The 56466-nt window shown below is 72.8% G+C and carries 51 protein-coding genes and 2 pseudogenes (2 of these 53 only partly in view); 25 read left to right on the top strand and 28 right to left on the bottom strand.

The window, feature by feature from the left end:
• On the bottom strand, positions 1-2785 hold the 5' portion of the coding sequence (locus tag ACMCNK_RS31975) for a M36 family metallopeptidase (protein WP_412740053.1). 131 nt of this gene lie to the left of the window's left edge; only the first 2785 of its 2916 coding nucleotides appear in the window; its start codon is at positions 2783-2785; its stop codon lies off the left edge, out of view.
• A 420-nt stretch (positions 2786-3205) separates the two neighbouring features.
• On the opposite strand from ACMCNK_RS31975, the gene ACMCNK_RS31970 reads away from it, so the two are divergent.
• The 3 genes from ACMCNK_RS31970 to ACMCNK_RS31960 are packed head-to-tail and all read left to right on the top strand — an operon-like array spanning position 3206 to position 7937.
• On the top strand, positions 3206-4180 hold the full coding sequence (locus tag ACMCNK_RS31970; RefSeq protein ID WP_412741050.1) for an AAA family ATPase: 975 nt from the start codon (positions 3206-3208) through the stop codon (positions 4178-4180).
• 2 nt (positions 4181-4182) lie between these two features.
• A complete protein-coding gene (locus ACMCNK_RS31965; protein WP_412741049.1) occupies positions 4183-5481 on the top strand; it encodes a DUF58 domain-containing protein in 1299 nt (432 codons plus the stop codon).
• Positions 5478-7937 (top strand): DUF3488 and DUF4129 domain-containing transglutaminase family protein, encoded by a 2460-nt coding sequence (locus tag ACMCNK_RS31960; RefSeq protein ID WP_412740052.1) that lies wholly within the window; start codon positions 5478-5480, stop codon positions 7935-7937. Before ACMCNK_RS31965 ends, ACMCNK_RS31960 begins: the two co-directional genes overlap by 4 nt.
• Before the next feature lie 183 nt (positions 7938-8120).
• Here the strand turns inward: ACMCNK_RS31960 and ACMCNK_RS31955 are convergent, their stop codons facing one another.
• The 10 genes and pseudogenes from ACMCNK_RS31955 to ACMCNK_RS31910 form a co-directional block, all read right to left on the bottom strand.
• Positions 8121-8507 (bottom strand): DUF3040 domain-containing protein, encoded by a 387-nt coding sequence (locus tag ACMCNK_RS31955; protein ID WP_412740051.1) that lies wholly within the window; start codon positions 8505-8507, stop codon positions 8121-8123.
• Positions 8508-8643: 136 nt separating this feature from the next.
• On the bottom strand, positions 8644-9942 hold the full coding sequence (locus tag ACMCNK_RS31950) for a DNA polymerase IV (RefSeq protein WP_412740050.1): 1299 nt from the start codon (positions 9940-9942) through the stop codon (positions 8644-8646).
• A gap of 46 nt (positions 9943-9988) precedes the next feature.
• Positions 9989-11188: an alkaline phosphatase family protein gene (locus ACMCNK_RS31945; protein ID WP_412740049.1), complete on the bottom strand. Its 1200-nt coding sequence runs from the start codon at positions 11186-11188 to the stop codon at positions 9989-9991.
• Positions 11185-11931 (bottom strand): methyltransferase domain-containing protein, encoded by a 747-nt coding sequence (locus ACMCNK_RS31940; RefSeq protein ID WP_412740048.1) that lies wholly within the window; start codon positions 11929-11931, stop codon positions 11185-11187. Before ACMCNK_RS31940 ends, ACMCNK_RS31945 begins: the two co-directional genes overlap by 4 nt.
• A 59-nt stretch (positions 11932-11990) precedes the next feature.
• A complete protein-coding gene (locus ACMCNK_RS31935) occupies positions 11991-15338 on the bottom strand; it encodes an error-prone DNA polymerase (protein ID WP_412740047.1) in 3348 nt (1115 codons plus the stop codon).
• A 42-nt stretch (positions 15339-15380) separates the two neighbouring features.
• A pseudogene (locus ACMCNK_RS31930) lies at positions 15381-16031 on the bottom strand (hypothetical protein); the annotation flags it as partial.
• A gap of 492 nt (positions 16032-16523) precedes the next feature.
• Positions 16524-17843, bottom strand: a pseudogene (locus ACMCNK_RS31925) (DNA polymerase Y family protein); the annotation flags it as partial.
• A complete protein-coding gene (locus ACMCNK_RS31920; protein WP_412740046.1) occupies positions 17840-18685 on the bottom strand; it encodes a hypothetical protein in 846 nt (281 codons plus the stop codon). The gene ACMCNK_RS31920 and the pseudogene ACMCNK_RS31925, both read right to left, overlap by 4 nt.
• A 95-nt stretch (positions 18686-18780) precedes the next feature.
• On the bottom strand, positions 18781-19275 hold the full coding sequence (locus ACMCNK_RS31915) for an SAV_6107 family HEPN domain-containing protein (protein WP_412740045.1): 495 nt from the start codon (positions 19273-19275) through the stop codon (positions 18781-18783).
• Positions 19276-19730: 455 nt separating this feature from the next.
• On the bottom strand, positions 19731-21707 hold the full coding sequence (locus tag ACMCNK_RS31910; protein ID WP_412740044.1) for an amino acid transporter: 1977 nt from the start codon (positions 21705-21707) through the stop codon (positions 19731-19733).
• Positions 21708-21768: 61 nt separating this feature from the next.
• Between ACMCNK_RS31910 and ACMCNK_RS31905 the strand changes: the two genes are divergently transcribed.
• Complete coding sequence (locus ACMCNK_RS31905) at positions 21769-22575, top strand: SDR family NAD(P)-dependent oxidoreductase (RefSeq protein WP_412740043.1); 807 nt, start codon at positions 21769-21771, stop codon at positions 22573-22575.
• A 22-nt stretch (positions 22576-22597) separates the two neighbouring features.
• Entirely contained in the window at positions 22598-23572 is a 975-nt protein-coding gene (locus ACMCNK_RS31900; protein ID WP_412740042.1) for an EamA family transporter, read from the top strand.
• A gap of 73 nt (positions 23573-23645) precedes the next feature.
• On the opposite strand, the gene ACMCNK_RS31895 is transcribed toward ACMCNK_RS31900, so the two are convergent.
• Positions 23646-24026 (bottom strand): MerR family DNA-binding protein, encoded by a 381-nt coding sequence (locus tag ACMCNK_RS31895; protein ID WP_412740041.1) that lies wholly within the window; start codon positions 24024-24026, stop codon positions 23646-23648.
• Between the two features lie 104 nt (positions 24027-24130).
• Between ACMCNK_RS31895 and ACMCNK_RS31890 the strand changes: the two genes are divergently transcribed.
• From ACMCNK_RS31890 to ACMCNK_RS31880, 3 genes are all read left to right on the top strand, one after another.
• The gene (locus ACMCNK_RS31890) at positions 24131-25027 is read left to right on the top strand and encodes an SDR family oxidoreductase (RefSeq protein ID WP_412740040.1); all 897 of its coding nucleotides are present in this window, start codon (positions 24131-24133) and stop codon (positions 25025-25027) included.
• A 142-nt stretch (positions 25028-25169) separates the two neighbouring features.
• A complete protein-coding gene (locus tag ACMCNK_RS31885) occupies positions 25170-25868 on the top strand; it encodes a DUF4232 domain-containing protein (RefSeq protein WP_412740039.1) in 699 nt (232 codons plus the stop codon).
• A 36-nt stretch (positions 25869-25904) separates the two neighbouring features.
• Positions 25905-26393 (top strand): YbaK/EbsC family protein, encoded by a 489-nt coding sequence (locus tag ACMCNK_RS31880; RefSeq protein WP_412740038.1) that lies wholly within the window; start codon positions 25905-25907, stop codon positions 26391-26393.
• A 3-nt stretch (positions 26394-26396) separates the two neighbouring features.
• On the opposite strand, the gene ACMCNK_RS31875 is transcribed toward ACMCNK_RS31880, so the two are convergent.
• Positions 26397-26564, bottom strand: a complete 168-nt coding sequence (locus ACMCNK_RS31875) for a hypothetical protein (RefSeq protein ID WP_412740037.1) — start codon at positions 26562-26564, stop codon at positions 26397-26399.
• 101 nt (positions 26565-26665) lie between these two features.
• Between ACMCNK_RS31875 and ACMCNK_RS31870 the strand changes: the two genes are divergently transcribed.
• The 6 genes from ACMCNK_RS31870 to ACMCNK_RS31845 all read left to right on the top strand — a co-directional run bounded on the left by ACMCNK_RS31870 (position 26666) and on the right by ACMCNK_RS31845 (position 32274).
• Positions 26666-27448, top strand: coding sequence for a prolyl oligopeptidase family serine peptidase (locus tag ACMCNK_RS31870; protein ID WP_412740036.1), 783 nt, complete (start codon positions 26666-26668; stop codon positions 27446-27448).
• A 110-nt stretch (positions 27449-27558) separates the two neighbouring features.
• Entirely contained in the window at positions 27559-28281 is a 723-nt protein-coding gene (locus ACMCNK_RS31865; RefSeq protein ID WP_412740035.1) for a monooxygenase, read from the top strand.
• Positions 28278-28859, top strand: a complete 582-nt coding sequence (locus tag ACMCNK_RS31860) for a GNAT family N-acetyltransferase (protein ID WP_412740034.1) — start codon at positions 28278-28280, stop codon at positions 28857-28859. Before ACMCNK_RS31865 ends, ACMCNK_RS31860 begins: the two co-directional genes overlap by 4 nt.
• Complete coding sequence (locus ACMCNK_RS31855; protein WP_412740033.1) at positions 28859-29644, top strand: carotenoid biosynthesis protein; 786 nt, start codon at positions 28859-28861, stop codon at positions 29642-29644. Before ACMCNK_RS31860 ends, ACMCNK_RS31855 begins: the two co-directional genes overlap by 1 nt.
• A complete protein-coding gene (locus tag ACMCNK_RS31850) occupies positions 29641-30762 on the top strand; it encodes a glycosyltransferase (RefSeq protein ID WP_412740032.1) in 1122 nt (373 codons plus the stop codon). Before ACMCNK_RS31855 ends, ACMCNK_RS31850 begins: the two co-directional genes overlap by 4 nt.
• A 30-nt stretch (positions 30763-30792) precedes the next feature.
• Positions 30793-32274, top strand: a complete 1482-nt coding sequence (locus tag ACMCNK_RS31845; protein ID WP_412740031.1) for a phytoene desaturase family protein — start codon at positions 30793-30795, stop codon at positions 32272-32274.
• 221 nt (positions 32275-32495) lie between these two features.
• Here ACMCNK_RS31845 and ACMCNK_RS31840 read toward each other — a convergent pair whose 3' ends face one another.
• Positions 32496-33416 (bottom strand): LysR family transcriptional regulator, encoded by a 921-nt coding sequence (locus ACMCNK_RS31840; RefSeq protein WP_412740030.1) that lies wholly within the window; start codon positions 33414-33416, stop codon positions 32496-32498.
• Positions 33417-33581: 165 nt separating this feature from the next.
• On the opposite strand from ACMCNK_RS31840, the gene ACMCNK_RS31835 reads away from it, so the two are divergent.
• The 3 genes from ACMCNK_RS31835 to ACMCNK_RS31825 are packed head-to-tail and all read left to right on the top strand — an operon-like array spanning position 33582 to position 36918.
• Positions 33582-34232, top strand: coding sequence for a succinate dehydrogenase cytochrome b subunit (locus tag ACMCNK_RS31835; RefSeq protein ID WP_412741048.1), 651 nt, complete (start codon positions 33582-33584; stop codon positions 34230-34232).
• Positions 34233-34234: 2 nt separating this feature from the next.
• Positions 34235-36175, top strand: coding sequence for a fumarate reductase/succinate dehydrogenase flavoprotein subunit (locus ACMCNK_RS31830; protein ID WP_412740029.1), 1941 nt, complete (start codon positions 34235-34237; stop codon positions 36173-36175).
• A complete protein-coding gene (locus ACMCNK_RS31825; RefSeq protein ID WP_412740028.1) occupies positions 36175-36918 on the top strand; it encodes a succinate dehydrogenase/fumarate reductase iron-sulfur subunit in 744 nt (247 codons plus the stop codon). The genes ACMCNK_RS31830 and ACMCNK_RS31825 overlap by 1 nt, the downstream gene beginning before the upstream one ends.
• Positions 36919-37167: 249 nt before the next feature.
• Here the strand turns inward: ACMCNK_RS31825 and ACMCNK_RS31820 are convergent, their stop codons facing one another.
• Both ACMCNK_RS31820 and metF read right to left on the bottom strand, forming a co-directional pair.
• Entirely contained in the window at positions 37168-37890 is a 723-nt protein-coding gene (locus tag ACMCNK_RS31820; RefSeq protein WP_412740027.1) for a CDP-alcohol phosphatidyltransferase family protein, read from the bottom strand.
• Between the two features lie 19 nt (positions 37891-37909).
• Positions 37910-38824 carry a methylenetetrahydrofolate reductase [NAD(P)H] gene (metF, locus tag ACMCNK_RS31815; RefSeq protein ID WP_412740026.1) on the bottom strand — a complete coding sequence of 305 codons (915 nt, stop codon included), beginning with the start codon at positions 38822-38824 and terminating at the stop codon, positions 37910-37912.
• Positions 38825-38886: 62 nt separating this feature from the next.
• Between metF and ACMCNK_RS31810 the strand changes: the two genes are divergently transcribed.
• The gene (locus ACMCNK_RS31810) at positions 38887-39960 is read left to right on the top strand and encodes a polyprenyl synthetase family protein (protein WP_412740025.1); all 1074 of its coding nucleotides are present in this window, start codon (positions 38887-38889) and stop codon (positions 39958-39960) included.
• Between the two features lie 47 nt (positions 39961-40007).
• Here ACMCNK_RS31810 and ACMCNK_RS31805 read toward each other — a convergent pair whose 3' ends face one another.
• Genes ACMCNK_RS31805 through ACMCNK_RS31795 form a run of 3 tightly spaced genes read right to left on the bottom strand, consistent with a single transcriptional unit; the run spans position 40008 to position 41027 of the window.
• The gene (locus ACMCNK_RS31805; protein WP_412740024.1) at positions 40008-40355 is read right to left on the bottom strand and encodes a lycopene cyclase domain-containing protein; all 348 of its coding nucleotides are present in this window, start codon (positions 40353-40355) and stop codon (positions 40008-40010) included.
• A 22-nt stretch (positions 40356-40377) separates the two neighbouring features.
• Complete coding sequence (locus tag ACMCNK_RS31800; RefSeq protein WP_412740023.1) at positions 40378-40704, bottom strand: lycopene cyclase domain-containing protein; 327 nt, start codon at positions 40702-40704, stop codon at positions 40378-40380.
• 8 nt (positions 40705-40712) lie between these two features.
• Entirely contained in the window at positions 40713-41027 is a 315-nt protein-coding gene (locus ACMCNK_RS31795; RefSeq protein ID WP_412741047.1) for an Rv2175c family DNA-binding protein, read from the bottom strand.
• A gap of 162 nt (positions 41028-41189) precedes the next feature.
• Here ACMCNK_RS31795 and ACMCNK_RS31790 point away from each other — a divergent pair, with 162 nt between their 5' ends.
• From ACMCNK_RS31790 to ACMCNK_RS31780, 3 genes are all read left to right on the top strand, one after another.
• A complete protein-coding gene (locus ACMCNK_RS31790) occupies positions 41190-41912 on the top strand; it encodes a hypothetical protein (protein WP_412740022.1) in 723 nt (240 codons plus the stop codon).
• A gap of 142 nt (positions 41913-42054) precedes the next feature.
• On the top strand, positions 42055-44013 hold the full coding sequence (gene pknB, locus ACMCNK_RS31785; protein WP_412740021.1) for a Stk1 family PASTA domain-containing Ser/Thr kinase: 1959 nt from the start codon (positions 42055-42057) through the stop codon (positions 44011-44013).
• Positions 44004-44888 (top strand): deoxyribonuclease IV, encoded by an 885-nt coding sequence (locus ACMCNK_RS31780; protein WP_412740020.1) that lies wholly within the window; start codon positions 44004-44006, stop codon positions 44886-44888. The genes pknB and ACMCNK_RS31780 overlap by 10 nt, the downstream gene beginning before the upstream one ends.
• A gap of 37 nt (positions 44889-44925) precedes the next feature.
• Here ACMCNK_RS31780 and ACMCNK_RS31775 read toward each other — a convergent pair whose 3' ends face one another.
• The 4 genes from ACMCNK_RS31775 to ACMCNK_RS31760 all read right to left on the bottom strand — a co-directional run bounded on the left by ACMCNK_RS31775 (position 44926) and on the right by ACMCNK_RS31760 (position 49368).
• Complete coding sequence (locus ACMCNK_RS31775) at positions 44926-45315, bottom strand: DUF3224 domain-containing protein (RefSeq protein WP_412740019.1); 390 nt, start codon at positions 45313-45315, stop codon at positions 44926-44928.
• Positions 45316-45367: 52 nt separating this feature from the next.
• Positions 45368-46426: a threonine aldolase family protein gene (locus ACMCNK_RS31770; protein WP_412741046.1), complete on the bottom strand. Its 1059-nt coding sequence runs from the start codon at positions 46424-46426 to the stop codon at positions 45368-45370.
• A gap of 1 nt (position 46427) precedes the next feature.
• Positions 46428-47834: a class II 3-deoxy-7-phosphoheptulonate synthase gene (locus ACMCNK_RS31765; protein WP_412740018.1), complete on the bottom strand. Its 1407-nt coding sequence runs from the start codon at positions 47832-47834 to the stop codon at positions 46428-46430.
• 73 nt (positions 47835-47907) lie between these two features.
• The gene (locus ACMCNK_RS31760) at positions 47908-49368 is read right to left on the bottom strand and encodes a glycosyl hydrolase family 18 protein (RefSeq protein ID WP_412740017.1); all 1461 of its coding nucleotides are present in this window, start codon (positions 49366-49368) and stop codon (positions 47908-47910) included.
• Between the two features lie 230 nt (positions 49369-49598).
• On the opposite strand from ACMCNK_RS31760, the gene ACMCNK_RS31755 reads away from it, so the two are divergent.
• Positions 49599-50276 (top strand): DUF429 domain-containing protein, encoded by a 678-nt coding sequence (locus ACMCNK_RS31755; RefSeq protein WP_412740016.1) that lies wholly within the window; start codon positions 49599-49601, stop codon positions 50274-50276.
• A 48-nt stretch (positions 50277-50324) separates the two neighbouring features.
• Here ACMCNK_RS31755 and proC read toward each other — a convergent pair whose 3' ends face one another.
• The 4 genes from proC to ACMCNK_RS31735 form a co-directional block, all read right to left on the bottom strand.
• Entirely contained in the window at positions 50325-51128 is an 804-nt protein-coding gene (gene proC / locus ACMCNK_RS31750; protein WP_412740015.1) for a pyrroline-5-carboxylate reductase, read from the bottom strand.
• Between the two features lie 56 nt (positions 51129-51184).
• Positions 51185-52213, bottom strand: coding sequence for a 6-phosphofructokinase (locus ACMCNK_RS31745; RefSeq protein ID WP_412740014.1), 1029 nt, complete (start codon positions 52211-52213; stop codon positions 51185-51187).
• A gap of 221 nt (positions 52214-52434) precedes the next feature.
• Positions 52435-52923 (bottom strand): polyadenylate-specific 3'-exoribonuclease AS, encoded by a 489-nt coding sequence (locus ACMCNK_RS31740; RefSeq protein WP_412740013.1) that lies wholly within the window; start codon positions 52921-52923, stop codon positions 52435-52437.
• 53 nt (positions 52924-52976) lie between these two features.
• Positions 52977-53918 carry a phosphotransferase enzyme family protein gene (locus ACMCNK_RS31735; protein WP_412740012.1) on the bottom strand — a complete coding sequence of 314 codons (942 nt, stop codon included), beginning with the start codon at positions 53916-53918 and terminating at the stop codon, positions 52977-52979.
• A 247-nt stretch (positions 53919-54165) separates the two neighbouring features.
• Between ACMCNK_RS31735 and ACMCNK_RS31730 the strand changes: the two genes are divergently transcribed.
• Positions 54166-54810, top strand: a complete 645-nt coding sequence (locus ACMCNK_RS31730) for a Crp/Fnr family transcriptional regulator (RefSeq protein ID WP_412741045.1) — start codon at positions 54166-54168, stop codon at positions 54808-54810.
• 29 nt (positions 54811-54839) lie between these two features.
• Complete coding sequence (locus ACMCNK_RS31725) at positions 54840-55313, top strand: NUDIX domain-containing protein (RefSeq protein ID WP_412740011.1); 474 nt, start codon at positions 54840-54842, stop codon at positions 55311-55313.
• 34 nt (positions 55314-55347) lie between these two features.
• On the opposite strand, the gene ACMCNK_RS31720 is transcribed toward ACMCNK_RS31725, so the two are convergent.
• Positions 55348-56043: a lysophospholipid acyltransferase family protein gene (locus ACMCNK_RS31720; protein WP_412740010.1), complete on the bottom strand. Its 696-nt coding sequence runs from the start codon at positions 56041-56043 to the stop codon at positions 55348-55350.
• Positions 56044-56186: 143 nt separating this feature from the next.
• Between ACMCNK_RS31720 and ACMCNK_RS31715 the strand changes: the two genes are divergently transcribed.
• Positions 56187-56466: the start of a DUF308 domain-containing protein gene (locus tag ACMCNK_RS31715; protein ID WP_412740009.1), read on the top strand. Its footprint extends 602 nt past the window's final position; 280 of the gene's 882 nt are visible here — the first part of the coding sequence; its start codon is at positions 56187-56189; its stop codon lies off the right edge, out of view.

Below are 56466 nucleotides of genomic sequence, written 5' to 3'. Positions count from 1 at the left end.
CACCGTTACCGCTGCCGGCGGCCAGGGCCACCGAGTTCGCCTTGCGGTCGGCCGGGGTGAAGTGGCCCTGCGAGCCCACGGTCCACGTGACGCCGTCCTTCGACGTCTCCAGCTTGTAGTCGCCGGTGGAGGCGCTGCCGCCGTCGCCGCACGTCGCGGTCGGGTTGATCGTCAGCTCCGCGATGTCGACCGCCTTCGGCAGCTCCAGCACGACCGCGCGCGGCTCGATCGCCGTGGCCCCGGTGAGCTTGGCATCGGAGACCCAGCCGGAACCCGAGGACTGGTCGAACAGCGCCGCCGGGCCACACCCGTACTTGGTGTAGTCGACGCCGTCGAACGACACGACGTGGCTGCCACCGCCGGTCGACGCCCAGTCGCGCCGCACCGCCCAGTCGGCCGCGTTGGCCCGCGCGGCCACCGACAGCGTCCGCGACTGCGTGTCGTAACCCGACGCCCGCACGAACACCTTCGGGTACGTGCCGGGCAGGATGTCGGTGATCGTGTACGTACCGTCCGCCCCGGTGGTCGCCGCGTAGTCGCCGGCGAAGCCGGACGCGTGCCCGCCGAAGCCGACGACCGCGTCGGCCAGCGGTGCCTTGGTGTCCGCGTCGGTCACCTTGCCGGACAGCGTCCCGCGCGGGGTGCCCGGCGCCGGCGGCAGGGAGAAGTCCTCGACCGGCTGGGCGTCGTCGCCGTCGATGGCACCGGCGAAGTAGCCCATGCCCCGCTTGGCGAAGACGTTCCAGATCTTGGCGCTCAGCTTGCCGCCGTTGACGATCGTGTCGGCCTGCAGGATCGAGTTGCGCTCGTCCAGGTAGGACGGGTTGGCCGGGGACAGCTCCATCGCCCGGGTGACCAGGTTCAGCGCCTGCTTGCTGCCGATCGCGGTACGCAGATCCCACAGCGTCTGCGCCCAGATCTCACCGTCGGCGTGCACCTCGGGCCGGCCCGCGACCTTGCCGAAGTCGCCGTACGTGTAGCCGCCCGCGCCCGCACCCGGGGTGCCGGCGCAGTCCGCGGCAGTGGTGCCGACCGGGCAGTCCACCGGCTCGGTGCGGATCAGGTTCTGGCCCTTGCCGACGTAGCCTCCGACGCGCAGGTCGCCGACCTTGGCGGTGTCCTTCTCCAGGCCCTGGCCCACCAGGTAGTCCAGCGCGTACCAGTCGCTCCACGCCTCGCCCATCGAGCCGGCCTGGATCGAGCCCAGCGTCGAGACGCCGTTCACGTCGACGACGAGGCGGTTCGACAGGCCGTGGGTGTACTCGTGGTACACGATGTCGGCCTCGTCGCCGGAGTTGCCCGCGATGAACGGACCACCGGGGACCGGCTGGAACAGGTACATCTGCATGACCGGCGGGGTGCCGTCCGGCAGCGTGTTCATGTTCGCGTTGTTGACGTGGTTCGCGTCGGGCAGCCCGTTGGCGACGTTCGCGCCGTCCATGGCCTGGCCCTGCACCGCGTCGTCGTCAACCGCCTCGAAGTTGCCCGCGGCCCGGGTGAACCCGATCGGGTCGGCCTTCAGGTGGTCGTGCCACGTGCCCAGGAAGTAGTAGAGCTGGGCGGCGTTCTGCTCGCGGTTCTTCTGCCACGAGTTCGGCGTCTTCGGGTCCCACGAGCACGGGTGCGCGGCATCGCAGCCGGTCTCCGCCGCCGCGGCGCTGAAGTCGCTGAACGGGTACGTGAAGCTGCCCTTGCCGGCCGGGGAGATCTCCTCGCTCGGGCTCGCCTTGTTGTCGTCGTCGACGTCGGAGTAGACGTGCGCGACGTTGCCCGCCAGCTTCGGCGAGTTGTTCGGCAGCCACTTGCCGAGCTGGACGCTGACCTGCTGGCCGCCCGCGGGCGCACCCGGGTAGTTCGGGAACGCCGACGCGCTGTCGCGCGCCACGGTGCTCTGCCGGTACAGCACGGTGCCGTCCGCGGCGTCGACGACGTGCACGTAGCCCTCGTCCACGGAGACGACCCGCCACGCCAGGCGGGGCCCGGTCGCGGTCTGGAACATCACGAGCTGGGCGTTGCCGCCGTCGGCGAACCCGGTGACCTTGGTCGGGCCGGCCGCCGCGGAGGTGACCTTGGCCTTCGAGTTGCCGAGCACGTTCTGCACGGCGGCCTCGCGGGCCTTGGCCGCGCTGAGCTTGCTGCTGCCGGCGCTGCCGGGCAGCGACGCCAGCGGGGCGCCGTCCACCTGGACGAGGCGGCCGTCCTTGGCGACGTGCGCCTTGAGGCCGTTGCCGAACACCGGCACCCCGCCCACGCTCTGGATGAAGCTGAGGTGGTGGGTGCCCGCGATGTCGACGTAATCCTGGCGCAGCTGGAGCTGGTCGATCGCGGCGGCGCTGAGGCCGAACACGTCGGCGTGCGCCTTGACGTAGTCGAGGGCGATCTTGGCCGGCTTGGCGTGGCTCGCCCCGGTCAGGAAGCCGTCGAGCTTGGCGACGCGGCGCGGCGTACCCGTGGCGTGGTCCAGGTCGACGATGCCCTGCAGGCCGAGCTGATCACGCAGGTTGCGCGACGGGCTGCCCGGCTTGGCCGCGGCGGCCAGGCGCTTGGCGGCGAGGCCCGCGGCCTCGCCCGTCACGGTGGGCCGGGCCGGCGCGGTCAGCGCGGCCCGGGAGTCGTAGTTGGCGAGTTCCTCGCCCTTGGCGGCGGTCTGTCCGGTGGCGCCGACGGCGTTCCGGGGTTTCGGTGCGGCATGCGCCTGCGCGGGGAGTAGCCCCGCGAGCAGGACGACGCCTGCGGCTGCTGCCCCCCACCGCCGGTTCAGCGACGGTGCTGACAACGGTTTCATTCAAGGCCCCTCTCGGCCGGGCTCAGGTGGTCCCGCCCGCCGAGTCCCAACCCCCGCGCCGGATCCCCACCCCACGTCTTGTGGCCCGTGGATGGGACGATCATGGAGATCGGCAAATATAACTAGACCGATGTTCCATTCTTTACTCAGTCGATATGCGTGTCCGTTGGATCACTGTCCGTAAGGGGCCCGTTCGACCGGGTCGGTGATGTGTCGCGGCCGGGATAACCTGTGAGAACGGGCGGCGAGCGCCGGAGGCCTACGGACCGCCGGCCGCCCGCGAACCTTCGGGTCCTTTCCTGCGTAAGGCACGGGGAGGCCATGAACGCACTTGGAGGAGACCCGTTGACAACGCCATCCTGGGACCAGCCCGGCGGCCCGCTGTCGAGCGACGAGTTCCGCGCCGCCAGCGAAGCCATCATGGCCAACATCGAACAGGTCATCGAGGGCAAAAGCGCGACGGTCCGGCTGGCGCTCGCCGTACTCCTGGCGGAGGGCCACCTGCTGATCGAGGACGTGCCCGGCGTCGGCAAGACGAAACTCGCCAAAGCGCTCGCCCGCTCCATCGACTGTTCCGTACGGCGCATCCAGTTCACCCCGGACCTGCTGCCCAGTGACGTCACGGGCGTCAGCGTGTACAACCAGGAAACTCGGGACTTCGAGTTCAAACCGGGCGCGGTCTTCGCCAACCTCGTGGTCGGCGACGAGATCAACCGGGCCTCGCCCAAGACCCAGTCCGCCCTGCTGGAGTGCATGGAGGAGCGGCAGGTCACGGTCGACGGCACCACGTACGAGCTGCAGTCGCCGTTCATGGTCATCGCCACCCAGAACCCGATGGAGATGGAGGGCACGTACCCGCTGCCCGAGGCACAGCGCGACCGGTTCACCGCCCGCATCGCGATGGGCTACCCGGACCCGCGCGCCGAGCTGGCCATGCTCGGCGGCCACGGCGCCGTGGACCCGCTCAACAGCCTGCGCCCGGTCGCCGACGCCGCCCTGGTGCGCCGCCTCATCGCCACGGTGCGCGGCGTGCACGCCGCCGACGCGGTCCAGCAGTACGCGATCGCGCTGGTCACCGCGACCCGGGAGGCCCCCGAGATCCGCCTGGGCGCCTCGCCCCGGTGCACCCTGCAGCTGCTGCGCACCGCCAAGGCGGTCGCCGCCCTGGAGGGCCGCGACTACGTGCTGCCCGACGACCTGCAGGCGCTGGCCGTCCCGGTGCTCGCGCACCGCATCATCCCCACCGCGGACGCCCAGCTCAACCGGCGCACCACGGACGCGATCGTGGCCGAGATCGTGCACCGGCTGCCGTTGCCGCACGACCGGGCCCGCTCGCCGTACGACACCCGCGCGGCGGGCGACGGGCGGGCGAATTTCGACTCCCGGGGGCGATGACCATGCGGGAGGCCCTGCGGGGCTTGACCACCCGGGGTCGCTCGTTCCTGGCCGCCGCGGCGGCCGCGACGGTCTCCGCGTTCGTGCTGGGCGAGCGGGACCTGCTGCGCGTGGCGGTACTGCTGGCGGCGCTGCCGCTGCTGGCCGCGATGTACGTCGGGCGCAGCCGGTACAAGCTGGCGTGCACCCGTTCGCTGGACCCGGGCCGCACGCCGGTCGGCACCAGCGCCCGGGTCATCCTGCGCCTGCAGAACCTGTCCCGGCTGCCGACCGGCACGCTGCTGCTGGAGGACCGCCTGCCGTACGCGCTGGGCAGCCGCCCCCGGGTGGTGCTGGAACGCCTCGGCGCGCACCAGGCCAGCTCGGTGGCGTACACGGTGCGCGCCGACGTGCGCGGCCGGTACGCGATCGGCCCGCTGGTGATCCGGCTGACCGACCCGTTCGGGCTGTGCGAGCTGGAACGCTCGTTCCCCAGCGTCGACAAGCTCACCGTGATCCCGCAGGTCGTGGCACTGCCCGCGGTGCGGCTCGCGGGCGAGTACAACGGCACCGGGGAGAGCCGGGCCCGGTCCGTGGCGGTGCACGGCGAGGACGACGCCGCCACCCGCGAGTACCGGCGCGGCGACGACCTGCGCCGGGTGCACTGGCGTTCCACCGCCCGTACCGGGGAGCTGATGGTGCGCCGCGAGGAGCAGCCCTGGGAGAGCCGCGCCACGGTCGTGCTGGACACCCGGCTGTACGCCCACCGCGGCGAGGGACCGACCGCCAGCTTCGAGTGGGCGGTCTCCGCCGCCGCCAGCATCGCGGTGCACCTGCGCCAGAACGGGTACAAACTGCGCCTGGTCACCGGTTCCGGGGTCGACGTCGACGCGGTCGAGGCCGGCGGCGAGGGGATCATCCTGGACACCCTGGCCGACGTCGCCCTGACCCAGAGCGGTGACATCACGACGCTGGTCGAGCAGGTCCGCCGCCGCTCCGACGGCGGCCTGGTGATCGGCCTGTTCGGGGCGCTGACCGTGGCCGAGGCGGAAGTGCTCAGCGGGCTGCGCGGCAACGGCGCCACCTGCATCGGCTTCCCGATCGACAGCTCCACCTGGGAAAGCATGAACGAGACGGACCGCGCCGAGGCCGACAAGGCCCACGCCGCGGCGGCCCTGGCGCTGGTGCGCAGCGGATGGCGTTCGGTGCCCGTGACGCACGGCGAGGCGCTGCCCTCGCTGTGGCCGGCCACCGCCCGCGGGTCTCAGGGCTTCGCCTGGCGCGCCGCGATGGCCGAAACCGTGGCCGGGGGCGTGCGATGACCGGGCACCGCCGGCTCGGCATCGTCGCGGCCACCGCCACGCTGCTGGCCGCCGCGCCACTGTCGGCGATCTTCGCCGGGTGGACCTGGCTGATGCAGTGCGTGCTGATCGTCGCGCTCATCGCGGGTGCGGCGGTGCTGGCCCGTACGCTGCGGTTCCCCACCTGGGCGCAGGCGCTGAGCATGATCACGGTGTGGCTGCTGGTGCTCACGTGGATGTTCCCCAGCGGCGAGGAACTGCTGTCGCTGGTGCCGACGCCGGAGACGTTCGAGCACTTCGGCCGGCTGTTCACCGAGGCCGGCAACGACACCCGGGCGTACGCCGTGCCCGTCCCCGACCTCGACGGCCTGCTGTTCGTCACGGTGCTGGGCATCGGGGCGGTGGCCATCGCGGTCGACCTCATCACGGTCGTCATGCGCCGCCCCGCCCTGGCCGGGCTGCCCATGCTCGCCATCTACTCCGTGCCCGTCGCGGTGTACGTCGACAGTGTGCCGGTGCTGCCGTTCATCATCGGCGCGGCCGGCTTCCTGTGGCTGCTCGTGGCCGACAACGTCGACCGGGTGCGCCGGTTCGGGCGCCGGTTCACCGGCGACGGGCGCGACGTCGACGTGTGGGAGCCGTCGCCGCTGGCCGCCGCGGGCCGCCGCCTCGCCGTCATCGGCGTGGCCGCCGCGGTCCTGCTGCCGCTGGCCGTACCCGGGCTGACCACCGGGCTGCTGTCGCGGCTGACCCAGACCGGGGCGGGCGCCGGCTCGGGCGGGTTCGGCCCCGGCAACGGCCGGGTCAACCTGTTCGCGTCGTTGAGCGGGCAGCTCGTCCAGAACAGCACCACCGAGATGGTGCGGGTCACCACCACCGAGCAGGACCCGTTCTACCTCCGTTTCGGGGTCGCGGACGTGGTGACCGACCAGGGCTTCACGAACCGCTCCCCCAGCGGCAAGGCGGTCGCGAAGGGGCTGCCGGACCCGCGCGAGGACGACGCCACCGACGTCCCGTCGTACCAGCGGTACCACGCCACGGTGCAGGTCACGAACAACCTCAACATGCCGCTCGCGCCGGTCTACTCGACCGTCGTCGACACCGACAAGCTCGACGGCGGCTGGTCGTACGACCCGGCCATGCAGGTCTTCTACTCGAACCGGACGACGACCAAGGGCAAGAAGTACTCCTTCGACTACGTCCGTTCCCGCCCCACCCCGGCGCTGCTGCGTACCGCCACGTCGTTGGGCCGCGACAACCCGCTGCGCACGGAGTACACCACGGTCCCCCGCGACGACCAGGTCGCGAAGCTGGTCACCAAGCTGATCAAGGGCCAGCGCACCGACTACGACAAGACGATGGCGATCTACAAGCACTTCTCCCGGGAGAACGGCTTCGTCTACAGCTTGCAGACCCAGACCGGCACGTCCGGCTCCGACATCGCCACGTTCCTCAAGAACAAGGTCGGCTTCTGCCAGCAGTACGCGGCCGCGATGGCGTGGATGGCCCGGCAGGCCGGGGTGCCCGCGCGGGTCGCGTTCGGCTTCACCCGCGGCGGCACCCGCGACGGCGACACGTACGTGCTGACCAACCGGAACCTGCACGCCTGGACCGAGGTGTACTTCAAGGGCTTCGGCTGGGTGCCGTTCGACGCCACGCCCGCGGCCGGGGTGACCGGCTCCAGCCGTACGGACTGGGCGCCCGACGTCGACCGCCCCACCGCCACCGCCTCCGCGTCGAGCTCGGCGGCCGCGCCCGGGGTGAACCCGTCCAGCGGCAAGGAGGACGTCGACCGCAAGGGCCGCAGCCAGATCGACAAGGACCCGGGCACGGTCGGCGCGACCCCACCGGATTCCGGCCCCTCGACGCCGCTGTGGGTGATCGCCGCCGTGGCCCTGGTCGTCGCGCTGCTGCTGGTGCCCGCGACGCTGCGCGCCCTGCGGCGCCGCCGTCGCCACCACGCCACGGTCGCCCCGCAACCGGCCGTCGCAGCGAACGCCGGACCGCCGGGATCACCCGAGGTCACGGTCACCACGGAGACCGTACGGGCCCGCGAGGACGCGCACGCGGCGTGGGACGAACTGGTCGACACGATGATCGACTACCGGGTTCCGGTGGACCCCACGGAAACTCCGCGGGTCACCGCGGGTCGGCTGGTCCGCGACGCCACGCTCACCGGGGTCCCGGCCGACTCGGCCACGCTGCTCGGCCGCGCCGAGGAACGCGCCCGGTACGCCCGCCAGCCCTTGCAGGGCGGCGAGCTGACCGACGCGCTCGGCCACGTCCGCAAGGGGCTGGCCCGCAGCGCCGGGCGGCGTACCCGGATCGCCGCGGTGCTGCTGCCGCCCTCGGTCCTGCTGCGCTGGCGGCTGGGGATGGCGGACCGGTCGGCACGCTGGATCAGTGCACTCGGGCGGGGCCGCGAAGCGGTGTCCCGGTTCAGCCCACGCCGCTTGCTGGCCGGACGCGCCCGCTGACGTGACGCCCGCCCGGTCCGCCCCGCATCAGCGGTCCGGCGAATCGGCCACGAACGTCGGCGGGATGCGTGCGTGGGTACAGCAAATGCGGTGGCCGTAGCGGCCACCGCAGGATGATGCGGACGAAAAAGGCGATGGCGGCCGCAATGGCCGCCATATCGTCGCCCGCTGCCGGTCAGCGCGTCAGCGGTGACCCTCCGGCCGCTGGCGCCAGCGGTCCTCCAGGCGGTCGAGGAAGCCCGCCTTGCGGGCCTGCCGGGTGCGACGGCTGGCGCTGCCGCCGACGGCGTGCAGGTCGGGGGCCTGCCCCTTGCGACGCGACTGCATCGCGTACGCGGCCGCGCCGAGCATGACGACGAACCCGGCCACGCCGAGCGGCGTGTTGCTGCTCACCGTGCCGTAGACGACCAACGCGAGGCCGGCGACGATCACGAACGCGGCGACCAGGATCCGGCGCCGTGCGTGGAAACGCGGGTCACTGGCCCGCACGGCCGAGGCGAATTTGGGGTCCTCGGCAAGCGACCGCTCGATCTGATCGAACAGCCGCTGCTCGTGCTCCGAGAGCGGCACGGCATTCCTCCCCGGGCGCATGTCCGGCCCCCAGGCGGGGTCGGGGGTACTGCAGTATGACCGGCAGGCAAGGTGCCCCGGACAACTGAGTGTGACCGATGACTCAAGACAGCCGTTCGGCTGCCTTCCTTCGAGTCTACGAGGGGGTTGGCGGGTCGGAAAGCGGGACGACCGTCGAGTAGGGGTGATTTTCGGTCCGCCGAAGATCGGTTCGTCCCAAAAGACTGGCTGGACCGACGATCCCGGCCCCGAACCGGGCCGCGGCGGCATCCGCGGCGGTCTCCGCCTCCCGCCAGCCGCGCTCCGGCTCACCCAGTGTGAGCTGCCGTGACGCGGTCGCGGCCGGGGCCAGCCCGGTCACCCGCACGCCGATGAGCCGGATCTGCTCGGTCGCCCCGTACGCATCGAACAACGCCCATGCGGTCGCGAAGATCTCCCGCGCCACATCCGTGGCGGATGGGATCGTGCGGGACCGGCTCACCGTCCGGAAGTCGGCCAGCCGGACCTTGATCGACACCGTGTGGCCGACCACCCCGGCCGCCCGTAGCCGCACCGCCACCTTGTCGGCGAGCGCGAGCAGGCTCCGCCGGATCACCGCCGGATCGGACACGTCCGTGTCGTACGTCAGCTCGGCGCCGATCGACTTCTCCACCTGCTCGGGCTCGACCCGGCGGGGATCCCGCCCCCACGACAGCTCGTGCAGATGCGCCGAGGCGGCCTCCCCCACCGCCCGGCGCAGCATGCCCAGCGGCGCCCGGGCCAGCTCACCGACCGTGGACAGGCCCAGGCGGCGCAGCGTCTCGGCGGCCCGCTCGCCGACGCCCCACAGCGCGTCGACCGGCAGGGGATGCAGGAAATCCAGCACGAGGGCCTGCGGAACGACGATCATCCCGTCCGGTTTGGCGCGGGTCGAACCCAGCTTGGCCACGAACTTGCTCGGCGCGACCCCCACCGAGCAGGTGAGCTGCTGCTCCTCCTGGACCCGCGCGCGGATCCGGCGGGCGATGGCGGCCGGGCGCCCCAGCAGCCGCCGCGCGCCCGCCACGTCGAGGAACGCCTCATCCAGCGACAGCGGCTCGACCAGCGGCGTGACATCGCGGAAGATGCTCATCACCGCCCGCGACGCCGCCGAGTAGGCCGCGAAATCCGGCGGCAGGAACACCGCGTGCGGGCAGAGCGCGCGGGCCCGCGCCGAGGGCATCGCGCTGCGCACCCCGAACCGCCGCGCCTCGTAGCTGGCGGAGCTCACCACCCCGCGCGGGCCCACCCCACCGACCACCACGGCCTTGCCGTGCAGCTCGGGACGGCGGCGGACCTCGACCGAGGCGAAGAACGCATCCATGTCGACGTGCAGCACCGGGCAGCCCGCATCGTCGGCCGCCGGGCCGAAACGCGGGTCCCGCCCGCCGCTGCGCATCGCCTGACTGCGTCCCACGCCGCGAAACCTAACCGCCGGGTACGACAAGAACCGCGGCCCGGCCTCAGCGGACGATCAGCAGCGGCACGGTCATCTCGGCGGCGGTGACCGAGCCGTGGTACGCCACCAGCCGGCCCACGATCGGCGGCTCCCACCCGGACGCCACCACGACCGTACGGTCCAGGCAGACCACCACGACGTCGCCGATGCGTCCGGCGTGCCCCGGCGGCACCGGGCCGAACCAGCCCTGCCCGATCGCCTCGTCGCGGGTCAGCACCCAGGCCCGCTCGCCCAGCCGTTCGCGCCAGGCGGCGGCCACGTCGTCGCGAGCGCCGTCCGCGGTGTGCAGGTAACGCACCCGCGGCTCCCCCGCCACGGCGGTCACACCGTCGGTCAGCGCCGGGTCGTCCGCCAGATCCACCCGGCCGTCCGCGGGCACGTTGAGCTGCCCGTGATCCGCGGTGACCAGCAGCGCGGCACCTGGCGGCAGACCCGTGACGAGGCGATCGAGCAGCTCGTCGACCCCGCGCGCCGCGGCCCGCCAGGACGGTGAGTCCACCCCGTCCTCGTGCCCGGCCTTGTCCAGGTCGGGGTGGTATCCGTACACCAGCGCCGGGCCACGTCCGGCGCGCAGCGCGGCGAGCATGCGGTCGGCCAGTGTGGGGTGGTCGGCGGCGCCGGCGAACACCGCACCCCGGTTCGCGGACACGGTGAGCCCGCTGCCCTCGAACTCCGGCCGGGTCACCGCGGTCACCGCCACGCCGGCCGCCGCGGCGGCCTCCAGCCGGGTCGGCACCGGCTGCCAGTCGCGCGGGTCCGGGTCGTCGTCCCAGTGGATGTGGTTGAGGATGCCGCCGTCGGGTTTGCGTACGGTGAAACCGAGGATCCCGTGCGCGCCCGGCGGCGTGCCCGCGCCCAGGGTGACCAGGCTGACCGGGGTGGTGGACGGGAACCCGCAGGTCAGCGTCCGCACCCGGTCGGGGCCACCGGCGGCCAGGCCGGCCAGCGTCGGCGCGTGCGGCGCCATCACCGGAAACTGGTACGCGCCGAGACCGTCGACGAGCAGCACCGCGATCCGGTCCACCCCGGCCAGGTGCGCGCCAAGGTCGAGCACGTCCGCGGCACCGGGCACCCCGAGCAGCGCGCACACGCCGGGCAGCAGGTCGGCCAGGCTGCCCGTGCCGTACGCGGGCCAGACCGGCGTCAGCGCCCCGGCGGGCAGGTGGTCCGCGGGCACGACCAGCGGCGCGCGGCCCTCGGTCACGGGCGCCGGGCGAACACGTGCAACTGGGCGGCGATGTCGCGGAACGGTGGCTGGGTCGCCAGGGACGACTCCAGGTCCAGCAGCAACTGCGGGTCGGACTCGACGACCGCGGCGGGCAGCAGGTCGGCGAGCACCCGTACGCCGTGGACCTCCTCGACCGTCAGGCCCGCAGCCGTGAGCAGCGCCGCTGCGCTCGTGGCGTCGTAGCGGCGCCGCAGTGTGTCGCGCGCTCCGGCGCGCCCGTCCGGGTCGTCGAGCAGGGCGGCCGCCGCGGACAGGTGCCCGTTGATCGCCCGGCCCAGCACGGCCGCCGCCCGCCCGGCGACCAGCAGGCTGAGCGCACCGCCGGGCCGCAACGCGGCCGTGATCGCCGCGACCACCTCGGCGGGATCGTCGACCACCTCCAGGACGGCATGGCACAGGATCAGGTCGATGCTGCCCGGCGCGACCAGGCCACCGAGCGCGTCGCCGTCGCCCTGCACCGCGCGGACCCGGTCGGCGACGCCCGCGTCGGCGGCGCGGCGGTCCAGCGCGGCCAGCGCGTCCGGGCTGGCGTCGACGACCGTGACCCGGTGCCCCGCCTCGGCCAGTGGCACCGCGAAGCCGCCGGTGCCGCCGCCGACGTCGAGCACGGTCAGTTCGCGGCCGCCCTGGCGCTGCTGTTCCCGGCGCAGCACCTGCCAGACCGCAGCGGTACGGGCGGTGACGATGGGCCGGGCCGGGCGCGTCGATGTGCTGTCCACCCGGGCAGCGTATCGGCCACGGGCAGCCCTCGCCCGGGTCGCGCGCCGGGACCGCGCGTTCAGCGGAAGTCGCGGGACGCCGGGGTGACCGGCGGGGTGAGCACGTCGAGACGGTCGGCCACCAGGTTGAGCACCCCTTCGCTCTGCTCCAGCCGGCCGCGGACCAGCAACGCGGCGCTGGTGCGGGCCACCCGCCGGTACCGCTGCCACAGGCCGGGCGAGCAGGTGACGTTGAGCATGCCGGTCTCGTCCTCCAGGTTGATGAACGTGACCCCACCCGCGGTGGCGGGCCGCTGCCGGTGCGTGACGATCCCGCCGACCCGGATCCGGGTGCCCGCCTCGACGCGGCCCAGCCGGGCGATCGGCAGCGCGCCCGCGGCGTCGAGCTGGGCGCGCAGGAACTGCGCCGGGTGGGTCTCCGGGGACAGCCCGGTCGCCCACACGTCCGCGACCAGACGGTCCATGTCAGACATGCCGGGCAGCGTCGGGGCGTCCGTGCCGGTGACCGTACCGGGCAGCCGGTCCGGCTTGTCCTGCGCGGCCGCGCCCGCCGCCCACAACGCCTCACGCCGGGACAGGCCGAAACCCGCGAACGCGTCCGCGGTCGCGAGCGCCTCCAGGTGAGCGGCCGAGCATCCGGTCCGCCGGGCGAGATCCGCCATGCTTCGGTACGGCCCGTGCGCCCGCTCCCGCTCGATCGTCTGGGCCAGCTCCTCACCGACGGTACGGACACTGGACAGCCCCATGCGTACGGCCGGGCCGCCCAGCCCCCACGCGTGCGGCGGCTCACCGGGCACCGAACCCCACCGGGTCTGCGGGGTCGACTCCAGCGTGGCGGCCGCGTCGCTGAGATTGATGTCGGGGCGGCGTACCTCGGCGCCGTGCCGGCGGGCGTCGTCCACCAGCGACTGCGGCGAGTAGAAGCCCATCGGCTGCGCGTTGAGCAGCGCCGCGCAGAACGGGGCCGGGTGGTAGCGCTTGAGCCAGGCGCTGGCGTACACGAGGTAGGCGAAGCTCATCGCGTGGCTCTCCGGGAAGCCGTAGCTGGCGAACGCGGACAGTTTGAGGAACAGGTCGTCGGCCAGCTCGCCGGTGATGCCGCGCGCGGCCATCCCCGCGTACAGTCGCTCCCTGATCTGGTCCATCTTCTCCGCGGAGCGTTTCGAGCCCATCGCGCGGCGCAGTTGGTCCGCTTCGGCCGGGTTGAACCCGGCCACGTCGATGGCCAGCTGCATGAGCTGCTCCTGGAACAGCGGCACCCCCAGCGTCTTCTCCAGCGCGTTGCGCATCAGCGGATGCGGGAAGGTGACCTCTTCTTTGCCGTTCTTGCGCCGGATGTACGGGTGCACCGAGCCGCCCTGGATCGGCCCCGGCCGGATCAGCGCCACCTCGACCACCAGGTCGTAGAAGGTCTGCGGCTTCAGCCGGGGCAGCGTGGCCATCTGCGCGCGGCTCTCCACCTGGAACACCCCGACCGAGTCGGCCCGGCACAGCATCTCGTACACCTCGGGGTCGTCCAGGCGCATCGTGCTGATGTCCAGATCGGACTCGATCATGTCGTACGCGTAGTGCAGCGCGGACAGCATGCCCAGCCCCAGCAGGTCGAACTTCACCAGGTCGATGGCCGCGCAGTCGTCCTTGTCCCACTGCAGCACGGTGCGGCCGGGCATGCGGCCCCACTCCACCGGGCACACCTCGATGATCGGCCGGTCGCAGATCACCATGCCGCCGGAGTGGATGCCCAGGTGCCGGGGGAAGTTCTGCACCTCGTTGGCGAACTCGATCACCTGCTCCGGGATGTCGTCCACGTCGACCGCGGCGACGCTGCCCCACCGGTCGATCTGCTTGCTCCACGCGTCCTGCTGGCCGGGCGAGAAGCCGAACGCCTTCGCCATGTCCCGTACCGCCGACCGGGGCCGGTAGGTGATCACGTTGGCGACCTGGGCGGTGTGTTCGCGGCCGTGTTTCTCGTAGACGTACTGGATGACCTCCTCGCGCCGGTCCGACTCGATGTCCACGTCGATGTCCGGCGGGCCGTCCCGTTCGGGGGCGAGGAAACGCTCGAACAGCAGGTCGTACTCGACCGCGTCCACATTGGTGATACGCAACGCGTAGCAGACCGCCGAGTTGGCCGCGGAACCCCGCCCCTGGCAGTAGATGTTCTTCTCCCGGCAGAACCGGACGATGTCGTACACCACCAGGAAGTAGCCCGGGAACTTCAGCGTCTCGATCATCGCGAGTTCGTGCTCCAGTTGCGCGTACGCCTTCGGATGCGCCTGCGGCGGCCCGTAGCGTTCCCGGGCGCCGCGCATGGTCAGCTCGCGCAGCCAGCTCATCTCGGTGTGCCCCGGCTCCGGAATCTTGAAGTCCGGCAGCTTCGGCGCCACCAGGTTCAGGTCGAACGCGAGATCCTCACCGAACATGGCCGCATTCGGCACCGCATCCGGGTACGCGGCGAACCGCCGGGCCATCTCCGCCCCGCTGCGCAGGTGCGCGGTGCCCGCCGCGGGCAGCCACCCGTCGATCTCGTCGAGACTGCGCCGCGCCCGCACCGCCGCCAGCGCGGTGGCCAGTTTCCGCCGCCCCGGCGTCGCGTAGTGCACATTGTTCGTCGCCACCACCGGCAGGTGGCGTGCGGCCGCCAGTTCGGCCAGCACATCGTTACGGTCGTCGTCGTACGGGTCGCCGTGGCTGGTCAGCTCCACCGCAACGTTGGCCGCCCCGAACAGCGCGACGAGCCGGTCCAGCTCCCGGGCCGCCGCGACCGGGCCGCCGGTGGCGAGTGCCCGGGGAACGCTGCCCTTGCGGCACCCGGTGAGCACCAACACGTGGTCGCGCAGCACCTCGGCGACCTGCTCCAGGTCTCCGTACTTCGGTTTGCCCTTCTCCTTGCCCGCGAGCTGGGCACGCGAGATCGTGCTGGCCAGCCGGGCGTAGCCCTCCGGGCCGTGGGCGAGCGCCAGCAGGTGGCGTCCTTCCGGGTCGGGTTCGCCGTTCTGCGGCTTGGACAGGTCCAGCGACAGCTCCGCGCCGAAAATCGTGGGCAGGCCCAGCGCCCGGGCCGCGCCGGAGAACCGCACCACTCCCTGGAACCCGTCGTGGTCGGTGACCGCCAGCCCGCGCAGGCCGAGCCGGAACGCCTCCTCGGCCAGTTCCTCCGGATGGCTGGCCCCATCGAGGAAGCTGAAATTCGTGTGGCAGTGCAGCTCCGCGTACGGGACGGGATCGTCTCCGCGGACCAGCGCCGGTGCGGCGGTGTACGGCTGCCGTTTGCGGGTCCACGCGGGTGAGTCGCCGCCGTCGGCGTCCACGGCGAGCGGGTCGACCGCGTACAGATGGCGCTCCGGCTTGCCGCTGAGCCTGCCTTCCAGCTCGGACCAGGGCATCCGGGGGTTGTGGAAGCTCACCGCCCACCCCCGGCCTGCCCGTGGCTCGTCCCCCGCCCGGCGCTAGTCATAGATCGCCTCGATCGCCCAGTGGCCGCCCGTCAGGGCGAGGAGCAGAGCCCGGCCGTCCCCGAGGCCGATCTGGAACCGGGCCCGGCGGCGCGCCTCGGCCGGAGCCCACCACCGTTCGTCCACCGGCCACGGCCCGGCCCAGCCGACGATCTCGATGCCGTCACCCGCGAGTCGCCCCTCCACATCAGCTCCGCCCCCCGCCTGAACTCGCCCGTGCGCATCGGGCCGGCCTCGCATGTCGGCCCGCCCGCCCACGTCCGCCCGCCCTTGCATATCCGCCCGCCCACCCACGTCCGCCCGCCCTTGCATATCCGCCCGCCCACCCACGCCCGCCCGCCCTTGCATGTCGGGCCGCCCTTGCATGTCCGCCCGCCCACCCACGCCCGCCCGCCCTTGCATGTCCGCCCGCCCGCTCACCGCGGCGGCATCAGTCGCGGGCCTTACCGGTCTGATGTCGTATTCGGATCGCCCGGCTCTCCGGGTGAGCGCGCCGTTTCGGCCCATGGACGAGACACCGATGAGCAGGCGCGCGGGAGTGCCGGACAGTTCCAGGCGAGCACTGACCCGGACAGGCTCGCCGTCGAGATCGAGGACCACGGCGGGCAACGGCTGGGGCAGAACCAGCGCGGGGGCCGGCTTGGGCAGGCGGCCCGGCCACGGCGGGAGGGCAGCCAGCCGACGGGCCTCCACGGCCTCGGTGCGGCGGGCCCGCCCGTCACCGGCTGCGGCCCGCCGCACAGACGCGGCAGGCCGGGAGTCACCGCCACTGCCGGACCGGTCCCCGGAGTCGCCACCCCTGCCGGACCGATCGCCGAAGCCGCCGCCACTGCCGGACCGGTCCCCGGAGTCGCCACCCCTGCCGGACCGATCGCCGGAGTCGCCGCCACTGGCGGACCGGTCGCCGAAGCCGCCGCCGCTGGACCGGTGGCCGGCGGTGTGGTCGTTGCCGAGGGCCGCGCCGGGACTTGTCCGCGTTCCGGTGGCGGGCGATCCGGATACGACATCAGAGCTGTAGCGATCGCCGCCGGACTGCACGTCCTCGGGGACAGCCTGCAACCCGGGCCGGGTGGACAGTGACGGGAGCGGCGGAAGCGGCGAAGCCGGACCCCGCCCATCAGCCTCCGACCCGGCCACCGGCAACGACTCCGCAGGGGCACCGGCCGCAGACGGGTCCGCCGGCGCGGAGACAGGAAACGGGTCCGCCGGCGCGGTGCCGGGGCGGGCGGGCACGCGTTCGTCCCCCCACGGGACCAGGCGCACCTGGTCGTCGGCGGACCGGCCGCCACCCAGCACCGGTGTCATCACCGCGTCGGGGCCGAGCAGGCCCTGAATACGGCTGAGCGCGCGGTGCGCCCGTTCCTGGTCGGCGCCGGTGTCGCCCCAGAGGCCGGGCTGCAGTCCGAGGTGGACGAGCACGCCGTCGGGCACCAGCCGCAGCCGGATCAGACCGGCGGTGGGCCGCGCGGGGCCACCGCGGCGGGCGCCGGTGAGCCAGCCGTCGAGCTGCCAGCGCACGCGTTCGGCGATGGCGGCCGCGGTGAGCATGCCGTCGTGCCGCCACACCCGGTGCAGTTCCTGCCCGTCGGCGGTGATCGCCTCGATGCCGAGCCGGGTGCAGGCCAGCCCGTACGCGGCGAGCCGCTCGTGCAGCCGCTCGGCGAGGACGCGACCGGCGAACGCCGCCACGTCGACGCGTTCCAGCGGCTCGTCGTACTCCTGCGTGACGTCCAGGTCCGGTGGCGGTTTGCGGACCGCGAGCGGTCGATGGTCGAGGCCCGCCGCCCACCGGTGGGCGAGCGCCCCGTCGAACCCGAACCGGGTCAGCACGTCCCCCGCCGGCAAGGCCGCGAAGTCACCGAGCGTCCGGACGCCCAGCCGGCGCAACAGGTCGGCCAGATCCGGGCGCTCCAGCGCCTCGACCGGCATCCCCGCCAGGAACGCGCGGGTCCCGCCCGGCACCACGATCTGCCCGGTACGGGCGGCGAGCCCGGCCGCGAACACCCCGTCCGCAATGCCGATCTGGCTCTCCACGGCGCATTCCTGGGCGACGTGTTCGACGATCCGCTCGGCGGCCGCCTGCTCACCGCCGAAGTACCGGGCGGGCCCGCGCACGGCCAGCGCACAGGAACCCGGGCGGATCACCTCCACCCCCACCGCCACCTCCTCGACCGCGGCCACCACCGGATCGAAGGCGCGCGCGTCGCGCCCCGGGTCGTGCTCGACGACGGTCAGGCGCGGGCACCGGCTCTGCGCCTCGCGCCGCCGCAGCCCACGGCGGACCCCGTCCGCGCGGGCCGACTCGGAACAGGCCAGCACCCGGTTGGCGCGCAACACCGCCACCGGTTCGGCAGCCGGCACCCCGTCCACGATCTCCGCGGCGATGACCGGCCAGTCCGGGCACCACAGGAGAAGCGTCCGCGGGCCACTGGTGCCGCCACGATCGCCGGTGCTCACGCCGGCACCACCGCCAGCGGCGGTCTCCGGTCCTCTCGCCCGGCGTCCCCGGGGCCCGGGGCGGGTGGCGCGGCCCCCGGAGGTGACACCACGCCGATGGCCGGCAGCCACATGGTCATGCGTTTGGGACGGGAGGCGGCGCCGCGACCCTGCGCCGTGACGGTGACCTCACGGCGACGCAGGCGTCCACGCCCGGCGCCCAGGCCCTCCCATCGGCCGTCCCGGACCTGCAGGGTCACGTCGGCGCCGGCCCACCGCCCGTACGGCACGAGGACGCTGCCGCGCTGGCGGGCCCGGGCGGCCAGCCGGCTGGCGACGGACGCGGACACCGGACCGGGTACGGCGATCACGACCACGTCCACGCCGTCGATGAGGGCGGCGACCACCGTGGGCCACTCGGGGCCGGGCTCGGGTACGAGCGCGAGCCGGTCCAGGATGATCCCGCTCTCGGCCGCGGCGAGCACGCCCAACGCGGGCACTCCCACCACCGCGCACCAGGAACCGGAACGTGAGGCCGCGGACAGCAGCGCGAGCAGCAGGGAGGTGCTCCCGCTCCCGGTCACGGATTCACCGCGGGGGGTGCCGGCGGTGGTGCTCTCGACAGGGCGGCTCTCGAATGGGCTGCTCTCGACAGGGCTGCTCTCGAATGGGCGCGGGTGGGTCACCGGGCGGCCCGCCGCGACCGCGACGGTGCTGCCCCGGCGCAGTCCCCGGCTGGGTAGCAGGCCACTGAGCTCCGGCAGCACCGGCAGCACCCGGTGCACGCCCGGCTCGTCGGTGTCGCCGGCCGCCCGCACCAGCTCAGCAAGGGCAGCCGCACCATTGATCATGCGCCCCGCCATGCTGCCCCGCTCGATTCGACGATCCTGTGTGGCCACCCCGGAATTGCGGGTCAGCAGCAGGAGTTCTGGACTGACATCTGTTACGCGGAGCGGGGTCAGGCGGCCAGGGGTGGCTGGTAGCTCAGGCCCAGGGACGCCTCGACCACCGCGACGAACTGCTCGGCCGCGCGGAGCAGGTCATCGGCCTCGCGCGCGGTAACGACGCGGGGGATTCCGGCCTCGGCGGCCGCCCGTTTCCCGGCGCCGAGGGCGAAATAGCCGGCCCACTCCCCGAAGTCGGGGGCGACGAGCACGAGCAGGGACCAGACACTGGTGACCCGGCTGCGCCGTGTCGGCGCGGCGGGACGGGCCCGGGCGGCGAGCACCGCCGCGGCCGCGCGCAGGGCGGCCAGGTGGGCCGCGGCGTAACGCAGGCCGTCGGGGCGGGTCTGCGCCGCCTCGGCCAGGCCCTGCCGGGCGATGGTCAGGAGCTGGGTGGGTGTGCGGTGCGGCAGCATGTGCGCCGGAACGGTGGGTGCCTCGGGCCCGGCCGTCGGCGCGTGTGCCGGCGTGGTTGCCTGAATGACGCCCGCCGCCGAGTGGCTCGCCATGATCTCTCCTCGCGTATGTCGCATCCGACGTGCTGGTCGAACCGATCGCTGCGGAGGAAGGCACAGCGGTCAGGGCGCGCCGGCCGGGTATGGATGCTTCCCCACACCACACCCGGCCGGACGAGCCGGCGGGTTCGCCGCCCGCCGCCCGGGGGTCGAGGGCGGCGGACGACGATCCTGCCTGGTGAGGACCCGGACCCGCGAATGCCCGGACCTCGCGTGCGGCACTTCGCGGGCGCCGCACTCCGGGAGCCGAGCCGCGAATCACCGCTCCCGAGTCGCTAGGACGCACGTTCGACTGAATCGAACACGCGTTCTAACTTGAGGAGAGAGTAACACCCCCCTCCGACAAAAAAGCAACATCGACGGACCCCGCCCGAACGAGGTTCTTCAGCAGCTCGCGCGCAGGCGGGAACGGCGCCCTCCACCTGCGCAAACGTGCGAGGCGATCGGCGTCAGCCGCCGACGTGGATGCCGGGGCGCAGGCCCTGGTCGGGCTCACTGGCCCGGATGATCTCGCGGACCACGGGGGCGGTGTCCCCCCGGCCGAGCAGCAGGTACCGGAACAGGTGCACCAGCGGGCGGCCCTCCGCCCACTCGAAGTAACAGTGCGGGCGCACCCCGGTGGCGTCCCGCAGCGCCAGCAGAATGGCCGCGATCGCGTTCGGGGCGGCCGGGCTCTGGGTACGCAGGATCCGGTGACCCTCCACCTCGACGCCGTGCACCGTGAGCACGTTGCTGAACGCCGACGGGTCGATCACGTCGACCTCCAGGAACAGCACGTCGGCGGCGCGGGGCACCGGGTTCATGCCGCGTTGCTCGCGCTCCTTGGCGTCGTACTCGGCGAGGTCTCCGGCCTGCCGGCGGTTGGCGACGATGTTGAGCTCGCCGTCGTGGGCGATGGAATCGGCGATGAAGCGGCGGGCATCCTCATCGAACTCGATCCGCTCCGCGCGCAGCTCCGTGGTCCGGGTGATCCGCGAGATCAGCGACACCACGATGATGGCGGCCACGAACACCGCCGAGATGGCGATGCCGTCCGGCTTCTCGATGATGTTGTCGCCGAGGGCGTACAGCAGGATCAGCGTGAGGATCGTGAAGCCGATCGTGGCGCCGCGCTGCCGGGCCCGCGCGGCGGAGATCGTCACGGCCACCGCCCCGGAGACCATCATCGCCAGGATGCCGGTGGCGTACGCCCCGGCCTGCGCGTTGACGTCCGCGCGGAACAGCAGCGTGATGCCGATGCTGACCGCGGTGTAGACCAGCACCACCGGGCGCACCGCGCGGGCCCACTCGGGCGCCATGCCGTAGCCGGGCAGGTAACGGGGCACGATGTTGATCAGGCCCGCCATGGCGGAGGCACCGGCGAACCACAGGATCAGGATGCTGCTGATGTCGTACACCGTGCCGAACGCCTCACCGAGCTGCTCGTGCGCCAGGTACGCGAGCGCCCGCCCGTACGCCGGGCCGCCCTCCTGGAACGCCTCGTGCGGGATCAGCACCGTGGTGACGAAGCTGGTGGCGATCAGGTAGACGCTCATGATCAGGGCGGCCACGGTGAGCAGCTTGCGGGTGTTGCGGATCCGCCGTTCGAGCCGCTGCTCGGGGGTTTTGCCCTCCGCGGCGATGAGCGGCATCATGCTGACCCCGGTCTCGAAGCCGGACAGGCCCAGCACCAGCGCCGGGAACGCGAGGATCGACGGGCCGAGGATCTGGAAGAACCCGGTGCCGTGCTCGCTCAGTGCGTGGGTCCACGTCGAGAACGCTCCCGGCGTACTGATCACCTCGCCGATGCCCACGACCGTGACCACCGCGTTGAGGGCGAGGAAGATCGCGACCAGCGGAATGGCAAGGCCGACCGCCTCGCTGAAGCCGAGCAGGAACACGAAGCCGAGAACCAGCAGCAGCACCACCGTGATGAGCACGTTGTGCCCGTGCAGGAAGTCCGGGAAGTTCGGATTCTCCGCCATGTGCACGGTCGCGTCCGCGGCGGACAGCGTGATCGTGATGATCCAGGAGGTGGCGACGAAGCCCAGCAGCACCAGCACGAACAGCTTGCCCCGCCAGAACGGCAGCAGGTGCTCCAGCATGGCGACCGAACCCTGCCCGTGCGGGCTCTCGTGCGCCACCCGCCGGTACATGGGCAGCATGCCGAACAGGGTCAGCGCGACGATGAGCAGCGTGGCCAGCGGCGACAGCGCGCCCGCCGCAAGCGCCGCGATGGCCGGCAGGTAGGACAACGTGGAGAAGTAGTCCACGCCGGTGAGGCACATCACCTTCCACCACGCCTGCGGCTTGCCGTGCCCCTCCTCGGCCTCCGGACCGACCGGCTGCACCCGGTGCTGCAGCAGCCACCGGCCCAGCGGATGCTTGGGCGGCGCCACAGCGTCCGCGCGATCGACACAGGCCGGGACATGGATATCGGTGCTCATCGGGTATCAGGATGCACCATGGGCGCGACACACACGCCCAAGACCAAGGGGAGGGATACGGATGACACGCACCGTCGTCGTCACCGGCGCGAGTTCCGGGGTGGGCCTGGCCGCGGCCAGGCTGTTCGCCCAGCGCGGTGACCACGTGGTCATGACGGGCCGGGATCCGCAGCGGCTGGCCGACGCGGCCACCCAGGTCCGCGCTGCCGGGGACGGCCGGGAACCGGACGCGGTCCGGGCCGACTTCGCGGTGCTCGACGACGTACGCCGGCTCGCCGCCCACGTGCGCGACACGTACCCGAAGGTGGATGTGCTGGCCAACAACGCGGGCGGCATCCCGAGCTCCTACCGCTGCACCGTGGACGGCTTCGAGTCGACGATCCAGGGCAACCATCTGGCGGCGTTCCTGCTGACCGGCCTGCTGCGGGAGCGGCTGCGCGACGGCCGGGTGGTCAACACCGCCTCGGACGCACACGCGCGCGGCGACCTGGACCCCGACGACTTCGTCTCCTCGCCGGAACGGTTCCGGATGTGGCAGGCGTACGGCGGCAGCAAGGCCGCCAACATCGCGTTCGCCGCGGAGGCGGCCCGGCGCTGGCCGGACATCGTCTCGGTGTCGTTCCACCCCGGGGTCGTGCGCAGCAACTTCGGCGAAAGCGCCATGTTCCGGTTGTTCTACCGGTACGCCCCGTTCCTGACCACCCCGGAGAAGGCGGGCGCGCTGCTGGTGTGGCTGGCCACCGCGGACGGCGTGACCGACGGCGCCTACTACGTGGGACACAAGCCCGCCCGCCCGCGGGGCAAGGCCGGGGACCCGGCGGTGGCCGCCAGACTGTGGGAGACCAGCACGAAAGCGGTCCGCTTGTAAGGAGTACCGGTACCCTCGACCCGTGACAGGACGGAGACCGGCGCTCGGCGTCGCGATGGTGCTCGCCTCAGGGGCGTTGTTCGCGGTCAACGGCACCGTGTCCAAGCTCGTCCTCCGCGCGGGCGTGCCCGCCCCGCAGCTCACCCTGCTGCGAGCCGCGGGCGCGTTCGCCGGGCTGCTGGTGCTGAGCCTGCTCATCCCACCCGGCCCGCGGCGGCTCGCGCTCCAGCGCCGCGAGGTGCCCCTGCTCCTGGTGTACGGCGTGAGCGGCTTCTGCCTCGTACCCATGTTGTATTTCGTCGCGATCAGCCGGATGCCGGTCGGCATCGCCCTGCTGTTCGAATACATGGCGCCGCTGCTCGTGGCGTTGTGGGCGCGCTTCGGCCAGCACCAGCCGGTGCGCCCGCGGCTGTGGGCCGGGCTGGTGCTCAGCCTGACCGGGCTCGCCTGCGTCGCCGAGGTGTGGGGCGAGTTCCACCTCGACGGGCTGGGCGTGGCCGCCGGGCTGGGCGCGGCCGTGCTGCTGACGTTCTACTACGTGCTGGGCGCCCGCGGCGTGCAACACCGCGACGCGCTGTCGCTGACCACCTGGGCGTTCGCCGCGGCGACCGCGGCGGGCCTGCTGATCCGCGCGGTCACCCCCGGCACCGCCGACTGGTCGGCGCTGTCCCGCAGCGAGGCGGGCATCCCCGTGGTGTTGCTCTGCTGCTCCGTGGTGCTGTTCGGGTCGATCCTGCCGTACCTGCTGGTGGCGGGCGCCCTGCGGCACCTGCCCGCGACCAGCGTCGGCATCCTCGGCATGGTGGAGCCGGTGATCGCCGCGGCGGTCGCCTGGCTGGTCCTGGGCCGCGGCGAGGCGCTGAACGCGGCCCAGCTCGCGGGCGGTGCCCTCGTGCTGGCCGGGGTCACGCTGGCCGAGACCGCCCGGATCACGCCCGAGACCGGCACTCCCTCGGCCGAACCGCTGGTGACCGCGGCCCGGCCCGGCGAGCCCTGACCTGCGCGTCCACCGCCCTGGCCTACGTCTGCGCAGGCGCGTCCATCGGCCGGGCCCGCAGGAGCCGCGCGGCTTAGCCGCGCGGATACGCCGAGGCGGGATGCTGTGGCGTCATCGCGTCGAGCAGGGCGAACATCTCGTCGATCCGGGCGTTCAGGACCTCGCGCAGCCCCGCAGCGAGCCGTTCCCAGTCCTGCCGGGTCGGTGGCTGCCGGGGTGGCAGCGCGTCCAACGCGACGCGGATCTCGCCGAGGCTGAGCCCGACCCGCTGCGCCGCACGGATCATCGCGACCCGGCACAGGACGTCGGCGAAGAACCGGCGCTGGTTGCCCGCCACCCGCTCATGGGGCAACAGCCCTTGATCGGCGTACCAGCGCACCGCCGACGGCGCGATTTTCATGCGCTCGGCGACCTGCCCGACGGTCAGCCCGGCGACGTGCCACTCCGTTTCCATCCGCCGATGCTGCCGTACCCGGGGGTTGCCTTCAAGTGCACTTGAGCCCCTAGCGTCCGGGACAGCCGCATGCAGGCCGGCGGCCACCGGACAAAGGGGAGATCATGACGATGGCGAGTGGACAGACCGTGCTGGTGACCGGTGCGACCGGCCGGGTGGGCGGACAGGTCGCCGCGCAGTTGACAGCCGCAGGTGACGTACGGGTACGCGCGCTGTCCCGCCATCCGGCCACCGCGTCGGCAGATCTCGGCCCGGACGTCGAGATCGTCGCCGGGGATCTGGCCGTACCGGAAACCGTGACCGGCGCGCTGGCGGGCGTCGATGCGGTGTTTCTGGTCTTCCCCACCGTGACGGCCGATGCGGCCGCGCGTGAGCTGGTCACCACGCTGAGCCGGCATGTCCGGCGGATCGTCTACCTGTCCGCGCACGGCGTGCCGACCGTGCCCGACCGGCGCGCAGAGCCGGACGGCGGGATCCTCGGCTCGCACGCCCACCTCGAGGGCCTCATCGCCGCGACGGCCTCGGAACACACACTGCTGCGCGCCAGTGGGTTCGCCGCCAACACCCTGCCCTGGGCTGCGCAGATCCGCCGGTCCGACGTGCTGCGCTGGATCCTTCCCGCGGCGAAGCGGGCACTGATCCACGAGGCCGACGTGGCCGCGGTCGGGGTGCTCGCCCTGCGCGAGGACGGGCATTCCGGCGAGGCGTACCACGTGACCGGTCCGGAACAACTGACACAGGTGGAGCAGCTTGCCGCAATCGGTGAGGCGCTCGGGCATCCGCTGCGTTTCGAGGAGATCAACGCCGACGAAGCTCGAACCGAGCTGTTCCCCGGCCTGCCGGCCGAGGTCGTCGCGGCCATCATCGCGGGCCAGGCCTCGATGGTGGAACATCCCGAGCCGGTCACCGACACCGTGGCCCGGCTGACCGGCAGACCCGCCCTGACGTTCGCGCAGTGGGCCCGCGATCACGCCGGCGACTTCGCGAGGCCGACACCCTGACCACGCAGAGCGACGGGACCGCCGATGCGGCGAGCGGCGGTCCCGAGTTCGTGCCAGACGCGGGGCAGTCCATGTCCGGGCGCGCCTCCCCTGATCAGGATGGTCGACGAAACGGCTGGTCACTGATCCCGAGGAGCTTTAGATGACGTACCGCACTGTTCGCGTTGCCGCCCTGGCCACGGTGGCCCTGGGCCTGGCCCTCACCCAGCAGGCGTGCGCGAGCGGGGTCACCGTTTCCACCTCCCCCGCGACCACCGCGCCGACCGCGGGCGGGTCCGCGCCGGCCGCCCCGGCCGCATCCCACAGTGCCCAGGCCGGCCAGACCGGCAGCGCCAAGACCGGCCAGACCGGCAGCGGCAAAACCGGCGGCTCGGGTCAGGGCGGCAGCACGGTAGCCGTCTGCCGGACCAAGGACATGACGGCCGTGGTCACCTTCCAGCCGCAGTCGGTCACGGGGGCCACCCGCAAGGGACTGGTGACGCTGACGAACACCTCGCACCGTGCGTGCAAGGTCGAAGGGCGGGCGGCGATCTCGCTGACCAACGCGGCCGATGAAGTCGTCGACGCGGCGGTCGAGAACGTCGACGAGCCCGGCAAGGCCACGCCGATCGTGCTGAAGCCCGGCCGCACCGCGTTCGAGGGCATCAAGTGGACCGTGTGCGACAAGAGCGACGAGCACTGCGCCGTCGGCAACGGCATGAAGTTCAACCTGGAGGCGAGCACGGACGGCCTCAACGCGAAACTCGAGGGCTTCCCGGCGGCGGAGAAGAGCAACATCACGATGCGGGCGATGAGCATCGGCACACTCCAGCCCAGCACCCAGGGTGTCGTCGCCTGGTGACGCCCGCCGGGCCATTCCGCGCGGCAGAATGGCCCGATGGAGAACCATCCGAACGTGCAGGCCGTACGGGATGCGCTGCGGGCCGCGGACGCACGTACCGCCGACGGCGCGACCCCCGGAATCGTCGTGCTGGACGAGGCCGTGCACACCGCCGCCGCAGCCGCAGCGGCGCTCGGGGTCGAGGTGGGACAGATCGCCAACTCGCTGATCTTCGACGCGGACGGCGAGCCGCTGCTCGTGCTGACCTCCGGCGCGCACCGGGTCGACACCGCGAAAGTGGCGACCGGACTGGGTGTCGCGAAATTGCGGCGGGCCACCCCGGAGTTCGTCCGGCAGCACACCGGGCAGGCGATCGGCGGGGTGGCGCCGGTAGGACACCCGAAGCCCGTACGCACCCTGGTCGACACGGCCCTCGCGCAGTTTCCGGTCATCTGGGCCGCGGGCGGCGTGCCCCGCGCGGTCTTCCCCACCACGTACGCCGAGCTGCTGCGCGTCACCGCCGGTTCGCCCGCCGAGGTCGAATAGCGCTCAGTCCTCCGCTGACGTGGTGACAAGGTCCTGTGGCACCGCAGTTTCGGGCTCCGCGGGACTCCGGTCGACGCCCCGCAGCGCACGGATGGCGTAGAGCCCCGCGGCCACGACGAGCAGGCCACCGGCCAGGAAGACGACGTCGATCCGGCCGAAGCGCAGACCCACGACGGTGACGTCGAAGCCACGTAGGACAGCGGCGGACCGGAACGGCGAGGGCAATGGTCGAGCGGCAGAACAGGTCGTATCCGAAGGCTAGGGTGTCACCCGTGAGCATCCAGGGCACGGCCAATGAGGTTCCGTTCACGCTGCTGCCACCCGGCTCGGGCGACGGGCCGGCACCCGTGGTGGTGGCCTGGCACCTGATGGACGCGCCCTGCACCGACGCGGCATTCGCGGCGGCCCTTCCGCTGGCCGATGTGGACGCCTGGCGGCTGTATCTGGGTATGCCGTGGAGCGGTGCGCGGGCGTTCCCGGAGGGGTACGAGCTGTCCCGGCGCGACCCGATGATGGGCTACGCCGATCCGGTCGTGCGGCAGGCCACGGAGGAGTTCCCGGCGGCCTGGGCCGAGCTCGCCGCGCGGTTCCCGTTCGCCGATGGTCCGGTCGGCATCGTCGGTGGCTCGCTGGGTGGTGCGGTCGCGCTCGCGGTCGCGGCGTCCGGCACGGTGCCGGTGGCTGCGGTCGCGGTCGTCAACGCCGCGATCCGGGCCACGTCGGTGGTGTCGCTCGTCGAGTCGATGACCGGCGAGCCGTACCGGTGGGACGACGCGTCGCGGGCGGCCGCGGCCAGGCTCGACTTCGTGGCCCGGGCGGCCGAGCTGCCGGCCGCCACCCTGGTCGTCAGCGGGGAGGAGGACTACCCGTCCTTCCGCGCCGACGCCGCGGACCTGGCTGCGGCGCTGCCTGACGGGCGGCTGGTCACCGTGCCCGGCCTGGCGCACCCGCTGGCGGAACGGCCGGGCGACCAGCCGGCCCCCCAGTCGCCGGTCGCCAAGGTGGTCGACGCCGCGATGATCGACTGGTTCGCCACCCACCTGCCGCGCGACTGACGCCGGTTCCGGCTCCCGTGACTCGGGCGGTGACCCGCCCGGCGGCGGCTCGGCCGGCGGTGGCTCAGCCGGCGGTGGCCCGGGTGCGCGACGCACCGTAGCGTGCACCTGTGGATGCCGTTCCTGCGCTGGCCACGCTGCACGTGTGGCGGGTACCGCGGCGCGCGCTGGGGGCCGCGCTGTTGCGCATGGCCCGCGAGCCGCGACGGCTGCGGGCGCTGCCCGGCGTACGGTTCGCCAAGCTCCTCGGCACCGGGACCGGCACCGGGTTCGGCCCGGGCGACGCCGACCTCACCCGGTACGCGGCCCTGCTCACGTGGGCCGAGGAGCCCGCTGCGGACGCCGTGCACGCGGTCGGCGCGGGCTGGGCCGGCGTCGCGAACGGGTCGGCACGTCTGGATCTGACACCACTGGCCAGCCGCGGGCTGTGGTCCCGGGTGGCGCCGTTCGGGGCGCCGGGCGACGCCTACCGGGATGCCCCGGCGGCGGGCGTGCTGGCGCTGACCCGGGCCCGGCTGCGGCCCGCCCGGGCGGTGACGTTCTGGCGGGCGGTGCCGCCGGTGGTTTCCGCATTGCACCGGGCGCCCGGGCTGCTCGCCCGGTTCGGCATCGGGGAGGCGCCGATCGGCTGGCAGGGCACGGTCACCGTGTGGCGCAGCGCGGCGGATCTCGCCGGGTTCGCGTACCGTACGCCGCAGCACCGCGCGGTGATCGCGCGTACCCCGGTGGACCGGTGGTACGCGGAGGACCTGTTCGCGAGGTTCGCGGTGCGTGGGATCGACGGCGATCGCGCCGTACTGGGGTGGCGCGAGGGAGGGCGGGCGCAGCGATGAGGCTGGTGCCGTGGCAGCCGGACGATCTGCTCCGGCGGCTCGACGACGTGGTGAGCGTGTACGGCGAGGCGATGGGCTACCGCGCCGAGCTGTTGCAGACGCGGCGCGGGTACATCGGCGCGCACGCCCGCCGGCCCGGGTTCCGGGCGGTGGCCACGCTGACCACCGAGGGCCGCCTCGCCGGTTTCGGGTACGGGTACACGTCCGGCCCTGGCCAGTGGTGGCACGACCAGGTGCGCAGCGCACTGACCGAACCGGATCGCCACCGCTGGCTCACGAGTTGCTTCGAGGTGGTGGAGCTGCACGTACGCCCCAGCGCGCAGGGGCACGGCGTGGGCGCCCGCCAGCTGCGTGCCCTGCTGGCGATGGCGGCCGGGGCGACCGTGCTGCTGAGCACGCCGGAGGCCGACGAGCAGACCTCGCGGGCGTGGCGGCTGTACCGGCGGTTCGGTTTCGTCGACGTGCTGCGCGACTTCTACTTCCCGGGTGACGAGCGGGCGTTCGCGATCCTGGGCCGCGACCTGCCCCCGGCGCAACGGCCCGCGCCCGAGGACGCCCCCGGCATCGTCGGCATCTGATGCCCTGGCGGGCACGGGCGGGCCTGCTCTGGGCACTGCTCGGCGCCGTGGTGCTGACCCAGATCTGTTACCCGCTGACCGGCGGCGCGGCGCGGGCCGGTCTCACGGTCGGCACGGTGTTGCTGGGCTGCCTGCTGTCGGTCGCGCACGCGCTGCTCACCCGCGGAGCCCGCGCCGCCGCCGCGCTGGCCGCCACGGCCATCCTGGGTGGGTTCGCGGTGGAGGCGCTGGGGGTGGCCAGCGGGTTCCCGTTCGGCGCGTACGACTACTCCGGCCGGCTGGGGCCGCGGCTGCTCGGTGTGCCGCTGGTGATCCCGCTGGCGTGGACGTGGATGGCGTGGCCCGCCTGGCTGGCCGCGCTGCGGCTGGTGCGGCGGCGGGTGGCGCGGATCGTCGTGGCCGGGGCCGGGCTGGCCGCGTGGGATCTGTTCCTGGATCCGCAGATGGTCGCCGAGGGCTACTGGGCGTGGCGCTCCCCCATCCCGGCGCTGCCGGGTGTGCCGGGCGTTCCGGTCGGCAACTATCTGGGCTGGCTGGGGTTCGCGCTGCTGCTCGTGGCGGTGCTGGCGGTCGCGGCGGGACCCGCCGCATCCGCCGCGGACTCGCGGGACGGTCCGATGATCGTGCTCTGGTTCTGGACGTACGCTTCGTGCGTGCTTGCGCACGCCGTCTTCCTGGGCCTGCCCGCGTCCGCGCTGTGGGGCGGCGTACTCATGGGTGTGGTGGTCGTCCCGCTGGCGGTGCGGCTGCTGCGCGACCGCGCGGCCGGTCCGGGGCCGACGTGATCGCCGCGCTGCTGCTGCCGTGGCTGGCGCTGACCGTGCACACCGCGGTCAACGCCGCCCTGCTGCGCCGCCCGCAGCGTCACGCGACGACCGCGGAACGGGTCGCGGTCCTGCTGCCGCTGCGCGACGAAGCCGACCGGGTCACGCCGTGCCTGCGGGCCCTGCTGGCCCAGACCGGGGTCCCCCGGCTGGAGCTGATCGTGCTGGACGACGGGTCGCGCGACGGCACCGCGCAGGTGGTGCGCGCGATTGCCGGGGACCGGGTACGCGTGCTGACCGGGACCGAGCCGCCGCCCGGGTGGCTGGGCAAGCCGCACGCCTGCGTGCAGTTGGCCGCCGCCGCGCCCGACGCGGACGTGCTGGTGTTCGTGGATGCGGACGTGGTGCTGGCGCCCGACGCGGTGGCGGGCGCGGTGGCGCTGCTGCGGGCGGCCGGGGTGGATCTGCTGTCGCCGTACCCGCGGATCTCCGGGGCGGGGCGGCTCGTGCAGCCGCTGCTGCAGTGGTCGTGGCTGACGTTCCTGCCGCTGCGGGCGATGGAACGTTCGTCGCGCCCGTCGCTGGCCGCGGCCGGTGGGCAGTGGCTGGTCGCGGACCGGGCCGGCTACGAGCGGGCGGGCGGGCATGCGGCGGTGCGCGGCGCGGTGCTGGAGGACATCGGGCTGGCCCGGGCGGTGAAACGGGCGGGCGCCCGGATCGCGCTGGCCGACGGCTCACGGGTGGCCGACTGCCGGATGTACGGGTCGTGGCGGGAGCTGTCCGACGGGTACGCGAAGTCGCTGTGGGCGTCGTTCGGCTCCCCGGCGGGCGCTGCGGTGGCCGTGGCGCTGCTGCTCCTGCTGTACGCGGCGCCGCCGGTCGCCACGGCCTGGTTCCTGGCCGCCGGTGACGTGGCCGCCGCAGCGTGGTGCGGATGCGCGTACCTGCTGGGGGTGGCCGGGCGGGTCGTGTCGGCGGCTGCGACGGGCGGCCGGGCCTGGCCGGACGCGCTGGCGCACCCGGCGTCCATCGTGGCGTTCGCGGCGCTGGTGGCGCGCTCGTTCGCGCGGCGCCGGCGCGGGGAGCTGAACTGGCGGGGACGGCCGGTGGCCGGAGGTCGCCTCGATGTCGGGCGGTGACGGGGTGCCGAACTGGCGGGGACGGCCGGTGTGAGCCGGGTCGTGGTGATCGGGGCGGGGGTCGGTGGCCTGGCCGTGGCGGCCCGGCTGGCCGCCGCGGGCCACGACGTGGTCGTGCACGAGCGGTCCGAGACCGTCGGCGGCAAGCTCGGCCGGTACGAACGGGACGGCTTCGTCTTCGACACCGGGCCGAGCCTGCTCACGTTGCCGCACGTGTTCGCGGACCTCAGCCTGGACCTGGCCCCGGTGGCCCTGGACCCGGTGGTACGGCACGTCTTCGCGGACGGCACCGTGCTGGACTCGGCGTCGGACCCGGAGGTGTTCCGGGAGCGGATCGCGGTGGCGCTGGGCGCGCAGGCCGCCGCCGACTGGGACCGGTTCTGGCGGCGGGCGCGCCGGATCTGGCGGGCGTCGTGGCGTTCGGTGTTGCCGCGTCCGGTGTCCGCCGCGTCGCTGGCCGCGCTGTCGTGGCGGGTGACCGACCTGGCCGCGGTCGCACCGGGTGAGTCGTTGCGCGCACTGGGCCGCCGGTACCTGCGCGATCCGCGGCTACGCATGCTGGTGGAACGCTACGCCACGTACGCCGGGGCGGACCCGCGCCGGGCCCCGGCCGCGCTGGCGGCCATCCCGTACGCGGAGTTGACGTTCGGCGGCTGGTACCTGCCCGGCGGCCTGCACACGCTGGCGGATGCGCTGCTGGCCCGGTGCCGGGCGCTGGGCGTGACCGTGGTGCCGTCCTCGCCGGTGACCGCGATCCGTGTCGAGCGGGGAAGGGTGTCCGGAGTGGATCTCGCGGGCGGTGCTGCGGCACCCGCGGACGCCGTGGTGGCGAACGCGGACGCGCTGAACTTGTACCGCGACCTGCTGCCCTGCCCGCGACGCCTGGCCGGGCTGGCCGATCGCAGTCTCGCCGGGTTCGCGCTGCTGCTCGGCGTGCGCGGGCAGACGCCGCAGCTGGCCCACCACACGGTCTTCTTCCCCGGGTACTACGACGCCGAGTTCGACGCGGTCTTCGGCGATCCAGGCGCGGGCCGGCCGGCGCGCCCGGCGTCGGATCCGGCAGTGTTCGTGACCCGGGCCACCGATCCGACGGTGCACCCGGCGGGGGACGAGGCATGGTTCGTGCTGGTCAACGCGCCTCGGGACGGCACCGGGTGGGGGGCGGTGGACTGGTGGCGCCCGGGGCTGGCGGCGGCGTACGCCGATCATGTCCTGGCGGTGCTGGCCCGGCGCGGCCTGGACGTGCGCGACCGGTTGAGGTTCGCGGAGGTGCGCACCCCGGCCGACCTGGCCGCGGCCACAGGCGCCCCGGGCGGCGCGATCTACGGCACGGCGGCCCGGCTGCTGCGCCCGTCGAACCGCGGGCCGGTGCCCGGGTTGTACCTGGTCGGCGGCTCGGCGCATCCCGGCGGCGGCCTGCCGATGGTGACCCTGTCCGCGCGCATCGTCGCCGACCTGATCGGACCCGCCGGCCCCGGCTCTCCTCCGGTGGCCGATCCCCTTTCGGTCTGATGTCGAAAATGGATCGGACCGCCCGCGCCCACGCTCTGGCCTCGGGCTACAGCCCTGGCAGTCGGCCCCTTTCGGTCTGATGTCGGAAATGGATCGGGCCGCCCGCGCCCACGCTCTGGCGTCGGGCTACAGCCCTGGCAGTCGGCCCCTTTCGCTCTGATGTCGAAGGTGGATCGGGGAGGGCTGCGGGTGGGGTGCGGGTGGGTCGGGGGGCGTGCCGGTCAGAGGGCGCGCACGCCCAGTGGCAGGGTGTCGCCCGTACCGATGTGCTCCAGCAGCGTGGCGCGCAGGGCCGCGGCGGCGTGCGGCAGCACCGCGCGCCGGCGGTGGGCCAGCGCGATGGTGCGCCGCATCCCCGGTGGCGCGAGCGGGGTGGCCCGCAGCAGCGGCCGGTTGACCAGCACCATGCTGGGCACCAACGCCACGCCGAGCCCAGCCTCGACGAACGCCAGCACCGCGTCCATCTCGCCGCCCTCGACCGCGAACCGCGGGGTGAACCCGGCCCGCCGGCACGCCTGCAACGTGACGTCGCGGATGTCGTAGCCGGGGCGGAACATCACCAGCGGGGTGTCGCGCAGGTCGGTGAGGACGACCTGGTTGTCGACCATGGGCGGCCGGCGGTCGGAGACGGATGCGACGACGATGCTCTCGCGCAGGATCTCGGTGGCTTCCAGGGCCGGGTCGACGCCCTGCTCGGGCGAGACGATGAGGGCCAGGTCGAGGCGGTGCGCCAGCAGGTCGGCGCTGAGGTCCTGGGAGCTGCCCTCGGTGACGTACAAAGTGATGTCGGGGTGCGCGGCGCGGAAGTCGCGCAGCACGGCCGGGACCAGCGATGAGCAGAGGCTGGGGGTGGCGCCGAGCCGCACCTCGCCGCGGCGCAGCCCGACGATCTCGGCGACCGCGTCGCGGGCCGCGTCGGCGTCCGCGAGGATGCGGCGGGCCAGGGGCAGCAGCGCCTCCCCGGCCTCGGTGAGCGTGACGGCGCCGCGGATGCGTTCGAACAGCGGGGCGCCCAGGGTGCCTTCGAGGGTGTGAATCTGCTTACTCAGTGTCGGTTGGCTCACAGCCAGGGATTCCGCGGCCTGAGTGAAATGCCGACTTTGTGCCACGGCTGTGAAGTACCTGAGCTGTTGGAGCTGCATTCCTATAGCTTATGTCTATCGTTACTGCGTCGATCATGCATTGGACGAATGGTCCAGGGCCTTCCTACCGTTCCCCGCGTGGCGGTAGACACCAGAACGCGTCCCACCAAGGCGGCGGCCCCCGCGCGTCCGGCTAAGCCGGTCCGGCGCGGCGCCCGTTCCTCCGTGGCGCTCAAGCTCCTCATGGCCGTGACGGGCATCCTGCTCGTGCTGTTCCTGTTCGCGCACATGGCCGGAAACCTGAAGATCTTCGTGGGCGGCGAGGCGTTCGACCACTACGCCCACTGGCTGCGCAGCATCGGTACGCCGCTGCTGCCGCAGCAGTGGTACCTGTGGATCCAGCGCACCGGGCTGACGTTCGCGGTGCTCGGGCACATCGCCGCCGCGACGATCCTGGCGCGCCGGGCCCGCAAGGCCCGCCCGGTGCGGTACGCCCACCGGCCCAAGGTGCAGGGCAGCTACGCGGCCCGCACGATGCGCTGGGGCGGCGTGATCATCCTGCTGTTCGTGATCTACCACATCCTGGACCTGACCACGGGCACGCTGAACCCGGTCGGGGACTCGGAGCACCCGTACGCGAATGTGGTGGCCGACTTCGCACCCGGCCGCTGGTACGTGACGCTGTTCTACGTCCTCGCGGTCGTGTCCATCGGCTTCCACCTGCGGCACGGCATCTTCAGCGCGGCCCGCACGCTCGGCCAGCGCACCGCCCGCGGTGAGCGGCGCGCCCGCGCGATCGCACTCGTCCTGTCCGTCGTCCTGGTGGCCGGCTACCTGTCGGTGCCGTTCGCGGTCCTGACCGGATTGGTGAAGTGACCATGGAGTTCTGGAACGAGGGCGACCCGATCGCCGACACCGCCGCCCCGGACGGCCCGATCGAGACCCGCTGGGAGCGCCGCAAGTTCTCCGCCAAGCTGGTCAACCCGGCGAACCGCCGGAAGCTGACGATCATCGTGGTCGGCACCGGCCTGGCCGGCGGCTCCGCGGCCGCGACGCTGGCCGAGCAGGGCTACCACGTCAAGTCGTACTGCTACCAGGACAGCCCGCGCCGCGCGCACTCGATCGCCGCGCAGGGCGGCATCAACGCCGCGAAGAACTACCGCAACGACGGCGACTCGGTCTACCGGCTGTTCTACGACACGGTCAAGGGCGGCGACTTCCGCGCCCGCGAGTCCAACGTGTACCGGCTGGCCCAGGAGTCGGTGAACATCATCGACCAGGCCGTCGCGCAGGGCGTCCCGTTCGCCCGCGAGTACGGCGGCCTGCTCGACAACCGCTCGTTCGGCGGCACCCAGGTGTCGCGGACCTTCTACGCCCGGGGCCAGACGGGTCAGCAGCTGCTGCTCGGCGCGTACCAGGCCCTGGAGCGGCAGATCGGCCTCGGCAACGTCGAGATGAACGCCCGGCACGAGATGCTGGAGCTGATCATCGTCGACGGCAAGGCCCGGGGCATCGTGGTCCGGGACATGGTGACCGGTGAGATCACGACCGAGCTCGCGGACGCCGTGGTGCTGGCCTCCGGCGGCTACGGCAACGTGTTCTTCCTGTCCACGAACGCCAAGGGCTGCAACGTCACCGCGAGCTGGCGGGCCCACCGCAAGGGCGCGCTGTTCGCGAACCCGTGCTACACGCAGATCCACCCGACGTGCATCCCCGAGTCCGGCAGCCACCAGAGCAAGCTCACGCTGATGAGCGAGTCGCTGCGCAACGACGGCCGGGTGTGGGTGCCGAAGCGCCGGGAGGACTGCGGCAAGCCGGCCGCCGACATCGCCGAGGAGGACCGCGACTACTACCTGGAGCGGATCTACCCGTCGTTCGGCAACCTGGTGCCCCGCGACATCGCGTCGCGCGCGGCCAAGAACGTCTGTGACGAGGGCCGTGGCGTCGGCCCCGGCGGCCTGGGCGTCTACCTGGACTTCGCGGACGCCATCGGCCGGCTGGGCCGCAAGGCCGTCGAGGCCAAGTACGGCAACCTGTTCGAGATGTACCAGCGCATCACCGGCGAGGACCCGTACGAGGTGCCGATGCGCATCTACCCGGCCGTGCACTACACGATGGGCGGGCTGTGGGTGGACTACGACCTGCAGTCCACGATCCCGGGCCTGTTCGTGGTCGGCGAGGCGAACTTCTCCGACCACGGCGCGAACCGGCTCGGCGCCTCGGCGCTGATGCAGGGTCTCGCGGACGGCTACTTCGTGCTGCCCAACACGATCAACAACTACCTCGCGAACGGCCCGTACCCGAAGGTGTCGGAGACCGACGAGGCGGTCGTCGCGGCCCGCACCGCGGTCGAGGAGCGGATCGCGAAGCTGCTCGGCGTCGACGGCGACCGTACGGTCGACTCGTTCCACCGCGAACTCGGCCACATCATGTGGGAGTACTGCGGCATGGAACGCACCGAGGAGGGCCTGAGCAAGGCCATCGGCCTGATCCGGGGCCTGCGCGAGGAGTTCTGGACCCGCGTGAAGGTGCCCGGCACCGGCGAACAGCTCAACCAGAACCTGGAGAAGGCCGGCCGCGTCGCCGACTTCCTGGAGCTGGGCGAACTGATGTGCATCGACGCGCTGCACCGCGCGGAGAGCTGCGGCGGCCACTTCCGAGGCGAGAGCCAGACCCCCGACGGCGAGGCCCTGCGCCACGACGACGAGTTCAGCTACGTGGCCGCGTGGGAGTTCACCGGCACCGGCGAGCCCCCGACGCTGCGCAAGGAGCAGCTCGAGTTCGAGTACGTCCACCCCACCCAGCGGAGCTACAAGTAATGGATCTCAAGCTGCGCGTCTGGCGCCAGAACGGCCCCGAAGACTCCGGCCAGATGGTCACCTACGACGTCAAGGACATCTCGCCGGACGCGAGCTTCCTGGAGATGCTGGACGTCCTCAACGAGAAGCTGATTCTCGACGGCGACGACCCGGTCGCGTTCGACCACGACTGCCGCGAGGGCATCTGCGGCATGTGCAGCCTGATGATCAACGGCGTGGCGCACGGCCCCGAGCGGGCCACCACGACGTGCCAGCTGCACATGCGGCACTTCACCGACGGCGAGACGATCGACGTCGAGCCGTGGCGCGCCGCCGCCTTCCCGGTCGTCAAGGACCTGGTGGTGGACCGCACCGCGTTCGACTCGATCATCGCGGCGGGCGGCTACATCAGCGCACCCACCGGCACGGCCCCGGACGCGCACGCGACGCCGGTGCCGAAGGCCGACGCGGACGCCGCGTTCGAGGCGGCCACCTGCATCGGCTGCGGCGCGTGCGTGGCGGCCTGCCCGAACGGCTCGGCGATGCTGTTCACCGCGGCCAAGGTCGCCCACCTGGGCCTGATGCCGCAGGGGCAGCCCGAACGGGACAGCCGGGTCATCGACATGGTCGCGGCACAGGACGAGGCGGGCTTCGGCGGCTGTACCAACGCGGGCGAGTGCACGACGGTGTGCCCGAAGGGCATCCCGCTGACCCTCATCGGCCGCCTGAACAGCGACTACCGCAAGGCCGTCCGCAAGCGCTGAACCCTCTGTCTCCCGGTGCAGATCCCGGGCGGAGACGACCGGTCGGGCTGTCGGCGCAATGCGTGTCGACAGCCCGATGTCTCATCAGGCGAGGGACGACCGGCCCCGGGTTCCCGCGCGCAGTGGTTCGGGACGGCTCGGCGGCCGGCGAAGCGCCCCCGTCACACCCGCCGACCGCCGCCGGTAGTGAGCCTGCCGGCGCCAAGACCGTAAGACGATCGTCTACTGCGGACAACCGAATTCGCCCGGTCACCGCAGCCCGCGGCGCACCGCGGCGGTGAGCTGGGCCAGCCCGCCGAGGGCCAGGGCCAGCCAGATCGCGGCGGCAACGGTGAGCACTGTCGCCTCCGCGCCGGGGTGGGCCAGGCCCGCGAGCCCGCCGCCGAGCAGCCCGCAGGCCGCCACCGCCACCCGGGTGGGCCGCTCCCCGATCGTCACCGTGCCGATCTCGTGCATCCCGGCCACGGCGGCACGGGCGCGCACGTACTCGTGCAACCAGCTCGCCGCGAACGCCGCGGCCACCAGCCAGCCCGGCGCCCCGGCCAGTGCGAACGCGGCCAGCCAGGCCAGTTCGCCGAGCCGGTCGGCGACCGAGTCGTACACGAAGCCGAGCCGGGTGGCCCGACCGGTGATCACGGCGACCGCGCCGTCCAGGGCGTCGGCGACCGCCGCCAGCAGCACCAGCACGGCGCCGGCCAGCAGTCCGGCCGGTCCCCGCACCGCCGCGGCGGGGACGGCCGCACACAGGAACAGACCTGCCGCGGTCATCACGGCCGGAGCCACCCCCAGACTCGCCAGGAGGCGGCCACCGCGGTACGCCAGGCGGATCCAGCCGCGGACCACCCGCCCGGCCGCGGCCGGGTTGAAGCCGCCGTGCAGCGCCGACCAGGCCGCCGTGTACCGCTCCCAGGAGACGCCTGCCGGGCCGACACCCCGCCGAGGGCGGTCGTCCGCAGGCCGACGCTCGGTCATCCGGGCTCGGCGGGGCCGGTCAGGCGGGGACCCGGGCGGCGAGCTGCTGCCACACCTCGCGGGTCGCGGTGGATCTGTTCAGCGTGATGAAGTGGATGCCGGGCACGCCCTCGTCGAGCAGCCGGGCGCACATCTCGCTGCACTGCTCGATGCCCAGCGCCCGCACCGCCGCCTCGTCGCCGGCGATCCGCTCGAAGCGGCGCAGCAGCGCGGGCGGGAACGGCGCCCCGGACAGCTGCTCGGACCGCTCGATCGTCGCCATCCGCGTGACCGGCATCACACCAGGAAGGATGGGTGTGTCGCCGCCCGCGGCCGCGACCCGGTCCCGCAGGCGCAGGTAGTCGTCCGCGTCGAAGAACATCTGGGTGATCGCGAAATCCGCCCCGGCCCGGCACTTGCGGATGAACTGCCGGGTGTCGCTGTCGATGTCGGCCGACCGCGGGTGCTTGTACGGGAACGCGGCCACGCCGACGCTGAAGTCGCCGGACTCGCGCAGCAGGCGCACGAGATCTTCCGCATACCGCACCCCGTCGGGGTGGCGCACCCACTCGCCCATGGGGTCGCCGGGCGGGTCGCCCCGCACCGCCAGCACGTTACGGATGCCCGCCCCGGCCAGCCGCCCGATCACGTTGCGCAGCTCGGCGACGGAGTGGTTGACCGCGGTCAGGTGGGCCATCGGCAGCAGGGTCGTCTCGGTGGCCACCCGCTCGGTCACCGCGACCGTGGTGTCACGGGTGGTGCCGCCCGCCCCGTACGTGATCGACACGAAGCTGGGCTGCAACGACTCCAGCTCGCGGATCGTCTGCCAGAGCAGGCGCTCACCCTCGGCGGTCCTGGGCGGGAAGAACTCGAAGCTGAACGTGGGCGCGGACTCCCGGATAAGGTCACCGATCGCCGGTGACGCGGGCAGCCGGGACGGAAGACCGAGAGACACACTGTGACTCTACCGGCTGGGCCCGACATGCCGATCGACGCGTGACCGGCTAGTTTGGCCGCGTGACGTCCACCTCACCGCTTGAGCGGGCGGGTCTGCGGCCCCGCGTCGACAAGGCCCTCGCCGCGTTCCTGGCCACCCAGCGGGCGCGGCTGCTCGCGATCGACCCGGCGCTGGACGAGGTGGCCGACGCGATGGAGGCGTTCGTGCTGGGCGGCGGCAAGCGGCTGCGCCCCGCGTTCGCGTACTGGGGGTACCGGGGCGCGGGGGGTTTCGACTCCGACCAGGTGGTCACGGCGGTCGCCGCGCTGGAGCTGGTGCAGGCGAGCGCCCTGATCCACGACGACCTGATGGACCGCTCGGACACCCGGCGCGGCGAGCCGGCGGTGCACCGCCGCTTCGCGGCCCGGCACACGGCGCTGGGCTGGCGCGGCGGGGCGACGGCGTTCGGCGACAGCGCGGCCGTGCTCCTCGGTGATCTGGCGATGGTCTGGTCCGACGAGATGCTGCACTCGTGCGGTCTCGACCCGGCCGACCTGGCCCGGGCGCGGGTGGCGTTCGACGAGATGCGCACCGAGGTGACCGTCGGCCAGTACCTGGACGTCCTCACCCAGGCCACCGGTGACACGTCGGTGGAGCGGGCCGCCAAGGTGGCCCGGTACAAGTCGGCGTCGTACACGGTCGAGCGGCCGCTGCTGCTCGGGGCGGCGCTGGCGGGGGCGTCCGCGCAGCTCTCCGCGGCGTACTCGGCGTTCGGGCTGGCGATCGGGGAGGCGTTCCAGCTGCGCGACGACCTGCTCGGCGTGTTCGGGGATCCGGCGCAGACCGGCAAGCCCGCGGGCGACGACCTGCGCGAGGGCAAGCGTACGTATCTGGTGGCGGCCGCGTTCGCCGCGCTGGACGAGGCGGGCCGTGCCGCCCTGGAGGCCGGGCTGGGCGACCCCGGCCTGGACGCCGTGGGGGTCGACCGGCTTCGGGCGCTGATCCGCGGCAGCGGGGCGCTGGCGCGCACCGAGGAGCGCATCGCGACGCTGACCACGCAGGCCCTGGCGGCGCTGGCCGCCGCGGACGTCGAGCCCGAGGCGCGTGCGGTGCTGCACGACCTGGCCGACGCCGCCACCCGCCGCACCGGCTGACGGCCGGTCGGCTCGCCGCGGGCGGCGCGCACCACGCCGGCCGGGCGTTACCGGCGCTCGCGCAGCAGGCGGCTGCCGTCGCCCGCACGCGGGTCGCGCTGCACGCCGCGGCGGCCCAGCCACACCCACACCGACAGCGTGAGCAGCACCATCGCGAAGCCGAACAGCAGATCCTCGACGGGCGCGTACGCGATGCGCCAGCCCACGATCGCCGCCGGGTCGTAGACGACGATGCGGCGGCCGGTCAGGATGCCGTTCGACAGCAGCTGGAACGCGACCACGATCGGGTACGTCGCCCAGAAGACCGCCCGCCGCACCAGCCGGGTACGCAGTCCGGCCAGGTCCACGGCGAGCGCCACGGCCACCCCCAGCACCGCCGCCGCCGTGTAGGTCATCGCGGCACCGGCCCGGCGTACCTCATTCGTCGCCGGCGGGGCGGCGCAGCACCGCCCGAACCGCCTCGAAGCCGAGCACCGCGCAGCACGGCACCACGAGGAAGAACAGTGCCTCGTCGAGCGGCAGGCCGCCCGGCAGCACCACGCCGGTCATCTGAGCGCGGTCGAACGTCCAGTGCCCGGCCGCGATCGCGGCCATGTCCCAGAGCGCGAACACGACCGCCACCGGCACGATCGTGAGCAGCAGGCGGCGCCAACGGCGCAGCACGTTGACCTTCAGCGCCGGCTCCAGCCACGCCGCGGCCGCCAGGCATCCGGCCAGCACGGACACGTACGTGAGGTGTCGCATGTGGCGGCTCAGAAGCCGAGTGCCTGCGCGCGCCGCTTGACCTCCCGGGCCCGGGGGCCGCCGAGGCCGCGGGCGGCGTTGCCGTCGAGCGCCTCATCGGGCTGGTAGAGCCACCCGAGTGCCTCTTCGTCGTTGTACCCGGCGTCGTGCAGGAGGGTGAGGACGCCGGGGAGGTGCTTGAGCACCGTGCTGTTGGCCACCAGCTCCGAGGGCACCACCCGGATGCCGTCGCGCCGGACGGCGAGCAGCGCGCCGTCGCGGATCATCTGGTGCACCTTGCTGATCGAGATGTCGAGGTGCTCCGCCACATCGGGCAGGGGCATCCACTCGGCGGGGCCGGCGGGCGGTCCGGCCGCCGCACCCACGGTCACTGCGGAATCGCTCACCCGCACAGCCTGCCAGAACTCGCCCGGACCGCACCACGCGGATCCGGACGCCGTGGCCCGGCGACGATCCCGGCCCGATGAGAACGCAGAGGTGTCCCGATGAACGCGTGGCGCAGAGTACGCACCGAGCTGGCCGGCGCGTGGCGCTCGCTGTGGTACGACGTGCGCCGGTGGGTGATGCCACGCCGGGCAGAAATGCGGCTCGGCGGGGCGCACCGGGCCGCCGCGGCCGCCGGTCACGTCGTGGCGCCGCGCCGGATCGTGGTGGTTTCCGCGTTCGGCCTGGTGGTCGCCGCGGGCGCGGGGGGCGGGTATCTCGCCCTGACCAGCGGTACCTCGCCGGGGACACCGGCGGCGGGGGCACCGCCGTACCCGCAAACGGCCGGAACTCCGGCGGGCGGGGCCGGGCCGGCCGCACGGGAACCGGACGGGATGCCGGCCGCGGCCACCGCGTCGGAGGCCCTGAGCGCCGTCCCGTCGGCGCCGCCGCCCAGCGCACCTGCGCAGGCCGGGACGAGCGCGCCGGTGACAGCGGTGGCCGCGACGACGCCCCGCCGGCGGCCGGAACCTCCGGACCACGACCGCCCCGCCACATCGCCACCGGTCACGCGTACGCCCACGCCGACCCACGAACGGCCCACGCCCCCCGCGCCGACCCCGGTGCCGACGCCCACCACGGGCCCGAGCGTGCCTGCCGGCCCGACCTCGTCGCCGCCGACGTCCAGTTATCCGGCCACGCCGCCGTCGCCGCAGCCGAGTGCGTCCCCGGACACGGACTTCCCGGACGGCCAGCAACCGAGGCCGCACCGCCCGCACCGCTGAGCCGAGCCCAGACCCGCACCCCATGGGGGAGATGTCCGTTTAAAGGCATACACCCCGGTACGGGCGTGTGGGCATACCTGTTCGGCCCCGGCTGTGCCATGCTGGGCTGCCGCCACCTGAAGGGCACATACACTTCACGCCGATGGACACCACAGTCGCCGACACGTTGGTCGGCACGACGATTGACGGGCGCTACCGGATCACCGGTCGCGTTGCCCGTGGTGGCATGGCGACCGTGTACACGGCGACCGACGAGCGTCTCGAACGCACCGTCGCGCTGAAGATCATCCACCCGTCGCAGGCGACGAACGTCCATTTCGTCGACCGGTTCACCGACGAGGCGAAGACCATCGCGCGGCTCACCCACCCCAACGTCGTGGCGGTCTACGACCAGGGCCGTCACCAGGGGCTGCCGTACCTGGTCATGGAATACGTGCAGGGGCGCACGCTGCGCGACCTGCTCACGCAGCGGCGCCGGCTCAACCCGGTGGAGGCGTGCGCGATCCTGGAGCAGATGCTCGCGGCGATCGCCGCCGCGCACCGCGCCGGCCTGGTGCACCGCGACGTCAAACCGGAGAACGTCCTGGTCGCCGAAGCCCCCTCGGGCGGCATCGCGAACCTGGTCGACAGCGTGGTGAAGGTCGCCGACTTCGGGCTGGCCCGCGCGGTCGAGGCCAGCGCGACCGACGACTCCGGCCAGCTGATGGCCACGGTCGCGTACGTGGCACCGGAACTGGTCACCGACGGGCACGCCGACGCCCGGACGGACGTCTACTCGGCGGGCATCGTGCTGTTCGAGATGCTGACGGGCCGGGTGCCGTTCGACGGTTCCGACCCGGTCGAGGTGGCCTGGCAGCACGTGGACAACGACGTGCCCGCCCCGTCGAGCATCGTCAAGGGCCTGCCCACGACGCTGGACGACCTGGTCGCCCGCGCCACCCGGCGCGACCCGGGGGCCCGGCCCACCGACGCGGGAGCACTGCTCGCCGAGGTGCAGGTGGTCCGCGACGATCTGGGCGCCGCGAACGTCGAGACCGCGCTGCTGCGCCAGGTGCCGGCCCGGGAGCGGCCCGCGGACGCGACCGCCCTGGTCCCCGCGATCACCACGGCCATGCCCGCGGTGCAGGACCGCCCGGCATGGGCGCGGCTGCCCCAGCCGAGCGCCCGGGAGCAGCGCCGCCTCTCCGCCGCACAGGCGAGCCTCGGGCCGGCCCGACCGGGACGCTTCGGCGACCGGCGCCGGCTGGCACTGATGGCTGCCGTGGCGCTCATGGTGTTCACCGTGCTGGGCAGCACCTGGTGGGTCACGCTGGGCCGCTACACCGAGGCACCGCAGCTGGTGAACATGACCAAGGCGCAGGCCGAGGCGTACGCGCAGCAGGAGGGCGTCACGCTGGTCTACGGCGACCCGGCCTACAACGAATCGGTCGCCAAGGATGTGGTGCTCAGCCAGAGCCCGGCCGCCAAGCAGCGGCTGGTCCACGGCGGGTCGATCACCCTGACGCTGTCGCTGGGCCCCGAGCGCTATCAGGTGCCCGACGTCGGCGGCATGGAGCTGTCCGCGGCCCGCGGCGAGATGGACGCCGTGAAGCTCAAGCTCAAGGAGGGCCAGGGCCAGTTCAGTGACACCCTCCCCGAGGGCGTGGTGATCTCCACGGATCCAAAGGCCGGCACCTCCCTCAAGCCCGGCGACACCGTGACGGTCACGGTCAGCAAGGGCCGCGCCCCGATCAACGTGGAGAACGTGGTCGGCAAGAACATCAACGACGCTCGTACCATCCTGCAGGGGGCCGGGCTCACGGTGGTGGAGGAGTACAAGGACAGCGACCAGCCCACCGACGTGGTCATCGGCCAGTCGCTGAAGCCGGGCACGGGCGCGCAGAAGGACGACGAGATCAAGCTCGACGTCAGCAAGGGTCCCGGGCTGGTCACCGTCCCCCGGGTCATCGACCTGCCGTGCCAGCAGGCGCAGCAGCAGTTGCAGGCGCTGAACCTGCAGGTGCAGATGGACGTCAACCCGAACGCCACCGTGCGGGTCCAGATCCCCGGGGAGAACACCCCGGTGCCGCCGCAGACCCTGGTCGTCCTCAAGTGCTTCTGAGCAGGATCGGTTCGCACACCAAGTCCTCAGGCGGGCTGGCCAAGGCGGCCCTGCCGTACGCGGACGCGGCCGACTCCGAAGTGGTCCAGGTCTACGTGTCCAACTCGCGCGGATGGGCGCTGCCGCCGGGCGATCCGGCCCAGGACGCACTGTTCCGCGACGGTTGCGGCGAGCGGGGGCTGCCCGCGTACATCCACGCCTCCCTGCTGGTGAACCTGGGCTCCCCCACCGAGCTGACCGTGCAGCGCTCGGTGCAGACCCTGGAGCATGCGCTGCACCGCGGCCGGGCGATCGGCGCGACCGCGGTGGTCTTCCACGCGGGCAGTTCCGTCGACCCCGCGCACGACGACAAGGCCCTGCATCAGGTCCGCGAAGCCTTGCTGCCGATGCTCGACCGGGCCTCGGCGCAGGGCCTGCCCCGGCTGCTCGTGGAGTCGAGCGCAGGCGGCGGGCGCAGCCTCGCCTCGAAGGTCGAGGACCTCGGGCCGTACCTGGCGGCGGCGGAGGACCACCCGTGGCTGGGGGTGTGCTTCGACACGTGTCACGCATGGGCGGCCGGGCACGACCTGGCCACCCCGGGCGGGATGACCGCCACACTGGACGAGCTGGTCGCGACGGTCGGGGCGCACCGGTTGCAGCTCGTGCACGCCAACGATTCCAAGGACGGCTGCGGTTCCACCCGCGACCGGCACGAGACCATCGGCAAAGGGCGGATCGGGACCGCCGCGTTCGCGGAACTGCTGGCCCACCCGGCGGTGGCCGGGGTGCCCGTGGTGGTGGAGACCCCGACCGAGGGCCACGCCGGCCACGCGGCCGACATCGCCCTGCTCAAGAGCCTGCTCCCCCCGGTGGGCGGCAGTTCCATCCACATGTAAGCGTAGTTACGGTAACTACGCTTACATGGGCGCGGGACTAGTCCGGGTGGATGTCGTACTCGAAGACGTACCGGTGCTCGCCGGCCAGGTTTTCGATGTGGAAGGTGCCGCGCAGGCCGACGAGCTCGTCGGTGCCCGAGTCCGGCACGACCGTGACGGTCGCGGTTCCCGCGCCGCGGTCCAGGATGCCGCTGTGCTGGAGCACGAACGTCCCGCGACGCCCGTGCAGGCTCCCCGAGATCACGTCGATGGCGACGTATCCGGCGGAACCTTCGACCGGGGTGCCGACGGTCAACATCTGCGCCCGGCCCGTACCGACCAGGTCACCGTCGATCGCCTTGTCGACGCGGGCCAGGCTGACCGCCTCGTCGTCGAGGTGCACCGGGTCCAGCACGGCGGTGAACGTACCGATGGCGCGGCGCCCCATCACGACTCCCTCACGGTCGACGGCATGGGCCGATACAACCAGATTCCGCGGGTCAGGTTCCCGCGACGCGCAGAATCCGGGTCAGCACGTCGATCGCCCGGTCGAGGGCGGTGTCGTCCACGTCGAGATGGGTGACCAGGCGGGCTCTGCGCGGCAGCATCGCGGCCAGCAGCACGCCCTGCTCGGCCGCCGCGGCGGCCAGCGCGGGCGCGTCCAGCGCGACCTGGGTGAGATCCAGCGGCACGAGATTGGTACGCACGACCGCCGGGTCCACCACCCCGAACGGCTCCAGCGCCTCCGCCAGCCGCCGCGCCCGGGCATGATCCTCGGCGAGCCGCGTGACGTGGTGGCGCAGCGCGTACCGGCCGGCCTCGGCGAGGATGCCGACCTGCCGCATGCCCCCGCCCATCCGCTTGCGGACGGCCCGGGCCTGCGTGATCCGTTCAGCGCTGCCGACGACCAGCGACCCGACCGGCGCACCGAGCCCTTTGGACAGGCACACCGACAGCGTGTCGAACAGCGACCCGTACGTGTCGAGGGGCACCCCGTCCGCGATGTGCGCGTGCCAGATCCGGGCGCCGTCGCAGTGCACGGCGATCCCGTGGGCGTCCGCGGCGGCCCGCAGCCCGCGCAGGGCGTCCAGGCTGACCACGCCCCCGCCGCCGAGGTTGTGGGTCTGCTCGACCGCGATCGCGGACGTCGGCAGCGACGGGAACCCCGCGGGCCGGATCATGTCGGCGATCCCCGCGACGTCCAGGTCGGCGCCGACCGCGGGCCAGGTACGGGTGGAGATGCCGCCGAGCGTCGCGGCCCCGCCCAGCTCGTACGTGACGACGTGCCCGTCCGCGCCGGTGAGCAGTTCCCCGCCGCGCGGCACGACCAGTTGCAGCGCGATCTGGTTGGTCATCGTGCCGGACGGCGCGAACAGCGCCGCCTCGTGCCCGAACATCGCCGCCACCTCGGCTTCGAGCGCGGCGACCGTGGGGTCGTCGCCGAACACGTCGTCGCCGACCTCCGCGGTGGCCATCGCCGCACGCATCCCCGGCGTGGGCCGGGTGACCGTGTCGGAGCGCAGGTCCACGACCGGCCCGCCGGTCGTGGACCGCAGCAGCTCAACCACGCAGCATCTCCGCGACGAGGAACGCCAGTTCGAGCGACTGCTGGGTGTTGAGGCGGGGGTCGCAGGCGGTCTCGTACCGGTCCGGCAGGTCCAGGTCCTCGATGCCCTGGGCGCCGCCGAGGCATTCCGTGACGTCCTCGCCGGTCAGTTCGACGTGGATGCCGCCCGGGTGGGTGCCCAGCCCGCGGTGCACCTCGAAGTAGCCGAGCACCTCGTCGACGATCCGGTCGAAGTGGCGGGTCTTGTAGCCGTTGCTCGACTCGTGCGTGTTGCCGTGCATGGGGTCGCACTGCCACACCACCTTGGCGCCGGCGGCGGTGACCTTCTCGACGATCGGGGCGAGCGCGTCGCGCACCTTGCCGTTGCCCATCCGGCTGATCAGGGTGAGGCGGCCGGGCACATTGTCCGGGTTGAGTTTCTCGCACAGCTCGATCGCGGTCTCCGGGGCGGTGCCGGGGCCCAGCTTGACGCCGATCGGGTTGGCGATGCGGCTGATGAAGTCGATGTGCGCGTGGTCGAGCTGCCGGGTCCGCTCCCCCACCCACAGGAAGTGCCCGCTCAATCCGTACGCCCGGCCGCCGGAGACCCGGGTGAGCGCGCGGTCGTACTCCAGGGCCAGAGCCTCGTGGGAGCAGTACAGGCTGACCGTACGCAGGGCCTCGTTCTCGGTCATGCCGCAGGCACGGATGAAGTCGAGGGCCCGGTCGATCTCCCGGGCGATCGCCTCGTACCGCTCGCCCGCCGGGGAGGCGCGCACGAAGTCCTTGTTCCAGTCGTGCAGGCCGTGCAGGTCGGCCAGGCCACCGGACAGGTACGCGCGGAGCATGTTCATCGCCGCGGCGGAGTTCGCGTACGCCCGGATCATGCGCTGCGGGTCGGCCACCCGCGCCTGCTCGGTGGCGTCCAGCGAGTTGATCAGGTCGCCGCGGTACGCGGGCAGGCCGAGCGCGTCCGTGGGCGCCGACCGCGGCTTGGTGTACTGCCCGGCGACCCGGGCCACCTTGACCACCGGCATCGACGCGCCGTACGTCAGCACGACCGCCATCTGCAGCAACGTGCGGGCGTTCGCCAGCAGATGGCTCTCGGTGTTGTCCGCGAACGTCTCCGCGCAGTCGCCGCCCTGCAGCAGGAACGCCCGGCCCTCGCACACGTCGGCGAGCTTGACGCGCAGCTGGTCGACCTCGTACGGCGCGACGATCGACGGCACGTTGTCGAGGACCTTGCAGACCTCGGCGACCTCGTCCGGGTCGGCCCACGGCGGCGTCTGCACGCGGGGCAGCCCGCGCCACTTGTCGAGCCCGAGGGCCTCGTCCTCGGCGGAGTCGGTGGATGGGCGGGACGTCTTGAGGGCGGGGTTGCCCACCCCCGGATGACTGAGCTGATGCCACTCGCGGCGCATGCCAGCAGCGTACGGCGGGGACGAAAGCGGGGCGCCGGGAGGTTCCCGGCGCCCCACTATCCAGGACTGCGGCTCAGCCGAGCCCGTTGCGCATCGCGGTGATCAGCTCGCCGTTGCTGGTGTCGCCGGAGAACTCCCAGAAGAACGCCCCGCCGAGTCCCTGCTGCTTGACGTAGTCCATCTTGCCGCCGACGGTCGCCGGGGTGTCGTAGCCCCACCAGTTGTTGCCGCACTTGGCGTACGCGGTGCCGCCCGCGGTGCCGGTGGCCGGGCAGGAGCCCTTGAGCACCTTGTAGTCCTCGATGCCGGCCTCGTACGTGCCCGGGGCCGCGCCGGTCGCGGTGCCGCCCGGGGCGGCCTGGGTGACGCCGGTCCAGCCGCGGCCGTAGAAGCCGATGCCGAGCAGCATCTTGCTGGACGGCACGCCCTTGCCCTTCAGCTTCTGGATCGCCGCGTCGGACCAGAACCCCTGCTGCGGGATGCCCGGGTACGAGGTGAGCGGCGAGTGCGGGGCGGTCGGGCCCTGCGGGCTGAACGCGCCGTAGTAGTCGTAGGTCATCGGGAAGACCAGGTTGAGCTTCTGGATGCCGGTGGCGTAGTCGGCCGCGTCGAGCTTGCCGCCGTTGCTGCCGTCCGCCGAGATCGCGGAGGTGATCAGGAAGTTGTTGCCGAACTTGTTGCGCAGCGCGCTGATCACCTTGTCGTACGCGCCGGGGCCGCTGGAGTCGCAGGACAGGCCGCAGGCGTTGGGGTACTCCCAGTCGATGTCGATGCCGTCGAAGACGTCCGCCCAGCGGGAGTCCTTGATCAGGTTGTAGCAGGAGTCGGCGAAGCCGGTCGGGTTCGCCGCGGCCTGGGTGAAGCCGCCGGACCAGGTCCAGCCGCCGAACGACCAGATCACCTTGATGTTCGGGTACTGCTTCTTCAGCTTGCGCAGCTGGCCGAAGGAGCCGCGCAGCGCGCCCGCGTCCCACGTGTCGGCCACGCCGTCGACGCTGTCCGCCGCGGTGTACGCCTTGTCGTAGTCGGCGTACGAGTCGCCGATGGAGCACTGGCCGCCGGTGGTGTTGCCGAACGCGTACAGGATGTGGGTCAGCTTCGACGCGGAGCCGCTGGTCACGATGTTCTTGACGTGGTAGTTGCGGCCGTAGATCCCCCACTCGGCGAAGTAGCCGACCAGGTTCTTGCCGCTGGGCGGGTTCGTCGTCGGCGGCGTGGTGGGCGGGGTCGTGGGGTCGGTCGTTGGCGGGGTGGTCGGCGGGGTGGTCGGCGGCGTGCCGCCGTCACAGGTGCCCTGGTCCGACCAGACGTCCCACTGACCGCTGTGGGTGGCGGGGCTCTCGTTCTGGGTCCACCACTTCGCGGCGTAGTTGTGGCCGTTCTGGGACGCGGTGTTGTCCTTGACGTACACCTTGGCGGAATCCCACGCCGCGGCGCAGGCGGTGGCGGCGGACGCCTGGGCGACGGGAACCAGGACGACGGCGGCCGTGGTGATGACGGCGGCGCACAGGGCGCGACGGGTGGATCTCTTCACGGCGTCTCCAGAAATATTTAGGAAACTTTCCAAAAGGATGTGAAGAGACGGTAGTCACATCGATGAACGTGCGTCAAGATGTGACCCAGGGATTAACCGGCTCCATAACTTTGCGGGAGTCGGCGCGACGGCGTGCCAGCGATCCGCCACGGCGCGTAGTCTGCGCTCATGACCAACTTCGACGTCACCGAAGGAGCCACCGGCACAGCGGCCGATGTGGACCGGCGCCGATGACCATCCACGTGATCGGCGTCGACGCATACGCCCTCGGCTGGGTCGGGGTCGAGCTGCGCGACGGCGCGTTCGGCCGCGCGATGCTCGCCTCCACCCTGTACGAGATCGTGGCGGGCAGCTCCGGCGCCGCGGTGATCGGCGTCGACGTCCCCCTCGGCATGCTGCCGGACCGCTGGCGGGCCGCCGACGCCGTGGCGGCCGACCATCTCGGCCCGCGCCGCAGCAGCGTCTTCCGGGTTCCGCCGCGCGCGGTGTGGCAGGAGCCCGACTTCGCCGCCGCCAACCGCGTCTGCAAGCAGCTCACCGGCACCGGCATCAGCCGCCAGTCGTGGGCGCTGCGCCCGAAGCTGCTGGAAGCCAACGCCATCTGGGAGCGGCACCCCGGACTGCTGTTCGAGGCACATCCCGAGGTGTCGTTCCGCACCATGGCGGGCGCCCCGCTGCAGTACGCCAAGAAGACGTGGGCCGGTCAGGCCCAGCGCCGCGAGCTGCTCGCCAAGCAGGGCATCTCGTTGCCGGACAGCCTCGGCCCGGCCGGCCAGGCCCCACCCGACGACATCCTCGACGCCGCCGCCGTGGCATGGAGCGCCCACCGCATGGCCACCGGCACGGCGCAGTCCTACCCCGACCCCCCCGAGGAAGCCGACAACACCAAGATCGCCATCTGGTACTGATACACCAGCCAGTCACCCCGCGATCGCCGCGGAGCGAAGCGGAGCCAACTAACTCTGCGCGGCTATCTCGCGGGCGCGGTCCCGGGCGGCTTCCAGGGCGGCGAGCAGTGCGGCGCGTACGCCGTGGTTCTCCAGCTCGCGGATCGCCGAGATGGTCGTGCCCGCGGGCGAGGTGACCTGCTCGCGCAGCTTCACCGGGTGTTCGCCGGAATCGCGCAGCATCACCGCCGATCCGATCGCGGTCTGCACGATCAGCTCGTGCGCCACCTGACGGGGCAGCCCGAGCAGGATGCCCGCGTCGATCATCGCCTCGACGAGCAGGTAGAAGTACGCGGGCCCGGAGCCCGACAGCGCGGTCACCGCGTCCTGCTGCGACTCCGGCACCCGGATCGTCGCGCCCAGCGGGGTGAACATCTCCTCCACGATGGCCAGATGCGCGCCGGTCGCGTGCGGCCCGGCCGAGATCGCGGTCATCGCCTCGTCGACGACGGCCGGGGTGTTCGTCATGACCCGCACCACCGGGGTGCCCTCGGGCAGACGCAGCGCGAAGAACGACGTCGGCAGCCCGGCGCACAACGACACGACCAGCTTGTCCGTGGGTACCTTGGCGCCGATCTCGTCCAGCAGCGCACCGGCGTCCTGCGGTTTGACCGCGACGGCCAGCACGTCGGCCTCGCCGACCGCGGCGAGGTTGTCCACCACCCGGATCCCGTAACGCTCGGTCAGCTCGGCGGCGCGCTCCCGGCGACGCGCGGTGACCAGCAGCTTCTCGGCGGGCCAGCCCGAGCGCAGCAGGCCGGACAGGACCAGTTCGCCGATCTTGCCGGCGCCGATCACGGCGATGGTGTGCATGCGTCCTCCAAATGCTCGGAGGGCGGGCCGGCGGCCCGCCCTCCTCGAACGACTGCTCAGCTACCGAAGAAGACTTCGGCCTCGTCGTACCGCTCGATCGGTACGGTCTTGAGCTCGCCGGTGCCCTCGGCCAGCGGTACGCGCACGATGTCCGTGCCGCGCAGCGCCATCATCTTGCCGAAGTCGCCCTCGTTCACCGCGTCGATGGCCTGCAGGCCGAAGCGGGTCGCCAGCACCCGGTCGAACGCGGTCGGGGTGCCGCCGCGCTGGATGTGGCCGAGCACGACGGTGCGGGCCTCCTTGCCGGTCTTCTCCTCCAGCTGCTCGGCCAGCCACTGGCCGATGCCGCCGAGGCGGACGTGCCCGAACGCGTCCAGCTCCTGGTTGTGCAGGACCATCTGGCCCTCCAGCGGCTGCGCGCCCTCGGCCACCACCACGATCGGGGCGTACTCGACCTGGAAGCGCTTGGTCACGTACGTGGCGACCTGCTCCACGTCGAACTGCCGCTCCGGCAGCAGGATGACGTTGGCGCCACCGGCCAGGCCCGCGTGCAGGGCGATCCAGCCGGCGTGCCGGCCCATCACCTCGACGACGAGCGTGCGGTGGTGCGACTCGGCGGTGGTGTGCAGCCGGTCGATGGCCTCCATCGCGATGTTCACCGCGGTGTCGAAGCCGAACGTGTAGTCCGTGGCGTTGAGGTCGTTGTCGATCGTCTTCGGCACGCCGACCACGTTGACGCCGAGGTCGCCGAGCTTGGTGGCCACGCCGAGGGTGTCCTCGCCGCCGATCGCGACGAGCGCGTCGACGCCCTGCTCGGCCAGGTTGGCCTTGATCCGCTCCACGCCGTTCTCAATCTTGAACGGGTTGGTCCGGGACGAGCCCAGGATGGTGCCGCCGCGCGGCAGGATGCCGCGCACCTCAGCGATGCCGAGCGGCTTGGTGACGCCCTCCAGCGGGCCCTTCCAGCCGTCGCGGAAGCCCACGAACTCGTGGCCGTAGACGGCGACGCCCTTACGGACCACCGCCCGGATCACCGCGTTGAGACCGGGGCAGTCGCCGCCGCCGGTAAGCACGCCGATGCGCATGATTACTCGTCCTCCCAGATCGGGTCGGTCGCGAGATGTAGATAGCCCAGCGAGCCCCAGGAAGCCGTCGGCAGCGTTGCCGGCCCGGGGCGGGCCGCAGAAACGCACTGTAGTCGCCGGTGGCTCACCCGGCCAAAGCGCCCCGCTACAGTCTGACAGTTTCGCTACGCCCCGCGGTGGCGTACACCGAAACCGTCGCTCCGGGTGGCGTACCGGAAGGGTCAGCCGCCCATCGCCCGCCAGCGCGCCAGGTTGTGGCGCGCGTCCACCAGCGCGTCGTGGCGGCCGGAGGCTCCCGGCAGCGCCGGACGGCCCACCTCGTCCCAGCGCTGGCGCAGGTCCTTCGTGAAGCGGGGGATCTCCCGCGGCAGCGCGGGCATGGCGCCCCAGAGCTGGGCCAGCGCCACGTGGTCGTACGCCGCGAACCAGGCCCACAGCTCCATGTGCTCGTCGCGGCCGTGGACCGGCTCGGTGAGGAACGCGTACAGGTCGTCGCGGATGCGCTCGCGGGAACGCCACGCGGGGTCGGCCGGCGACGGCAGCTTGTCCAGGACGTTGCGGCGCACCCAGGGCACGGCCCGGGAGTCGTCGAACTCGGTGGACACGGCGTAGAACTCGCGGCCGTATTCGTCGACGACGCCGATCGAGACGAGGTCGACGGTGCGGCCGTCCTCGATGAACTCACAGTCGTAGAAATAGCGGTAGACCATCGTGGTCCATCCTCGCCCACGCCCGCCACCTCGGACACACAGGGGCCCGATCGCTAGTCACCGAGAGCGCGCAGCGCGGCGCGGGCCCGGTCCAGCACCTCGCCCGCCTCGGCACGGCAGCGCGCTGCCGAGGGTGCCTGCGCGCACTCCGCGAGGCGGCGCGCCGACCAGTCGGCCTGCGCCGCCCAGCGGAAACGCAGCAGCACCGGCAGCGTCGCGTCCAGCTCGTCGCCATGCACCGGCCCGGCCGCGAGGTAACCGTCGACGAGTTCGGCCGCGGCGTCCGGGCCACCCGCGTACGCGACCGCGGCGGCCACGTCGTACACCAGCGGGCCGGTGCCGGAGGTGCCGCCGTCGAGCACCCCGGCGCGGCCGGTGGCCGGGTCGACCACGAACTCCTCCGGCGCCGGGTCGCCGTGCAGCACCCCGTACGTGAGGCGGTCGGTCACGGTGAGCCGGGTCGCCGCGGTCACCGCGTCGACGACCGCGGCGCGCAGCCACGGCTCGCCGGACAGGTGCGCGGCGTCGGTGTCCAGCAGGTTCCACCGGCGCAGGCCCGGGTGGACGTACCCCTGCAGGGCCCGGTGCAGGGCGCCGAGCCGGTCGCCCCACCACTGCTGGTCGACCGGGTCGCCGCCGGTCAGGGCCCGGCCCGGGGTCCGGCGCAGCACCGCGAGCGCGCCCAGCGCGGTGGTCACGGTGAGCGCGCCGCCGAGCGTGCGTACCGGCTCCCCCGCGGCGATGCCGCGGCCGCGCAGGCGTCCGGCGGCGGCGAGCCCGGCCTCGACGGGCTGGCGTTCCAGCAGCCTGACCAGGCGCACCACGTAACGCTGGGGGCCGGCCTCGACCTCCCAGGACCGCGAGAGCATCCCGCCCCGCCGGGCGGTGATCGCGGTCGGCACGAGGTGCCAGTTCTCGCGCAGTACGGCGCGGAGCAGGTCGTGGTCCGGCACGGCGGCGATTCTTCCGGCGCGGACGGCGACTTCGACGGACACCGAGGGCGACGGTCACGCATCGCACAGAAAGGGTGTACAGGCAGCGAGCGACGAGACATGATCGGGTGTGCGCGAGTTGTGACGGGGACGTATCAAATGGCGTCCACGGTCCTCTTCATGCTAAGAGTGATCGTTCGCGTCGTGGGGGCCCGGCGCCCCGCCCGACGTGACCGTGGTCCCGACCGGGGAGGGATTGAGCGTGGAGCATCGCCCGCAGGACACCGGCGACGCGCTCACAGGCGTGGACATGTTCGCCGGCCTGGAGCCCGACGTCCGGCAGCGCGTTCTGGCCGCGGCCGTGCCGCGCACGTACCGAAAGGGTCAGATCCTCTTCGTCGAGGGCGACCCCGGCGAGTCGCTGATCATCCTCAAGCGGGGTGCGGTGGCGGTGTTCCGCACCGCGCCCACCGGCGAGCGCGCGGTGCTCACCGTGGCCCGCCCGCCGGACGTGCTCGGCGAGGTCTCGCTGCTCGACGCGTCGACCCGGTCCGCCTCCGCCGAGGCGATCGAGGACTGCCAGGCGCTCGCGCTGTCCCGGGCGGCGTTCATGGAGCTGGTGCACTCCAACCCGCGCATTCTCGACGCGGTGATGCGCTCGGTCGGGGCGCTCATCCGCCGGCTGACCGAGCAGAACGCGGACCACGTCTTCCTGGACCTGCCCGGACGGGTCGCCAAGACCCTGGTCCGGCTCGCCGGGGAAAGCCAGGCGCCGATGATCACCATCGAGCTCAACCAGAGCCAGCTCGCCGAGATGGCGGGCGGCTCGCGGCAGAGCGTCAACCAGGCCATCGGGTCGTTCGCCAGCCGCGGCTGGCTGCGAACCGAGGGCCGGCGCATCGTCGTCACGGACGTCTCCGCCCTGCGCCGCCGCGCCGGGATGACCGCCGCCTGACGCAGCGCCGGGCCCGCTAATCTGGCGCGGTGACCGACGACTTCACGGCGACGCTGCCCCGCAAGCGGATGGGTGCCGGGTTGCTGCTGACCGACCCGGATGACCGGGTGCTGCTCGTCGAGCCGACGTACAAGCCGTATTGGGAAGTCCCGGGCGGTGCGGTCGAGGCCGACGAGTCGCCGCATGCCGCGGTGGTGCGGGAGCTGAAGGAAGAGCTGGGTCTGCCGGTACAGCCGGGCCGGGTGCTGGTCACGGACTGGGTGCCGCCGCGTCCGGACCGCACCGAAGGCTTGATGATCGTGTTCGACGGCGGGGTGCTCACCCCGGAGCAGACCGTTGGCATCCGGCTGCCCGCCGACGAACTGCGCAGCTGGGCGTGGTGCACCGCGCAGGAAGCCGACGCACGGTTGTCGGAGCTGCTGGCTCGCCGGGTCGCGGCCGCGGTGCGGGCCCGCGCCGAGGGGACCTCGGTCTACCTGGAGAACGGGTTCCACGTCTCCTGAGCCGAGGCCCCGGTTCGTCGGGAATACTGCTCGCTCAGCCCGCGGCGGGGGCCGGGACCGCGGTGTTCTTGAGGCTCGACGCGTAGACGTCGACGTACTCGCGGCCCGAGAGCGTCATCAGCTCGTACATGATCTCGTCGGTGATCGCGCGCTCGACGAACCGGTCGCCGCGCGCCCCGGCGTACCGGGAGAAGTCCAGCGGGGTGCCGAACCGGATGCGGACCTGGCGGACCTTCGGGACCAGGGTGCCGGTCGGCTGGATCTCGTCGGTGTTGATCAACGCCACCGGGACCACCGGCGCTCCGGACTCCAGCGCGAGGCGCGCGACGCCGGTCTTGCCGCGGTAGAGCCGGCCGTCCGGGGAGCGGGTGCCCTCGGGGTAGATGCCCGCGATGTTGCCGCCGCGCAGCACCCGCAACTGCGTTTCCAGGGCCGCCTGGGCCGCCTTGCCACCGGAACGGTCCACCGGGATCGTCCCGGTGCCGACGAAGAACTGCCGCATGAGCCAGCCCTTGATCCCCTTACCGGTGAAGTACTCGGCTTTGGCGACGAAGGTCACCTTCCGCCGCACCACCAGCGGTGTGAAGATCGAGTCGGAGAACGACAGGTGGTTGCACGCCAGGATCACCGGCCCGGACGGCGGCACGTGCTGCAGGCCGTCGACGTCAGGCCGAAAAATGAGCTTGAGCAGAGGCCCCAAGACCACGAACTTGAGCAGCCAGTAGAACACTGATGTCCTTTCCTGCACGCACATGGTGATCGCGGGGGCACAGGAAGCGTACGAAGCGGGAGCGGCACGCCACAACGCACTCCCGCAACCGGTGCCTGTCGTGTCACCATTCAAGACACGGTAGGGGCGAGGGAGTGTGTGAGGTGACTGCGGGCGGCGCCCGTCGCGGGCGGCGGGACAACGGGCTCGACGCGGCCGACTATGCGGTCGCGGGCGACGTCGATCCGCGCATCGGCGAGCACCTGCTCGACGTGCTGGCGGCCGGCGGCATCGCCGCGTACCTGCAGCCCTCCGCGGATCTCAACCCGATCCTGCGCACCACGACGCTGCCCGCCCTCCCCACCGACCGGCTGTACGTCGACCGTACGCATCTGGAGGTGGCGCGCGGGCACCTGCACCGGCTCACCGGCGACGCCCCATCCG

The organism is Krasilnikovia sp. MM14-A1259 (assembly GCF_047159535.1).
Classification (GTDB): domain Bacteria; phylum Actinomycetota; class Actinomycetes; order Mycobacteriales; family Micromonosporaceae; genus Actinoplanes.
The sequence above is the reverse complement of the archived record's forward strand: the minus strand, read 5'-3'. Positions and strand labels throughout refer to the sequence as shown.

What these genes read in the sequence shown, in the direction of transcription:
- ACMCNK_RS31855 (WP_412740033.1), top strand. Translation starts at nt 28,859, where the DNA reads ATGCCCTGGCGGGCACGGGCGGGCCTGCTCTGGGCACTGCTCGGCGCC.
- ACMCNK_RS31755 (WP_412740016.1), top strand. Translation starts at nt 49,599, where the DNA reads ATGACCATCCACGTGATCGGCGTCGACGCATACGCCCTCGGCTGGGTC.
- ACMCNK_RS31805 (WP_412740024.1), bottom strand. Translation starts at nt 40,355, where the DNA reads ATGACCTACACGGCGGCGGCGGTGCTGGGGGTGGCCGTGGCGCTCGCC.
- ACMCNK_RS31965 (WP_412741049.1), top strand. Translation starts at nt 4,183, where the DNA reads ATGCGGGAGGCCCTGCGGGGCTTGACCACCCGGGGTCGCTCGTTCCTG.
- ACMCNK_RS31730 (WP_412741045.1), top strand. Translation starts at nt 54,166, where the DNA reads ATGTTCGCCGGCCTGGAGCCCGACGTCCGGCAGCGCGTTCTGGCCGCG.
- ACMCNK_RS31860 (WP_412740034.1), top strand. Translation starts at nt 28,278, where the DNA reads ATGAGGCTGGTGCCGTGGCAGCCGGACGATCTGCTCCGGCGGCTCGAC.
- ACMCNK_RS31775 (WP_412740019.1), bottom strand. Translation starts at nt 45,315, where the DNA reads ATGGGGCGCCGCGCCATCGGTACGTTCACCGCCGTGCTGGACCCGGTG.
- ACMCNK_RS31795 (WP_412741047.1), bottom strand. Translation starts at nt 41,027, where the DNA reads ATGCCCCTGCCCGATGTGGCGGAGCACCTCGACATCTCGATCAGCAAG.
- ACMCNK_RS31825 (WP_412740028.1), top strand. Translation starts at nt 36,175, where the DNA reads ATGGATCTCAAGCTGCGCGTCTGGCGCCAGAACGGCCCCGAAGACTCC.
- proC (WP_412740015.1), bottom strand. Translation starts at nt 51,128, where the DNA reads ATGCACACCATCGCCGTGATCGGCGCCGGCAAGATCGGCGAACTGGTC.
- ACMCNK_RS31910 (WP_412740044.1), bottom strand. Translation starts at nt 21,707, where the DNA reads ATGAGCACCGATATCCATGTCCCGGCCTGTGTCGATCGCGCGGACGCT.
- ACMCNK_RS31820 (WP_412740027.1), bottom strand. Translation starts at nt 37,890, where the DNA reads ATGACCGAGCGTCGGCCTGCGGACGACCGCCCTCGGCGGGGTGTCGGC.
- ACMCNK_RS31740 (WP_412740013.1), bottom strand. Translation starts at nt 52,923, where the DNA reads ATGGTCTACCGCTATTTCTACGACTGTGAGTTCATCGAGGACGGCCGC.
- ACMCNK_RS31920 (WP_412740046.1), bottom strand. Translation starts at nt 18,685, where the DNA reads ATGGCGGGGCGCATGATCAATGGTGCGGCTGCCCTTGCTGAGCTGGTG.
- ACMCNK_RS31895 (WP_412740041.1), bottom strand. Translation starts at nt 24,026, where the DNA reads ATGGAAACGGAGTGGCACGTCGCCGGGCTGACCGTCGGGCAGGTCGCC.
- ACMCNK_RS31745 (WP_412740014.1), bottom strand. Translation starts at nt 52,213, where the DNA reads ATGCGCATCGGCGTGCTTACCGGCGGCGGCGACTGCCCCGGTCTCAAC.
- ACMCNK_RS31885 (WP_412740039.1), top strand. Translation starts at nt 25,170, where the DNA reads ATGACGTACCGCACTGTTCGCGTTGCCGCCCTGGCCACGGTGGCCCTG.
- ACMCNK_RS31840 (WP_412740030.1), bottom strand. Translation starts at nt 33,416, where the DNA reads ATGCAGCTCCAACAGCTCAGGTACTTCACAGCCGTGGCACAAAGTCGG.
- ACMCNK_RS31960 (WP_412740052.1), top strand. Translation starts at nt 5,478, where the DNA reads ATGACCGGGCACCGCCGGCTCGGCATCGTCGCGGCCACCGCCACGCTG.
- ACMCNK_RS31800 (WP_412740023.1), bottom strand. Translation starts at nt 40,704, where the DNA reads ATGCGACACCTCACGTACGTGTCCGTGCTGGCCGGATGCCTGGCGGCC.
- ACMCNK_RS31970 (WP_412741050.1), top strand. Translation starts at nt 3,206, where the DNA reads ATGGCCAACATCGAACAGGTCATCGAGGGCAAAAGCGCGACGGTCCGG.
- ACMCNK_RS31915 (WP_412740045.1), bottom strand. Translation starts at nt 19,275, where the DNA reads ATGGCGAGCCACTCGGCGGCGGGCGTCATTCAGGCAACCACGCCGGCA.
- ACMCNK_RS31765 (WP_412740018.1), bottom strand. Translation starts at nt 47,834, where the DNA reads ATGCGCCGCGAGTGGCATCAGCTCAGTCATCCGGGGGTGGGCAACCCC.
- ACMCNK_RS31890 (WP_412740040.1), top strand. Translation starts at nt 24,131, where the DNA reads ATGACGATGGCGAGTGGACAGACCGTGCTGGTGACCGGTGCGACCGGC.
- ACMCNK_RS31905 (WP_412740043.1), top strand. Translation starts at nt 21,769, where the DNA reads ATGACACGCACCGTCGTCGTCACCGGCGCGAGTTCCGGGGTGGGCCTG.
- pknB (WP_412740021.1), top strand. Translation starts at nt 42,055, where the DNA reads ATGGACACCACAGTCGCCGACACGTTGGTCGGCACGACGATTGACGGG.
- ACMCNK_RS31830 (WP_412740029.1), top strand. Translation starts at nt 34,235, where the DNA reads ATGGAGTTCTGGAACGAGGGCGACCCGATCGCCGACACCGCCGCCCCG.
- ACMCNK_RS31880 (WP_412740038.1), top strand. Translation starts at nt 25,905, where the DNA reads ATGGAGAACCATCCGAACGTGCAGGCCGTACGGGATGCGCTGCGGGCC.
- ACMCNK_RS31790 (WP_412740022.1), top strand. Translation starts at nt 41,190, where the DNA reads ATGAACGCGTGGCGCAGAGTACGCACCGAGCTGGCCGGCGCGTGGCGC.